General features: G+C 71.1%; 58 protein-coding genes (1 of these 58 cut by a window edge). 21 read left to right on the forward strand and 37 right to left on the reverse strand.

All coding sequences use genetic code 11. The features are described 5' to 3' along the window. On the reverse strand, positions 1-140 hold the 5' end (the start) of the coding sequence (locus JIG36_RS35590) for a hypothetical protein (protein ID WP_203380814.1). Its footprint begins 466 nt before the window's first position; the window shows 140 of its 606 coding nt (coding positions 1-140); the start codon lies at positions 138-140; its stop codon lies beyond the left edge, outside the window. Positions 141-246: 106 nt separating this feature from the next. On the opposite strand from JIG36_RS35590, the gene JIG36_RS35595 reads away from it, so the two are divergent. Continuing rightward, positions 247-912, forward strand: a complete 666-nt coding sequence (locus JIG36_RS35595; RefSeq protein ID WP_203380815.1) for a response regulator transcription factor — start codon at positions 247-249, stop codon at positions 910-912. Further along, the gene (locus tag JIG36_RS35600; protein ID WP_203380816.1) at positions 909-2,264 is read left to right on the forward strand and encodes a sensor histidine kinase; all 1,356 of its coding nucleotides are present in this window, start codon (positions 909-911) and stop codon (positions 2,262-2,264) included. The genes JIG36_RS35595 and JIG36_RS35600 overlap by 4 nt, the downstream gene beginning before the upstream one ends. Here the strand turns inward: JIG36_RS35600 and JIG36_RS35605 are convergent. Next, positions 2,261-3,415 (reverse strand): MFS transporter, encoded by a 1,155-nt coding sequence (locus JIG36_RS35605; RefSeq protein ID WP_203380817.1) that lies wholly within the window; start codon positions 3,413-3,415, stop codon positions 2,261-2,263. The two genes, JIG36_RS35600 and JIG36_RS35605, sit on opposite strands and share 4 nt — an antisense overlap. Before the next feature lie 95 nt (positions 3,416-3,510). Between JIG36_RS35605 and JIG36_RS35610 the strand changes: the two genes are divergently transcribed. Continuing rightward, the gene (locus tag JIG36_RS35610; RefSeq protein WP_203380818.1) at positions 3,511-3,915 is read left to right on the forward strand and encodes a DUF3224 domain-containing protein; all 405 of its coding nucleotides are present in this window, start codon (positions 3,511-3,513) and stop codon (positions 3,913-3,915) included. Between the two features lie 118 nt (positions 3,916-4,033). Here JIG36_RS35610 and JIG36_RS35615 read toward each other — a convergent pair whose 3' ends face one another. Continuing rightward, a complete protein-coding gene (locus JIG36_RS35615) occupies positions 4,034-4,459 on the reverse strand; it encodes a GNAT family N-acetyltransferase (protein ID WP_307873044.1) in 426 nt (141 codons plus the stop codon). Between the two features lie 210 nt (positions 4,460-4,669). Between JIG36_RS35615 and JIG36_RS35620 the strand changes: the two genes are divergently transcribed. Both JIG36_RS35620 and JIG36_RS35625 read left to right on the forward strand, forming a co-directional pair. Then, positions 4,670-5,518, forward strand: a complete 849-nt coding sequence (locus JIG36_RS35620; RefSeq protein ID WP_203380820.1) for a LysR family transcriptional regulator — start codon at positions 4,670-4,672, stop codon at positions 5,516-5,518. 7 nt (positions 5,519-5,525) lie between these two features. Next, a complete protein-coding gene (locus tag JIG36_RS35625) occupies positions 5,526-6,500 on the forward strand; it encodes an AraC family transcriptional regulator (protein WP_203380821.1) in 975 nt (324 codons plus the stop codon). Here the strand turns inward: JIG36_RS35625 and JIG36_RS35630 are convergent. From JIG36_RS35630 to JIG36_RS35645, 4 genes are all read right to left on the reverse strand, one after another. Then, positions 6,469-7,392: an ATP-binding protein gene (locus JIG36_RS35630; RefSeq protein ID WP_203380822.1), complete on the reverse strand. Its 924-nt coding sequence runs from the start codon at positions 7,390-7,392 to the stop codon at positions 6,469-6,471. The genes JIG36_RS35625 and JIG36_RS35630 overlap by 32 nt on opposite strands. Before the next feature lie 56 nt (positions 7,393-7,448). Then, complete coding sequence (locus JIG36_RS35635; RefSeq protein WP_203380823.1) at positions 7,449-8,726, reverse strand: MFS transporter; 1,278 nt, start codon at positions 8,724-8,726, stop codon at positions 7,449-7,451. 122 nt (positions 8,727-8,848) lie between these two features. After that, the gene (locus JIG36_RS35640) at positions 8,849-9,322 is read right to left on the reverse strand and encodes a diguanylate cyclase domain-containing protein (RefSeq protein WP_307873048.1); all 474 of its coding nucleotides are present in this window, start codon (positions 9,320-9,322) and stop codon (positions 8,849-8,851) included. After that, positions 9,292-9,717, reverse strand: coding sequence for a hypothetical protein (locus JIG36_RS35645; RefSeq protein WP_203380825.1), 426 nt, complete (start codon positions 9,715-9,717; stop codon positions 9,292-9,294). The genes JIG36_RS35640 and JIG36_RS35645 overlap by 31 nt, the downstream gene beginning before the upstream one ends. 115 nt (positions 9,718-9,832) lie before the next feature. Between JIG36_RS35645 and JIG36_RS35650 the strand changes: the two genes are divergently transcribed. Then, the gene (locus tag JIG36_RS35650) at positions 9,833-10,435 is read left to right on the forward strand and encodes a class I SAM-dependent DNA methyltransferase (RefSeq protein WP_203380826.1); all 603 of its coding nucleotides are present in this window, start codon (positions 9,833-9,835) and stop codon (positions 10,433-10,435) included. On the opposite strand, the gene JIG36_RS35655 is transcribed toward JIG36_RS35650, so the two are convergent. Together JIG36_RS35655 and JIG36_RS35660 are read right to left on the reverse strand one after the other, a co-directional pair. Next, positions 10,432-12,870 carry an ABC transporter permease gene (locus JIG36_RS35655; protein ID WP_203380827.1) on the reverse strand — a complete coding sequence of 813 codons (2,439 nt, stop codon included), beginning with the start codon at positions 12,868-12,870 and terminating at the stop codon, positions 10,432-10,434. The genes JIG36_RS35650 and JIG36_RS35655 overlap by 4 nt on opposite strands. Before the next feature lie 248 nt (positions 12,871-13,118). Beyond that, the gene (locus tag JIG36_RS35660; protein WP_307873045.1) at positions 13,119-13,649 is read right to left on the reverse strand and encodes a MarR family winged helix-turn-helix transcriptional regulator; all 531 of its coding nucleotides are present in this window, start codon (positions 13,647-13,649) and stop codon (positions 13,119-13,121) included. Positions 13,650-13,713: 64 nt separating this feature from the next. On the opposite strand from JIG36_RS35660, the gene JIG36_RS35665 reads away from it, so the two are divergent. The 3 genes from JIG36_RS35665 to JIG36_RS35675 all read left to right on the forward strand — a co-directional run bounded on the left by JIG36_RS35665 (position 13,714) and on the right by JIG36_RS35675 (position 16,262). After that, the gene (locus JIG36_RS35665; protein WP_203380828.1) at positions 13,714-14,202 is read left to right on the forward strand and encodes a cupin domain-containing protein; all 489 of its coding nucleotides are present in this window, start codon (positions 13,714-13,716) and stop codon (positions 14,200-14,202) included. Then, the gene (locus JIG36_RS35670) at positions 14,199-14,801 is read left to right on the forward strand and encodes an NAD(P)-dependent oxidoreductase (protein WP_203380829.1); all 603 of its coding nucleotides are present in this window, start codon (positions 14,199-14,201) and stop codon (positions 14,799-14,801) included. Before JIG36_RS35665 ends, JIG36_RS35670 begins: the two co-directional genes overlap by 4 nt. A gap of 165 nt (positions 14,802-14,966) precedes the next feature. Further along, positions 14,967-16,262, forward strand: coding sequence for an alpha/beta fold hydrolase (locus JIG36_RS35675; RefSeq protein ID WP_307873046.1), 1,296 nt, complete (start codon positions 14,967-14,969; stop codon positions 16,260-16,262). Here the strand turns inward: JIG36_RS35675 and JIG36_RS35680 are convergent. The 7 genes from JIG36_RS35680 to JIG36_RS35710 all read right to left on the reverse strand — a co-directional run bounded on the left by JIG36_RS35680 (position 16,243) and on the right by JIG36_RS35710 (position 23,068). Continuing rightward, positions 16,243-16,383 carry a hypothetical protein gene (locus JIG36_RS35680; RefSeq protein WP_203380830.1) on the reverse strand — a complete coding sequence of 47 codons (141 nt, stop codon included), beginning with the start codon at positions 16,381-16,383 and terminating at the stop codon, positions 16,243-16,245. The two genes, JIG36_RS35675 and JIG36_RS35680, sit on opposite strands and share 20 nt — an antisense overlap. Positions 16,384-16,710: 327 nt before the next feature. After that, a complete protein-coding gene (locus JIG36_RS35685; protein WP_307873047.1) occupies positions 16,711-18,003 on the reverse strand; it encodes an alpha/beta hydrolase family protein in 1,293 nt (430 codons plus the stop codon). Between the two features lie 207 nt (positions 18,004-18,210). Then, positions 18,211-19,119: a nitroreductase family protein gene (locus tag JIG36_RS35690; protein WP_203380832.1), complete on the reverse strand. Its 909-nt coding sequence runs from the start codon at positions 19,117-19,119 to the stop codon at positions 18,211-18,213. Continuing rightward, a complete protein-coding gene (locus tag JIG36_RS35695; protein ID WP_203380833.1) occupies positions 19,116-20,171 on the reverse strand; it encodes a hypothetical protein in 1,056 nt (351 codons plus the stop codon). Before JIG36_RS35695 ends, JIG36_RS35690 begins: the two co-directional genes overlap by 4 nt. Continuing rightward, the gene (locus JIG36_RS35700) at positions 20,168-20,614 is read right to left on the reverse strand and encodes a DUF4188 domain-containing protein (protein WP_203380834.1); all 447 of its coding nucleotides are present in this window, start codon (positions 20,612-20,614) and stop codon (positions 20,168-20,170) included. Before JIG36_RS35700 ends, JIG36_RS35695 begins: the two co-directional genes overlap by 4 nt. After that, positions 20,611-22,152, reverse strand: a complete 1,542-nt coding sequence (locus JIG36_RS35705) for a phenylacetate--CoA ligase family protein (RefSeq protein ID WP_203380835.1) — start codon at positions 22,150-22,152, stop codon at positions 20,611-20,613. The genes JIG36_RS35700 and JIG36_RS35705 overlap by 4 nt, the downstream gene beginning before the upstream one ends. A 76-nt stretch (positions 22,153-22,228) precedes the next feature. Next, the gene (locus JIG36_RS35710; protein ID WP_203380836.1) at positions 22,229-23,068 is read right to left on the reverse strand and encodes a hypothetical protein; all 840 of its coding nucleotides are present in this window, start codon (positions 23,066-23,068) and stop codon (positions 22,229-22,231) included. A 190-nt stretch (positions 23,069-23,258) separates the two neighbouring features. Here JIG36_RS35710 and JIG36_RS35715 point away from each other — a divergent pair, with 190 nt between their 5' ends. The 4 genes from JIG36_RS35715 to JIG36_RS35730 all read left to right on the forward strand — a co-directional run bounded on the left by JIG36_RS35715 (position 23,259) and on the right by JIG36_RS35730 (position 26,825). Then, positions 23,259-23,666 (forward strand): hypothetical protein, encoded by a 408-nt coding sequence (locus JIG36_RS35715; RefSeq protein ID WP_203380837.1) that lies wholly within the window; start codon positions 23,259-23,261, stop codon positions 23,664-23,666. 191 nt (positions 23,667-23,857) lie between these two features. After that, positions 23,858-24,463 (forward strand): peptidoglycan-binding domain-containing protein, encoded by a 606-nt coding sequence (locus tag JIG36_RS35720; protein WP_203380838.1) that lies wholly within the window; start codon positions 23,858-23,860, stop codon positions 24,461-24,463. Between the two features lie 103 nt (positions 24,464-24,566). After that, positions 24,567-25,148: a dihydrofolate reductase family protein gene (locus tag JIG36_RS35725; protein ID WP_203380839.1), complete on the forward strand. Its 582-nt coding sequence runs from the start codon at positions 24,567-24,569 to the stop codon at positions 25,146-25,148. A 42-nt stretch (positions 25,149-25,190) separates the two neighbouring features. Further along, positions 25,191-26,825: a phospholipase D-like domain-containing protein gene (locus JIG36_RS35730; protein WP_203380840.1), complete on the forward strand. Its 1,635-nt coding sequence runs from the start codon at positions 25,191-25,193 to the stop codon at positions 26,823-26,825. On the opposite strand, the gene JIG36_RS35735 is transcribed toward JIG36_RS35730, so the two are convergent. After that, entirely contained in the window at positions 26,797-27,741 is a 945-nt protein-coding gene (locus JIG36_RS35735; RefSeq protein ID WP_203380841.1) for an AraC family transcriptional regulator, read from the reverse strand. The genes JIG36_RS35730 and JIG36_RS35735 overlap by 29 nt on opposite strands. Positions 27,742-27,907: 166 nt before the next feature. Here JIG36_RS35735 and JIG36_RS35740 point away from each other — a divergent pair, with 166 nt between their 5' ends. Further along, on the forward strand, positions 27,908-28,210 hold the full coding sequence (locus tag JIG36_RS35740) for a hypothetical protein (protein WP_203380842.1): 303 nt from the start codon (positions 27,908-27,910) through the stop codon (positions 28,208-28,210). Positions 28,211-28,216: 6 nt separating this feature from the next. Here the strand turns inward: JIG36_RS35740 and JIG36_RS35745 are convergent, their stop codons facing one another. Continuing rightward, the gene (locus tag JIG36_RS35745; RefSeq protein ID WP_203380843.1) at positions 28,217-28,819 is read right to left on the reverse strand and encodes a TetR/AcrR family transcriptional regulator; all 603 of its coding nucleotides are present in this window, start codon (positions 28,817-28,819) and stop codon (positions 28,217-28,219) included. 80 nt (positions 28,820-28,899) lie between these two features. Between JIG36_RS35745 and JIG36_RS35750 the strand changes: the two genes are divergently transcribed. Then, positions 28,900-29,631 (forward strand): SDR family oxidoreductase, encoded by a 732-nt coding sequence (locus JIG36_RS35750; RefSeq protein ID WP_203380844.1) that lies wholly within the window; start codon positions 28,900-28,902, stop codon positions 29,629-29,631. Then, positions 29,631-30,503 carry an SDR family oxidoreductase gene (locus JIG36_RS35755; RefSeq protein WP_203380845.1) on the forward strand — a complete coding sequence of 291 codons (873 nt, stop codon included), beginning with the start codon at positions 29,631-29,633 and terminating at the stop codon, positions 30,501-30,503. Before JIG36_RS35750 ends, JIG36_RS35755 begins: the two co-directional genes overlap by 1 nt. Positions 30,504-30,604: 101 nt before the next feature. On the opposite strand, the gene JIG36_RS35760 is transcribed toward JIG36_RS35755, so the two are convergent. From JIG36_RS35760 to JIG36_RS35810, 11 genes are all read right to left on the reverse strand, one after another. Beyond that, positions 30,605-30,964, reverse strand: a complete 360-nt coding sequence (locus JIG36_RS35760; protein WP_203380846.1) for a thioredoxin family protein — start codon at positions 30,962-30,964, stop codon at positions 30,605-30,607. Further along, positions 30,961-31,284, reverse strand: coding sequence for a hypothetical protein (locus JIG36_RS35765; protein ID WP_203380847.1), 324 nt, complete (start codon positions 31,282-31,284; stop codon positions 30,961-30,963). The genes JIG36_RS35760 and JIG36_RS35765 overlap by 4 nt, the downstream gene beginning before the upstream one ends. After that, positions 31,274-32,011, reverse strand: a complete 738-nt coding sequence (locus JIG36_RS35770) for a hypothetical protein (RefSeq protein ID WP_203380848.1) — start codon at positions 32,009-32,011, stop codon at positions 31,274-31,276. Before JIG36_RS35770 ends, JIG36_RS35765 begins: the two co-directional genes overlap by 11 nt. 28 nt (positions 32,012-32,039) lie before the next feature. Next, positions 32,040-32,738: a GH-E family nuclease gene (locus tag JIG36_RS35775; protein ID WP_236048845.1), complete on the reverse strand. Its 699-nt coding sequence runs from the start codon at positions 32,736-32,738 to the stop codon at positions 32,040-32,042. Between the two features lie 25 nt (positions 32,739-32,763). After that, positions 32,764-33,468: a WXG100 family type VII secretion target gene (locus tag JIG36_RS35780; RefSeq protein ID WP_203380850.1), complete on the reverse strand. Its 705-nt coding sequence runs from the start codon at positions 33,466-33,468 to the stop codon at positions 32,764-32,766. Between the two features lie 7 nt (positions 33,469-33,475). After that, on the reverse strand, positions 33,476-33,793 hold the full coding sequence (locus tag JIG36_RS35785) for a type VII secretion target (RefSeq protein ID WP_203380851.1): 318 nt from the start codon (positions 33,791-33,793) through the stop codon (positions 33,476-33,478). A gap of 3 nt (positions 33,794-33,796) precedes the next feature. Further along, positions 33,797-34,225: a YbaB/EbfC family nucleoid-associated protein gene (locus tag JIG36_RS35790; protein WP_203380852.1), complete on the reverse strand. Its 429-nt coding sequence runs from the start codon at positions 34,223-34,225 to the stop codon at positions 33,797-33,799. 173 nt (positions 34,226-34,398) lie between these two features. After that, positions 34,399-35,793 carry a S1 family peptidase gene (locus JIG36_RS35795; RefSeq protein ID WP_203380853.1) on the reverse strand — a complete coding sequence of 465 codons (1,395 nt, stop codon included), beginning with the start codon at positions 35,791-35,793 and terminating at the stop codon, positions 34,399-34,401. 70 nt (positions 35,794-35,863) lie between these two features. After that, a complete protein-coding gene (locus JIG36_RS35800; protein WP_203380854.1) occupies positions 35,864-36,187 on the reverse strand; it encodes a plasmid stabilization protein in 324 nt (107 codons plus the stop codon). Between the two features lie 46 nt (positions 36,188-36,233). Further along, complete coding sequence (locus JIG36_RS35805) at positions 36,234-37,031, reverse strand: RNA polymerase sigma factor SigF (protein ID WP_203380855.1); 798 nt, start codon at positions 37,029-37,031, stop codon at positions 36,234-36,236. Positions 37,032-37,326: 295 nt separating this feature from the next. Beyond that, the gene (locus JIG36_RS35810) at positions 37,327-37,857 is read right to left on the reverse strand and encodes an ATP-binding protein (RefSeq protein ID WP_203380856.1); all 531 of its coding nucleotides are present in this window, start codon (positions 37,855-37,857) and stop codon (positions 37,327-37,329) included. A gap of 303 nt (positions 37,858-38,160) precedes the next feature. On the opposite strand from JIG36_RS35810, the gene JIG36_RS35815 reads away from it, so the two are divergent. From JIG36_RS35815 to JIG36_RS54385, 4 genes are all read left to right on the forward strand, one after another. Further along, complete coding sequence (locus JIG36_RS35815) at positions 38,161-38,877, forward strand: lytic polysaccharide monooxygenase (protein ID WP_236048846.1); 717 nt, start codon at positions 38,161-38,163, stop codon at positions 38,875-38,877. Positions 38,878-38,945: 68 nt separating this feature from the next. Next, a complete protein-coding gene (locus tag JIG36_RS35820; RefSeq protein WP_203380858.1) occupies positions 38,946-39,779 on the forward strand; it encodes a molybdate ABC transporter substrate-binding protein in 834 nt (277 codons plus the stop codon). A gap of 94 nt (positions 39,780-39,873) precedes the next feature. Next, complete coding sequence (gene bglS, locus JIG36_RS35825; RefSeq protein WP_203380859.1) at positions 39,874-40,629, forward strand: beta-glucanase; 756 nt, start codon at positions 39,874-39,876, stop codon at positions 40,627-40,629. Between the two features lie 297 nt (positions 40,630-40,926). Next, on the forward strand, positions 40,927-41,721 hold the full coding sequence (locus JIG36_RS54385) for a CAP domain-containing protein (RefSeq protein WP_203380860.1): 795 nt from the start codon (positions 40,927-40,929) through the stop codon (positions 41,719-41,721). Between the two features lie 6 nt (positions 41,722-41,727). Here JIG36_RS54385 and JIG36_RS35835 read toward each other — a convergent pair whose 3' ends face one another. The 8 genes from JIG36_RS35835 to JIG36_RS35870 form a co-directional block, all read right to left on the reverse strand. Further along, positions 41,728-42,684, reverse strand: coding sequence for a hypothetical protein (locus JIG36_RS35835; RefSeq protein WP_203380861.1), 957 nt, complete (start codon positions 42,682-42,684; stop codon positions 41,728-41,730). Positions 42,685-42,768: 84 nt separating this feature from the next. Next, positions 42,769-44,808 (reverse strand): amidohydrolase family protein, encoded by a 2,040-nt coding sequence (locus tag JIG36_RS35840; protein WP_203380862.1) that lies wholly within the window; start codon positions 44,806-44,808, stop codon positions 42,769-42,771. Between the two features lie 318 nt (positions 44,809-45,126). Continuing rightward, complete coding sequence (locus JIG36_RS35845) at positions 45,127-47,193, reverse strand: serine/threonine protein kinase (RefSeq protein ID WP_203380863.1); 2,067 nt, start codon at positions 47,191-47,193, stop codon at positions 45,127-45,129. Positions 47,194-47,345: 152 nt separating this feature from the next. Continuing rightward, on the reverse strand, positions 47,346-48,434 hold the full coding sequence (locus JIG36_RS35850) for a sugar phosphate isomerase/epimerase family protein (protein ID WP_203380864.1): 1,089 nt from the start codon (positions 48,432-48,434) through the stop codon (positions 47,346-47,348). Between the two features lie 147 nt (positions 48,435-48,581). Beyond that, on the reverse strand, positions 48,582-50,573 hold the full coding sequence (locus JIG36_RS35855; protein WP_203380865.1) for a M6 family metalloprotease domain-containing protein: 1,992 nt from the start codon (positions 50,571-50,573) through the stop codon (positions 48,582-48,584). A 48-nt stretch (positions 50,574-50,621) separates the two neighbouring features. Beyond that, on the reverse strand, positions 50,622-51,542 hold the full coding sequence (locus JIG36_RS35860) for a PASTA domain-containing protein (RefSeq protein ID WP_203380866.1): 921 nt from the start codon (positions 51,540-51,542) through the stop codon (positions 50,622-50,624). A 106-nt stretch (positions 51,543-51,648) separates the two neighbouring features. After that, complete coding sequence (locus tag JIG36_RS35865) at positions 51,649-52,800, reverse strand: CU044_5270 family protein (RefSeq protein WP_203380867.1); 1,152 nt, start codon at positions 52,798-52,800, stop codon at positions 51,649-51,651. Further along, positions 52,797-53,390, reverse strand: a complete 594-nt coding sequence (locus tag JIG36_RS35870) for an RNA polymerase sigma factor (RefSeq protein WP_203380868.1) — start codon at positions 53,388-53,390, stop codon at positions 52,797-52,799. Before JIG36_RS35870 ends, JIG36_RS35865 begins: the two co-directional genes overlap by 4 nt. A gap of 318 nt (positions 53,391-53,708) precedes the next feature. On the opposite strand from JIG36_RS35870, the gene JIG36_RS35875 reads away from it, so the two are divergent. Further along, on the forward strand, positions 53,709-55,286 hold the full coding sequence (locus JIG36_RS35875; RefSeq protein ID WP_203380869.1) for a serine/threonine-protein kinase: 1,578 nt from the start codon (positions 53,709-53,711) through the stop codon (positions 55,284-55,286). Positions 55,287-55,294 lie beyond the last annotated feature (8 nt).

The following is a 55,294-nucleotide window of genomic DNA, read 5'->3' on the forward strand; positions in this document are numbered from 1 at the left end:
AGCGCGAGCCCGCCGCCGGCCACCACGGCGATCGCGATCCGGCTCATCCGGCCGGTGGTGGTGGCGGAGTCAGGAAGGGACAGCTTCAACGTCAGCATCTCCTTGATCGGGGGCGCCGCCGCGATGGGGCGCCTGATCACCCACGCTGACCGGCGGTCCTGAAGACGACCTGAAGCGGGCGGCATCTTCAGCCGCTCTTCAGCTTCGTGAGGGCCCGGACATAGGTGCCCGGGCCAGACTGGGCCGATGGTCGCTCGGGTGCTGGTGGTGGAGGACGAGGAGGCGATCCGCGAACCGCTCACGGCGGCGCTGCAGGCCGCCGGTCACGAGGTCCGCGCCTGCGCCGACGGCGTCGGGTTCGAGGAGGTGGTCGACTCGTTCCGGCCCGACCTGGCGCTGCTCGACGTGCACCTGCCGGGCGGCCGGGACGGGTTCGAGCTGGCCCGCGCGCTGGGTGGCCGCAGCGACTGCGCCGTGCTGATGGTGACGGCCCGCGACACCGTCGCCGACCGGCTGACCGGATTCGAGTCGGGGGCCGACGACTACGTGGTCAAGCCGTTCGCCACCGTCGAGGTGCTGGCCCGGGTCGCGGCCATCCTGCGCCGCCTCGGCCGGGTGCCCTCCACGGTGCAGGTCGCCGACCTGATCGTCGACGAGGGGGCCCAGATCGCCACCCGGGCCGGTCAGGCGCTGACCCTGACCGGCACCGAGTTCAAGTTGCTGGCCTATCTGACCGGGCACCGCGGGCGGATCCTGTCCAAGACCCAGCTGCTGACCCAGGTCTGGGGGTACGACGAATATGACCCCAATCTGGTCGAGGTGCACGTCAGCGCCCTGCGCCGCAAGCTCGAACAGCACGGCCCGCGCCTGATCCACACCGCTCGCGGCCTGGGTTACGTGCTGCGGCCATGAGGAGGCCGGCGTCGCTGCGGGGTCGCGTCACCCTCGGCGTGCTGGCCCTGCTGTCGGTGGTGCTGGCCGGGCTGTTCACCGCGGTCGACATCGCGCTGTCGGCCCGGCTGCACGCCGACGCCCGCACCCGGCTGACCGACCGGATGGCCCTGGCCCAGCAGTTGCAGGGCACGCTGAGCATGCAGCGGCTGGCCGACCGGCTGCGCGGTGACGGCGTGGTCGTGCGGCTGTGCACGGCCGACGGCGCGACCTGTGCCACGGCCGCCTCCGACGCTCCTCCCCCGGGTGTGGGCCGCCCGCGCGGTGAACGCCCCCGGGGCCCGGCTCTGACCCGGACGGCCAGCGTGCCGGTGGAGACGGCCGGGAGCGTGATTTTCGTACGGTCGTCGCTGCCCGGTGATCAGATCCTGACGCTGAGCCTGGACACCACCCAGATCACCGAGGCGGTCAACCGGCTGATCGTCTTCGAGGTGGCCGGCGGGGTGCTGGCCCTCCTGCTGGCCGGCCTGGCCGCGTCCCGCATCTCGCGGGCGGCTCTGCGCCCGCTGGAGGACATGACCGTCGTGGCCCGGCAGATCGCGGCCGGCGACCGGGGGCAGCGTCTCGACGTACCCCGGACCGACACGGAGTTAGGCCGTACGGCCGCGGCCTTCGACGCCATGCTCGACGAGCTCGAAGCGGCCGAGATCCGGATGCGCTCGTTCCTCAGCGACGCGTCGCACGAACTGCGCACCCCGCTGGCCGGCATGCAGGCCAACGCCGAACTGCTGCTGCGCGAGAACCCCGACCGCGAGCAGCGGGAACGGATCGCGGTGGCGATGGTGCGCGAGTCGCGCCGGGCCGCCCGCCTGGTGGACGACCTGCTCACCATGGCCCGCGTCGGCCAGGGCGTGCCGCTGGTGGTCGAGCGGGTCGAGCTGCTCGCGCTGGCCGAGGCCGAAGCCGAGCGGGCCCGGTCGTTGTCGCCCGGCCTGGCCTACGAGGTCGCCGGCGAGCCCGGCCTGTTCGTCGACGGTGACCCGGTGCGGCTCGGTCAGATCATCACCAACCTGCTGGACAACGCCCGCTACGCCACCCCGGTGGGCGGCACGGTGACGGTGCGCGTCCACCGCGACGGCGCGCGGGTCCGGCTCGACGTCGGCGACACCGGCCCCGGCGTGTCCCCGGGCGAACGGGACCTCATTTTCGAGCGCTTCGCCCGGGGCGACGCCTCCCGTTCCCGTCACACCGGCGGGGCCGGGCTGGGTCTGCCGATCGCGCGCGGACTGGCCCAGGCCCACGGCGGCGACCTGACCTACGTCGACACCGGCCCGGGCGCGACGTTCCGCCTCGACCTGCCCGCGGCCACTTAAAAGGGGGTTCGGCGGCGTGCGGCGGCCAGCAGGAAGCCGCCGGCCACCATGACGGTGCCGCCGACGGTCAGCGGGGTGGTGGCGGCCGCACCGTCCACGAGCAGGCCGCCCACGATCGCGCCGGCGGCGATCGCGACCTGGAAGGCGACCACGGTGAGACCGCCCACCTGCTCGAGACGGGCCGGGTCGGCCCGGGCGCCCCAGGTCTGCGTCGTCGTCGGGACGCCGCCGAAGCCGAAACCCCACAGCGCGACCGCCGCGAACAGTCCGGCCACCGAGCCGCCGGACAGAACCATGGCGACCATGCCGATCCCGGACACCGCCGGGAAACCCACCGCGGCGACCCGCATCGACCGGTCGACCAGAAAACCGCTCGCGGCCGTGCCGAGCACGTTGGCGACGCCGTAGACGAGCAGCAACGCGGCCAGCCCACCGGCGTCGATGCCGGACACGAATTCCGCGGCGGGCCGGATGTAGGTGAAGCCGGTGAACTGCCCGGCCGCGATCAGCAGGATCGCCGTCAGCCCGAGCAGGAGGAATCCGGAGCGCAGGGCGGAACCGAGCGCGCGGAGCCCGCCCACCGCTTGCGGCGCGACGCCGGGCAGGGTGACCGCCTGCGCGACCAGGGCGAGCACCGCGACTCCCCCACCGAGCAGGAACACCGCCCGCCAGCCCCAGAGCTCGCCCAGCCAGGTGCCGAGCGGCACGGCGGCGATGGTCGCGACCGAGACCCCGGCGTTGATGACGGTCACCGCCCGGCCCAGACGGTCGCCGGGCACGAGCTGCGCCACCATCGCGATCGCCAGCGCCCAGTACCCGCCGAGCGCGACACCCAGGATCAGGCGCGCGGCCAGCATGACCGGCAGGTTGGGGGCCAGGGCCACGAGCACGTTGGACACGATCGCGGCCACCGTGAGGCCGAGTGTGACGTGACGCCGGTCCACGCGCGGAAGCCAGGCCGGCAGCAGCAAACCGGCCAGTCCGGCGCCGACCGCGGTGACGGTGACCGTCTGCCCGGCGGCGCCCGGCGACACACCGAGATCCCCCGCGATGCGCGGGAGCAGGCTGGCCGGCAGGAATTCGGCCATGACGAAGGCGAAGAACCCCAGGCTCAGCGAGACGACTCCCGCCCACGCGGCCCGGCTGCTCACGGCCGGGATCCTTTCAACGCACCTCGGAGTTGATCAAGAGTCGAGGTCGCCTAACCTGACAGTTGGTGTCAGTCATTCGGGCTAGCGTGCGCGGAATGAACGCAATCGGAACCTTCGACGTGGCCGACTTCACTCCCGCCCCCGGGCCCGCGCCGGAGATCAAGACCGGCCTGCCGGTCGGCATCGCCACCATGCGCAAGACCTTCGCCGGCGAGATCAGCGGCCGCTCGGAGACCCTGTTCACCGCCGCGTTCGACCCGGCGACCAACACCGGCACGTACGTGGCGATGGAGTCGTTCGAGGGCACGCTCGGCGGCCGCCCCGGGGCCTTCAACTTCGTGCACTCGGCCACCACGACCGGCCAGGACCGGCAGGCCGAGTTCCTGACGATCGTCCCCGGCAGCGGCACCGGCGACCTGGCCGGGATCCGCGGCACCGGCACCCTGGCCGTCGACGAGGACGGCACCCACCGCATCAGCTTCGACTACACGCTCGGCTGACGCCCGGGGCCGTCCACCTCCCGACCCAGGCCGCCTCCACCGACCGCGTTGTCGTCATGGAGCACGGCGCCATCGTCGAGGACGGCCGTCACGTCGAGCTGGTCGCCGCGGCTGTTCTTCAGTTGAAGGGCGGCCGCGTGTCGATCTCCATCCAGCGTTCGGGGTGTCCGACCGGGGTGAATCCGGCCTTCGCGTAGACCCCGTGCGCGTCGACCGTGGCCAGCACCACCCGCTTGACGCCCTGGCGCTGGGCCCAGTCGACGGCCCAGTTGGCGAGCGTCGTGCCCAGCCCGCGGCCACGGTGGTCGCGGTCGACGTAGACGTCGCAGAGCCAGACGAACGTCGCGCGGTCGGACACGATGCGGGCGACCGCGGCCTGCGTGCCGTCGTGGGCGAACAGGCCGACCGGGAACGAGTTGGCGAACGACCGCTCGATCACCTCGCGGGTGCGTCCCTTGGCCCAGTAGGCGTCGGTGCTGATCCACCGCACGACGCGATCCAGGTCGAGGTCGTCCGGGTCTTCGCTCAATCGATAGTCGCTCACCCGACCACTCTGGCGACGTCGGCGCGAAAGGGAAACGTCCAATCCCCGGCCGGTGGCGGCCGTCATCCGTCCGGGGTCAGCCGAGTCACGGCGGCCTCGGTTGATCAGCGGCTGGGGGCCGCCGAACGATCGGTACGGCCGAGCGGCGCTCAACATTAGGCTGAGATTCCGCATTATCGGGCCCCATCGTTCGCGTCCGGAGAACAATGCATGGAACTGCGCCAGCTCGAACTGTTCGTCGCGGTCGCCGAAGCGGGCGTCTTCGCCCGGGCGGCGGAACGCTGCGACATCGCCCCGTCGGCCCTGTCGGCGACGATCCGCTCCCTGGAGCGCGACCTGGGCGCTCAGCTGTTCGAGCGGACCACCCGCAAGGTCGAACTGACCGAGGCCGGGCGGGCCCTGCTGCCGCAGGCGCGGGAGGTCCTGACCACGGCCCGCGCCGCCCGCGCCACGGTTGACGCGGCCGGCTGCGGCCTCACGGTCGGCGGGATCCCCACCACCGGCCTGCTCGATCAGCCGGCCCTGCTGCAGCGCTTCGTCACCCGGTTCCCCGAGGTCGAGGTCCGCTACCGGCGGGAGACCTCGGACCGGCTGCTCGACGAGCTCCGGCAGCGGCGGCTCGACCTGGCCATCGTCTCGTTGCCGGCCGTGCCACCGGACGACCTCTCGTGGCAGACGCTCGCGGCCGGTCCGCTCCTGCTCGCCTGCCGCGACGACCATCCGCTGGCCGGCCGAAGGGCGGTCACCTGCCGCGACCTGGCCGGGGAACGGTTCGTCGCCGCCCAGCCGGGTTCCCGCGGCCACGACTACCTCCGGCACATCTCGGCCGCCGCGTGCGAGGCCACCACCGTCGCCCATCATGTCCACGACGTGCCCACGATGCTCGACTTCGTCGAGCGCGGCCTCGGCGTGGCGCTCGCCGTCGACGGCATGCTCGGCGACCGGCCCGGCCTGCGCGGCGTGCCGATCGCCGACTCGGCCCTGACCTGGACGCTGGCCGCGGTCACCCCGCCCGTCGCCACACCGGCCGCCCGCCGGCTGCTGGCCATGCTCGGTTAGCGGGGTCATGAGCGCCACCTTCACGTCGGACGACCTCGGCGAGATCATCGACTGGTACGCCGGTGAGGTCGACGTCCACCTGTCGGCCGAGGCGTCGCCGCCCGTCATGCCGCCCGCCCTGCGCCTCGAGAACCACGGGGTGGGACCGGTCCGGATCGCCCGCTCGCACGTCCCGGCCGAGCTGAGCCTGGTGACCGGCCGCAGTGCGGTCTACGCGCTGGCCACCGTGCACGCCGGGGCGCTGCGGGTCACCGAGGCCGCCCGGGAGTGGACGCTGACCCCGTCGGTGGCCGGGCTCTACCGGCCGGCCGACGTGCCCCGCCGCAACCGGGTCGCCGCCCGCACCGACATGACCTACCTGCAGATCCCGACGCGTGACCTCGAACGACATCTGGAGAACCTGATCGGCGAGTACGTCCACGGACCGATCGACTTCACCCCCGAGTTGAGCCTGCGGGGGCGGCCGGCCTGGCTGCGCATGTTCCAGGCGTTCACCGACGCGTTCGACGACCGGCACAGCGTCGTGCACCGCCCGCTGGTCGCCCGGCCACTGTTCGAAGCCCTGATGACGGCGTTGCTCTACACGGCCGACCATCCGTACCGGGAAAGCCTGCTGCGGCCGGAAGCCCCGGCGAAACCCCGCTTCGTCCGCGAGGCCGTGGACGCCATGCGGGCCGAGCCGGAGCATCCGTACACGGTCGCCCTGCTCGCCCGCATCGCCGGCGTCAGCGTGCGGTCGCTGCAGCACGGGTTCCGCGGCCACCTCGGCATGTCACCCCTGGCCTACCTGCGCCGGGTCCGGCTCGACCGGGTCCACGATCAGCTGCGCAGCGGGGACGGCGTGACCGTGGCGGAGGCGGCCCACCGCTGGGGTTTCACCCACCTCGGCCGGTTCGCCCACGAGTACGCCTCCGTCTACGGCGAGACACCGTCCACAACGGCCCGGGACTTCAGGCCGGTACGGGACCCAGCTGATCGGTGACGTCCCCGTACGCGCTGCGGACCCAGTCCTTGCCGGCAACCTTGAGGTGCAGCGCACGCAGAGCGGCCGCACGGCGTTGCGGCGGGACCGGGCGGACCACATCGGCGATACGCCGCAGCGGTGTCACGTCGTCGAGCCTGGGACTGGTCCCCGCCTGCCGGGCCCGGCGCAGCCCCGCCTGTGCGGGCAGCGTCGCCACCGGCTCGGTTCCCAGCTCGCGCCGCAGATAGTCGGCGTCCACCTCGTCGACCACCTTGTTCCCGACCAGGACCAGCAGGTCGGCGGTGCCGGCGGCCTCGGCCAGCTGCCGGTAGCGGCGGGCCACGGTCACCGACTCCGGGGTCGGTTCGACCACGACGACGATCGCGTCGAACTGCGCGTGCAGCGAGTTGGCGAAGGCGTCGGTGCCGGCCACCATGTCGCACACCACCCAGTCGCCGTCGCCGATCGCCAGGTGGGAGAGCAGGTTCTCGAGGACGGCCAGATGCCCGTGGTAGCAGCCGGCCCCGATGCTCTCCGGCTCGTAGGTGCCGACGTGCATGACGTGGGTGCGCTCGTCGAGCGCCACGGCGTGACCGGTCAGCACGGGGTCGGCCGGGTCCAGGGTGACCTCGCGCGAGCCCGGGCCGGGCGGCGTCGTCGCCACGAACCGGTCGGCCCCACCGATGAGGACGTTGGTTCCCAGCAGATGCTTCCGTACGGCCTCGGTCCGCGCCGGATGCGACAACGCGCGCTCGGCATCGGCCGTCACACCCAGCAGCGGAGCGAGATGGACGTTGACGTCGGCGTCGACGGCGAGAACCCGCCGGCCGGACTGCCGCAGATATCCCACGAACAGGGCCGCCAGGGTGCTCTTGCCACTGCCGCCCTTCCCAGTGAAAGCGATTTTCATTGTCGTTAAGTTAGTGAGGACCCGTCACCGGCGCAACGCGACTCGCGGGTGCCGCGTCATCGGCGCAACGCGACGTGCCCATCGGACTCCCGCGGGCGCCGCGTCACCGGCGCAACGCGACGTGCCCCATCGGACTCCCTTGGGTGCCGCGTCGATTGCGCAACGCGACTCGCCCACCAGACGACTACGGGCGCCGCGACGCCGGAAAGTGCGAACAACGCGCCGACTATGTACCAGCCGGGGCGGCCCCACTCGATGCACAGCCAGATCAGCAGTCCGGGCCCGACGGCCTCGGCCAGACCGGCGCCCAGCCCGAAGACGCCCAGGTATTGGCCGGTGGCATGCTCCGGAGCCAGCGCGAACGACACCTCGAACCCGGCGGCGGCGTGCCACAACTCCCCCACCGTGTGGACCACGATCGCGGCCAGGAGCAACATGGAGGCGCCCAGCGGGGACATACCCGCGGTCAGCGGGATCAGCGCGCAGGCGGCCAGAAAGGCGAACCCGGCCCGCCGATACGCGAGGGCGCCGGCCGCCGGGCTGTCGACGCCCCGGCTCGCCCGCACCTGGAAGACCACCACCATGACCGTGCCGGTGAGCATCGTGGCCGAGATGAGCCAGCGCGGCGCCGTCGTGGCACCGACAATCCACAAGGGAACGGCCACGGTGAGCACCTTGAACTGGATCGCCATGACGCCGTCGAGCGCGGTCAGCAGCAGATAGGGGCGGTCCCGCAGCGCGATCCACCGACGGGAACCCGTGGCCGGAGCCGGATCGACCGTGGGCACGAAGGCGAGGAAGGCCGCCGAAGCCAGGGTCAGCAACGCGATCGCCCAAATCATGGTCGAGTAGGCCGATGTGGTGCCGACCTGGACGGCCCATCCCGCACCGAGCGCGCCGAACGAGATCCCGACGTTGGTCACCGCGCGCAGGTAGGCGCGGAACTCCTGCGGGCGCTCCCCGCCGTAGCGCCGGATCAGCGGGCTGCGCGCGGCCACACCGGCCGCCTTGGATCCCGTGGCCAGGCTGACGATCGCTACGAACGGCCAGAAGTCATACGCCAGCAGGAAAGCCGCCGTGGCGACCGCCTGCACGATCAGCGTGACGGTGTAGACCCGGCGCGCGCCGTGCCGGTCGGCCAGATGCCCTACGCCCACGCCCAGGAGCAGGGCGACCAGCCCGGCGATCAGGAGACCCAGCCCGACCTGTCCGTTCGGTAGGTGCGCGGCCTCGGTGAAGTAGAGGACGCCGGCCGTCAGGTACATGCCGCTGCCCACGGTGAAGATCAGGTTGGATGCGGCGAGAGCTTGTTGAGCCTTGGTCAGACGCCTCATGGGTAAGGAACGTAGATCTCCCCACTCATTACGCTCAACCCTTACCGGCAGTGGATGAGGACCGGCTCAATCGCGCGGGTGAGTTGCGCCTCGGCTCGGTCCGAGCGGCAGGCGCCTGATCGTCAATCCTCGACCGCGACTGCCGTCCCGAAGGCGCGCGCTCTGGTCAGGGCGCGCTCAGCTCTCTCGTAGAGCTCGTCGAACCTCAAATCAGACGGCAAAAGGAACGGCCTTCCCCGCGCCAGGCCGCAGCGCGCATCGATCGGCATGACAACGTCCCCGACTCGGATCGTACGCAGCGCGCGAAACAGCTCGTTGGCACGGGCGAGGCCGGAGTCGGACTCCGGCAGGTCGATCAGCAGCACTGCGAACTGGTCACCACCGGCCCGGGCCACGATGTCTCCGAAGCGGGCCTGGTCCTTCAGGCGTCGGGCGCATTCCTCCATCACCCGGTCACCGACACCGGCCGGGAAGAACTCCCGGATCACGTCAAGATTGACCAGGGCGATCAACAGAAGCGCCCGTCGCTCCCATACGGCGGGATCACCAGCCTCGGCGGCCGCTTTCAGAGCGTCGCGATCCGGCAGTACGGACAGCGGAACCGCCTCGGCGTGGCCACCCCGACGTTGGCTGAGGACAACTCGGCGGACTGACCCGCGCGGACCACCCCGTACGCGATCGCCGACACCACCGTCATCACGAGCGCTGTCCACGTCGCCACGCCCTGGGCGATTGTGGCCAGGCCCTGGTTGCGTCGGTCAAAGACCAGTTCGCCCAGTCCACCGGCCACGATGGCCAGGCTTACGAGGAACGGCTCGCCGGTGAAGGTGATGTCCGCTACCGCCGTGGGTGTGCCGCTCAGCCAGTCGACCAGGATCGCCGCTGCCACCGACAGGAAACCGAGGATCAGCGAGAAGAACGCCCACTTCACCAGCTTGCGGCGGATCCGGACCACCCGGGCGTCGCCCCAGTACCCGCGCCAGAAATTCATGCTCTCCATCGTCGGCCCGTCGACGCCCGCGACCAGACGGGCGAGCCCAGCCTGACGGGATGTGTCACAAGTGGTGAGCCCCGTCTGTCCGGCGGGGCGGGTCTAGAGTGGCGCGGTGACTTCGGAGCCCGTACGCGATGCGTATTCGTCCAAGGCCGACCAGTACATCGCCCTGTTCGACGATGACTGGGAAGCCGACGAGAACGAGGCGTCGCTGATCAAGCGCTATCTGGGCGGGCTCGACGGGCCGGTGTTCGACCTTGGTTGCGGGCCCGGTCACTGGACCGGCTATCTGCACTCGCTGGGCGCCGACGTGACCGGGGTCGACATGGTTCCCGAGTTCATCGCGTACGCCCGCGAGCACTTCCCCGGACCCGAGTTCCGGCTCGGGTCGATGACCGAGGTGGACGTTCCCGAGCGCTCGGTCTCCGGCATCCTCTCGTGGTACTCCACCATCCACCTGCCGCCGGCCGAGCTGGACCGGGTGCTGGCCGGGTTCCGCCGCATGCTGGCCCCGGACGGCCGGCTGGTGATCGGCTTCTTCGACAGCGACGACGGGGTGGCCGCGTTCGACCACAAAGTCACCACGGCCTGGCGCTGGCCGGTCGACGAGTTCTCGGCGCGCCTGGCCCAGGCCGGTTTCACCGAGCTCGAGCGCAAGCAGAAGCAGTTCCCCGAGCGCCCCGACCGCATGTACGCGGCCATCGCCGCCGGCTAGTCGGCGGCCAGCGCGGCGACCGGGCTCACCTTGGCGGCGCGGCGGGCCGGGAGCACGCCGGCCAGCGCGGTGAACGCCACCAGCGCCAGGAAGACCGCCGCCAGCTGGCCCGCTGGGAACTCGAGCGGCGCGTTCAGGCCCATTGTGCGGACGGCCAGCCAGGCGTACGGGACGCCGATCGCCAGGCCGAAGCCGGCGCCGATGACGCCGTACAGGCTGGACTCGGCGGTCAGCATCGCGCGCAGGCCGGCCCGGGAGAGGCCCACCGCCCGCAGCAGACCGGACTCGCGGGTGCGCTCGACGACCGACAGGGCCGAGGTGCTGCCCACGCCGACCACGGCCACCAGCACGGTCAACCCGATCAGGGCGACGCCGGCCGCCAGCACCAGGGTGAACGCCTTGTCCAGCTCGTCGCGGCGGTCGGCCAGCACGTCGACGCCGAGACCGGGCTGGGCCGCCAGCACCTCGCGCAGCGCCTTGACCCCGGCCGCGCGGCCCGCCTCTCCCTCGGCGGCCGCGTCGGCGACCATCCGGGTCGGCGTGGCGGGGACGCCGAGCCTGGTCATGTCGGCCGGGTTCATGAGCGCCGACAGACCCATCGGAGCCGACGGCTCGAGCAGCGCGGCGACGGTGACATCGGCGGTGCGGTCCTTCAGCCGTACGGTGATCCGGTCGCCCTCCCGCACCCCCAGATAGCCCGCCGCCCAGCCGGCCACCGCGATCTGCCCGGGACCGACCGGCTTGACGTCGCCCAGCCGGGGCAGGGCCGCCGGATCGATGTCGCTGGCCTCGAAACCGGCCTCCTGGCCGTTCACGGTCAGCTGTGAGCTGGTGCGGAAGAACGCCACGTGCGTCAGTTCGGCGCGTGCGCGGGCCGCGTTGACGACGGCCGCGGGAAGCTTGGCGTCGTCCGCGAGGACCTGGAAATCGGCCGGCGCTTCCAGGGCGACCTGCTGTTCGAGCACCGTACGCAGGGACGCACCGGCGACCAGGGTGCCCCCGATCAGCGAGACGCCCAGCGCCACCACGACCGAGACCGCCGCCGCCCGCCGGGGTGCGCCGCCGACGCCACCGACCGCCAGCCGTCCCAGCGGGCCGAGCCGGCGCAGCGGCCAGCCCACCACGGCCAGGAACGGCCGCACCAGCACCGGACCGAGCGTGGCCAGCGCGAAGAAGGCCAGCGAGGCCGAGCCGACAGTGGCGAACAGCGGCACGAGCGGGTCGTAGTTCTCGGTCTCGGGGGTGGGCAGCAGCGAGAAGACGAGCGCGGCCAGCGCGGCCGAGCCGAGCACGAGCAGGATGCCGAGAACCCACCGCCCGGCCCCGATGTCGCGCCGGGCCCCGGTGGTGCCGGCCGACCGCAGCGCCTCCAACGGTGACACCCGGGCCGCCGAGCGGGCCGGCGAGAGCACGGCCACCAGGGTCAGGAAGACCGCCATCGCGATCACGGCGACGCCCTCGCCGACGGGGAAACCGGGACCGGAGATCTGGACGTCGAAGGCGGCCGCGATCGGTGCTGCCACCTGCCCGAGGACGAGCGCCGCCAGCACGCCCACCCCGCCGGTCACCAGCCCGGTGACCGCGCCCTCGACCGCGAGCGCGCGGGAGATCGAGCGGCGGCCCGCGCCGACCGCCCGCAGCAGCGCCAGCTGACGCATCCGCTGGGCGAAGACGATCCGGAAGGTGCAGATCGCGACCAGGACGGCCGCCACCACCGCGATGAGGACGAAGACGCTGACCACGAGCAGCACGTTCCGCGCGCCGTTGAGCGCACTCTCGACCTCGCGGGCGTGGTATTCGTCGCCGGTCAGGACGGTGGCGTCGCGCCCGGCGATCAGAGCGACCGCCTGCTTGGCGTCCGACTGCGTAGTGCCCGGGTCGAGCCGCAGGTCGGCCCGCCCGAAGGTCTCGGCGCCGAGCAGTCCGGTCACCGTGCGTTCGGTGCTGTAGGCGTTCTGCCCCCAGTCGGCCGGCGCGTCCACCATGCCGACGACGGTGAGGCCCTTGGCTTTGGCGCCGATCGGCAGGCCGAGCCGCTCGGCGGTGCGTGGGGTGACTGCGATCTCGCCGTCGGCCTTCGGGTAACGGCCCTGCGTGACGGTGACGTCGGCCAGCGGGCCGGCGCCGGGATCGGCGGTCACGTCCAGATAGCCGCCGGCGAGCTGCACCGAGCCGCTCATCCGGGCGGCGTGACCGGCGACGCCCGGAACCGCGTCGAGCTTCGGCAGGAGACTCACCGGCAGGTCGCCCTCGACGACCACGCCGGCCGCCGGGGTCTTCACGCCGTCCACGACGGTGTTCCCGGCGATCCGGTAGGCCAGCACCACCGAGTAGACGACGAACGAGGCCACCAGCATGGCCAGGCCGGTCAGCAGCAGGCGGCTGGGGCGGCGGGCCACCCCGGCGAGCTGGGTGCGCAGAACGGCGCGGCTCATCGCCGGCCGCCCGGGTGCGGGGTGGTCGAGGCGTACGGGCTCATGGTGGTCGTCCTCTGCGGAAGGCGGCGGGAGCCAGCAAATCCTGTCGGCCGCCGGTCGCACCGCGCATCGGTCGCTCGTCAGGAAGCCTGGCCGCCGCAGATCCGACTTTCGGCCGAGGAGGCGGCATTCACCTGCGCGCACTCGCCGACGGCCCGGAGGCCGGATTCACCTGCGCGCACTCGCCGGGGGCCCGGAGGCCGGGTTCACCTGCGGCGGCGGGCAGCGGCGAGGGCGTTCTCGTCGATGACCCGGGTGAGCGCGGCGGTCAGGGCCGGCAGGTCGAGCCCGGTCAAATGGTCCATGACGATGCGCCGCACGCTTTCAAGGTGGCTGGGCCACGCCGCCTGGAGCCGGGCCAGCCCGGCGTCGGTGAGCACCGCGCGGCTGCCGCGGCCGTCCCCCTCGATCTTTTCGCGCCGTACGCTGCTGTCGCGTTCCAGCCGTTCGACCAGCCGGGTCAGACCACTGAAGCTGATCAGGACGGAGTCGGCCAGCTCCGACATGCGCAGCGCACGACCGGGAGCCTCGGAGAGCGACATCAGCACGAGGTATTCGTTGAGCGTCAGCTTGGCCCGCTCGAGCAGATCGGCATCCATGATCCGCGGGAGCGCGACGATGACCCGGGTGAGCGCGCGCCAGGCCTCGTCCTCGACCGGCGTGAGCGGCTGAGTGCCGACCGGCGTGACCGGCTGAGGGCCGGACAGCGGCTGAGGGTCTGCCGCGTCCGCCGTCACATGGGGACATTAGCAACGGCACCCACCCTTGCGCAATCTGTTTGTTTGTACAAACATACGGGGCATGACCGTAGCGGACAGCAGTAGCGGAGTGCTCCACGTCCCGCCGGGCGAGGGCCTGGTCAAGTGGATGTCGGGCGACATCCTCACGTTCAAGGCGACCGGGGCCGAGACCGGCGGATCGCTGGCGTTCCTGGAGGTGGTCGTGCCGCCCGGCGGCGGCCCGGTGGCCCACCTCCACCCCCACTCCGACGAGGCGTTCTTTCTGATCGACGGCGCGCTGGAGTTCCTCGACGGCGACCGCACGTTCGTGGCCGAGCCCGGATCGTTCGTCTACGTCCCCCGCAACCACCGGCACCGCTTCAAGAACCTGGAGAAGACCGACGCCCGGATGGTCTTCCTGTTCACCCCGGCCGGCCCCGAAGACCTCTTCCTCGAAGGCGCCGACGACCCGATCCCCGGTCAGCGGCCCGGGAACTGGACGCCCGAACGCTTCGCGCGGCTGGCGCCCATCGTCGAGCGCACCGGCGACATCATGGTGCCCGAGCTATGAGGATCACCCTGTTCGGCGCCGGCTTCGTCGGCGCCGCCCTGGCCGGTGAGTTCGCCGGTCGCGGGCACGAGGTCACCGCGGTCGCCCGCCGTTCCGGCGGCGACGTCCACGACCCGGCCGCCGTCACCGCCGCGGTCCGGGAGGCCGATGTCATCGTGTCGGCGCTGCCGCCGCTCGACGACCAGGGCGGGCTCCCGGCCAGCACGCGGATCCTGATCGACGCCGCCCTGGCCGCCGGCGCCCGGCTCGGTGTCGTGGGCAGCTCCGCGATCCTGCCGGTCTCCACCGGCGGCCCCCGGCACGCCGACACCCCGGACTTCCCGGCGTTCCTGGCCGACCGCGTGGACGCCCACGACCGCACCCTCGCCCGGCTCCGGTCGGCCCCGGCCGGCCTCGACTGGTTCTATCTGGCCGCGGCCGGCGAGTTCGGCCAGTTCGCACCCGGCACCCGAACCGGGCACTACCGCAGCAGCACCACGTCGCAGGTTCAGGACGGGTCAGGCCGTTCCCGCATCGGTGTCGCTGACTACGCCATCGCTTTCGCCGACGAGTTGGAGAAGCCGACCGTCCACCGGGGATGGCTCACGGTCGCCTATTGAGCCGTGCCCGGGACGACGCTGGGCACTGTCAAGGGACGGCTCGGACGGGTACAGTCCTCGGCGGCAGCCACGCTCTGCCCGACTCCGAGTTCGGCTCGACGCCCATGCCGTCACCGCCGCGCGACCGAGGACAAGCCGTCGTTGACGCAGCGTGGGGACCATTTCGTGATCATTTTCGACCGCGCGGTGGCATGGGGTCGTCGCGGGAAGAAGATGAACATGGTCGACAACGACCGCATTTCCAACTCGGCGCGCCGGGCCCGTCAGCGGGCGATCCGGGCCCGGATGGCGGAGACCGGTGAGACGTACGCCGTGGCGGCCCGCCGGCATGACGAGCGCCGCGATCCGCGAACCCGGGAGACCGGGCGGCCTCCGGAGCCGATCGAGTGGCTCGTCCCGGCCCGCGGCGTCACCTACAACGTGATTGCCGGCGGACCGGACGACGGCGTGCCGGTTCTGCTGGTGCACGGCGACGGCTCGTCCGCCGGGTTCTGGCGGCCGCTCATCGACCGCCTCCCCGCCGGCGTCCGGGTTGTCGCCCCGCACCTGCGCGGCTACGGCCGCAGCGAGGCGGCACCGGTGGACGCCACCCGGGGTCTGCGCGACTTCGCCGACGACCTGGCCGAACTGCTCGACGACCGCGATCTGTTCCCCCGGGGCGGCCCGGTGATCGTGGCCGCCCACGCGATGGGTTGCGGCGTGGTCATGCAGATGATCGCCGACCACCCGGGCCGGTTCACGTCGGCTCTGCTGGAATCGCCGCTGAGCCCGTACGGCTTCGGCGGCACCCGCGACCTCGACGGCACCCCGACCGCCGAAGACTTCGCCGGCACCGGGGGCGGCAGCGCCCACCCCGACTTCGTGTCCCGCATCGAGGCCGGCGACCGCAGCTCCGATGCGCGGACCAGCCCCAGGTCCGTGCTGCGCTCCATGTTTGTCGCCGACCCGGCATCGCTCGACGACGACGAGGAGCTCCTCCTCGAGGCGATGCTCGGTATCGCGGTCGGTGCGGGCAACTACCCCGGCGACAGCCGGCCGGCGAACCGCTGGCCGTTCTTCGGTCCCGGTGACGGGGGTGTCCTCAACGCCATGTCGCCGCGGCACTTCAACGTCGCTGACGCCCTGGTCGGTGCCGTGCCGAAGCCCCCGATCGTCTGGGTCCGGGGCGACCGGGACGTGATCGTGTCGGACACGTCGCTGCTCGACCGGGCCTATCTCGGCTCGATCGGCGCCATTGCCGACTGGCCCGGCGCCGACGCGTGCCCGCCGCAGCCCATGGTCGGCCAGACCCGGGCGGTGCTGCAGCGATACGCGGGGAACGGTGGCCGCTACCGGGAGGTCGTCTACGACAACTGCGGCCACTCCCCGCATGTCGAACGTCCGGCCGAGTTCGTCGCCGAGCTCATGAAGCTCGTCAACGACGCGGCCGGCGACGACGGGATCAGACGAAGAAGGCGTTGATCGCGGCCACGACCGCGTCGGCGATGGAGCCGAACAGCCCCCGGCGACGGGTGTGCAGACCGCGGTGACCGCGCATGTCGGCCGGCCGGACGGGACGCTCGAGCTCGATGTCGGAAGTCATGTCCGTCAACCTATGAGCGGACCCTCGGCGGCCGCGTGAGCCGCCGTACTCAATCGCACCTAGGGTCTGCGCCGGAGTGAGGCGAGGTCCAGGTGGGCGCGCCGCGAGCGAAGAAAGCACCGGCGTGCGGCCAGACGGCGGCTCCGCCAGGGCGTACGAGGTTGTTGTGGGCAGGTCGTCGCCGAGGCCTCCGACGGGAAGGGCATGCACCCGATCACGCCGCAGTGAAGCAAGTGCAGGTGGTGGCCGGCGCCGGCCACATGCCGGTGCTGCATGTGGCCGGCTGGCGAAAGAGCTTCCCGCCACCGATGGTGATCGGACGGGGTTCTAGGGGTTCGGGCACGCCGGTGCGACGAAGCCGGCGTGCGTGCCGCGCGTCCAGCGGCACCCGAACGCCGGATCGGCCACCGCGCGGCGGCTCAGGATCGCGTCGCCGGCCGGGCGGCGGCCGGTGCCGATCCAGGTGGTGAGGTCGTCGAAGGCCTGGGTCAGCTCGGGCTGGGTGAAGTCGCAGTGGCCGACGCCCCGGATCGCCCGGGACACGAACAGCTTGGACCGGCCGTGGCGGGCCGCCCGTTCCGCGTACGCCTGTTCCATCGAGAGCGGCACGAACAGGTCGCCGATGTCGTGCAGGGACAGGACCGGCACCGGCGGGCGGCCGTCGACGCGGGGAATGCCGGACAGGCCCGGGTCGGCCGACGCGGTTCGGCGCACCCGCAGCACGTCGCGGTTGAGCCGCCACTCGGCGGTGGTCGGCCACAGCCGGTCGGTGCTGCGATAGATCGTGTGCCGGTTGTCGGCGACGTTGCCGGGTGCGATGCCCGCGGTGCCGCCCTGCAGGCCCGGGTAGAGGCCGAACAGGAACGGCAGGTCGGCCAGCGGCGGCAGCGAGGGGGCCGAGTTCCAGTAGGTGAAGGCGCCGTCGAATCCGGGCCGCTCCCCGCCGGTGCGCCGTTCCACGACCGCGGACCAGGTGCGCCCGGCCGCCGTGGAGCCGGACGGCAGGCCGAGAGCCGGCACGATGCGTCCCACCTGCTCGCGCCACCGTTGCTGGTATCCCGCGTCGGGCCGGAGCGGGAACTCGATGTCCACACCGGTCAGCGCGGCCGCCGTGACGTTCGCGTCGAGGAAGTAGTCGTAGAGGGCCGTGTCGCCGAGCACCCCGCAGTACGGCATCGCCCCGGCGAACGCCCGCGGATGCTCCTCGATCGCGACCGCGGTGACGTGCCCGCCCATCGACGCCCCCGACATGATCACCGAATGGGCCTTGACCCCGGTGACCCGCCGGAAGACGTCGATGAGGGCGACCGAGTCGCGCACCCCCTGACCGACGTCGTAGCCGTTGGTGGCATAGCTGGAGGCCGCCCACGCGTAGCCCCGGGCCACGTAGTGCGCGCGCAGCACCGGATTGTCGACGTAGACGGTCGTGCCGGTGCCGCGGTAGCCGTGGGCGTAGACGACCAGGCGGCCGTTCCAGGCGCCGGGAACCTCGATGCGGTAGGCCGCGCCGCCCACGATCCCGACGTGCACCTGAGCGCCGGGCAACGCGACGAACGGGGTCCCGTCGAGGTTGCACGCGGGATCGGCGACGAGATAGCCGGGCTGCGTCGTGCTGGGCACCGGCGCCACACACGCGGCTGCAGCGGGCAGGGCGGACGCGGCACGCAAAGCGGCAGGCAAAGCAGCAGGTAAGGCGGCCGCCGCAGGCGAAGTGGCCACAAAGGGCACGGCGGAGATCACTACGAGCAGGGATAAAACGACTGCGGCACGACACCGGATCATGACGTCACCTCCCGGTAACAATGAGAGGCCCGGCATCGACCGATGTCAAGGTGCGGGGAGGCGGGCGGATCGGGGCGGCTCCTGTCGCGGGTGACCGACGCGGAAGACGGCCAGGGGTGTCGCGCCGACCCGGGCACTCAGGCGGTCCGCGGTGACGGGGCAGTCGAGGAGCTGGCTGAGCGGGTGGACGGCCAGCCCGAACCGGGCCAGCAGCAGCCAGGTCCGCAGAAGGCGACGCCCCGCCTCCCGCCGATCGTCGAACGAGCCGGTCAGCACGAGCACGCTCCCGTCGTACCGGAGAAGATCGCGCCCACTCGCGGCCAGCAGGGCGGGCACCCCCGGGATCAGCCCGGAGACCCGCAGCGCGCCCGCCAGCACCCGCGCCTCGACGCGGCTCAGGCCGAGCGCGCGGTCGGTCAGCCCGTCGCGGTGGTAGCGCGGGTCGCGCGGGTCGAGCCGCAGCCAGTCGCGCAGCTCGCGGGCCACCGGCGGGGTCCCGAACATCCAGCGGTCGGCCACCTCCAGGTCGCCGGCCAGGTCGCGGCTGCGCACGTGCACGATCCCGGGTTCCAGGGCGGCGAGAATGACCAGATCCAAGAGCCCTTCCTCGTACGGCCCCCGAACGACCCGCCTCGCGTCGACGTCGGCCTGGTGGAAGATCGTCTCGTACGGCCGCTCGGCCGGCACCAGCCGGATCCGCCGCGGATCGCTGAGGTCGCAGCCGACGGCCAGGCCGGCCCCGGCCGCCACGATCAGGCAGGTCTCGGCGAACGCCCCCATGCCGAGCATCAGGTCGCGCCCGGTCGGGTCCGAGTCGGGCAGCGACCGCTGCGGGTCGACCCCGATGACGATCTCGTCGGCCCGGTAGTCGATGGTCCACGGCTGGGTGTTGTGCGCGCTCGGCGCCCGCCGGAACAGCGATTCGTGGTCGCGCAGGACGGAGACCCAGCTCATGCCGTACCTCGCTGATAGAAGGTGTATCCGTGCAAGGGACGACCACCGGCCCGTCGGTAGGAGGCGGCCGAGGCGGCGTTGCCGCGTTCCACGAAGGTGCTGCGCAGCGTCCGGTAGCCGCCCGCCTCGAGGTTCCGGTGCACCTCACGGCTCAGCAGCGTCATGTAGCCCCGGCCCTGCGCCTCGGGCACGACGCCCTTGATGACCAGCACCGCGTCCCGGCGGTAGCGCGACCGGGTGGCGAGCAGACGCAGCTGTTCGACCGGTCCGAGCCGGCCGCCGGTGCGCATCAGGAACTCGGAGATGTCGGGGACGGCGACCACGAACGCCACCGGACGGCCCGCCTTCTCGAGCCACAGCAGCAGCCCCTCGTCGAGCAGGAAGGCCAGGCCGTCGGTCTGCTCGGCGAGCTGGCCGGCCGAGATCTCGGTGTAGTAGCCGAGCTGCGCGAAGCTCGCGTTGAGCATCTCGCGCAGAATCGGCAGCTGGTGACGGAACCCGCGGCGGGAGCCGTGCCGGATCACCAGCTGCTCGGCGGCGATCCGGCGGTCGTCGAACGTGTAGGCGGCGGCCGAGCCCGCCACGTCCACCGCCCAGGTGTCGGCCTCGAACCGGCGGGTGAAGCCGTGCCGCTCGTACATGTCCGGGTAGTACGCCGGGTTCCAGGCCGAGTCGACGAAGCCCCGCGACTCGAAGCCGCTCGTGATGACGCCGCCGGTCTGGTTCGGCAGCAACGCCACCGGCCCGAACAGCTCGCGCCCTTCGGCCTCGCGGGTCACGACATCCAGCAGCGCCTCGAAGACGGCGTCGTCGTCGGTGAACTCGGTGTGCCCGAAAAGCTGGTAGGCGCCGAAGGCGGGATCGCGGTGCGTGCTCGTGCGACCGACCACCCGGCCGCGGCGGTCGCGCACGACATGGAGCGAAGCGGTCCGCGCATGGCGGGCGATGACGGGCGCGGGCAGTGGCACGTAGAGGTCGCGGGGATGCAGCCGCAGCGGCAGCTCGCAGAACTCGCGGAGGTCGGCCCGGGTGCGTACGGGAAAGGTCTTCATCGTCTGTGCACCGGCGGGCCGGCCGACTCGGTGGACAGGGGCGTCCAGGTCGGCATGTGCGACATGCTGCCGTCCTCGGCCCGCCACGTGCCGTTGCTGTAGCCGTGCGGCTGGGCGGTGAACAGCCGGATGAAGCCGGCGGTGGCGTTGGTCGCGCCCTCGTCGGTGAGCCAGCACATCAGGTCGCGGTGGTGGCGGCTGCGGGCGAACTTGAGCATGGCGTCCTGGTCTTCGAAGAACGCGATGGTGCCGATCGTGTACGGGAACTGGTAGTACACGGTGTGCCAGCGGTAGCCGGACATCCGCTTCATCTGGCGCACCATCGGGAACCAGGTGCGGATGGTGTGCCACATGGCGAGCGGCCCGGAATACTTCGTGGCCCCGATGAACATGGCGGTCGCCTGCCCCTGCGGCGGCGCGGCGCTGAAGTCGGTGGTCCTCATGCGGCCTGTCCTTTGATCAGATAGACGTTCTTGAGCTGGGCCGACGAGCCGGCGAACGGGCCCGTGCCGTGGTCGTGGACGGTGACGCGCAGGTCGGCGGCGGACGGGTCCTCGGCGAGGGATTCGGCGAAGTCGCGGCTCGACCGGGTCAGATGGGCCAGCACACCGGCCCGGCAGGCGTCGGCCAGCAGATCCCGTTGCGCGGCCTCCGGGCGTACGGAGGAACGCAGTTGAAGGTGGACGGTGGGACGGCTCTCCAGGTCGGCGCCCTGGACCAGCTCGAGACAGAAACCTTCGAGCATGTGCGCGTACGGGTTCCCGTCGTACAGCCCGTACTCGATGTCCTGGGGGTAGATGTTGGCCCCCATGTACGAGATCGTGCTGTCCTTGCGCCCGAACAGGAACAGCAGCGGCAGGCGCATGCCGTCGGCCCGCATCGCCACCTCGGCCTCGGCCCGGGCCGCCGGATCGGTGATGGCCGCCAGCACCTCGGGCATCGTGGCCAACCGGCCCTCGTCGCCGATGTTGTAGCGCACCTTCGGGTTCACCACCGAGGTCGAGTTGATCGTGCAGAGGATCTCGTGGCCGGCGGTGGTCTCGAGGTAGGTCTCGAGCGGGTTGTACTGGAACACCATCGGCAGCCGTTCCTCACCCGGCCCGAGCAGGCGGGCGCGCAGCTCGGCGTCGGTGCGCAGCCGGCGCCGGACCCAGACGCTGAAGTCGGTCTCGCCGGCCATGCCGATGGTGAGGTCGCTGGCGCCGTAGCCGGAGCGGACCTTGCGGAACCGCTTCTCCAGATAGTCGCGCAGGGCCTCGGTCATGCCCTCGCCGCCGACCAGGCCGGAGATGCGGTATTCGGCCCACGGGAACTGCTCGGCGTCGAGCTCGTCGAGCAGGCGCTTGAGGAACGGCGGGTACGCGGTGACCACGTACTCGAAACCGGGTCCGAAGTGCCGCAGCGTGTCGACGATCTTGCGGATGTCGGGGCCGGTGTTCTTGACCATCGCGATCCGGGACATCGCGATGCCGGTGTTGGTGCCGGTCGCCCACGCCCCCATCGAGTAGGCGTTGATGACGAACCGCCGCTTCGCGGGAAAGATCATGGTGGCGTACGCGGCCAGGTTGCGATGCACCGAGGCCAGCTCGGCCCGGCTGCGGACCCAGTTGAACGGCTGCCCCGACGACCCCGACGACTCGTCGACCACGCTGCCGGCGACCTCGAAGCGGCCGTTGCGGCACCGCTCGTGCTCCGGGTAGCCCCGCACATAGTCGGCTTTGCCGGTGGGTGGGTAGCTCTCCAGGTCGAACCAGCGGAACTCCCAGCCCCGGCGACGCAGGAAATCGCCGTACGCGGGCACGTCGAGCGCCGCGAACTGGCAGGTCATCCAGGCGTTGAGGCGGGCGAATCCGGCCATGCGGGGGTGGTAGTGGCGGGCCATCAAGCGCCACACCGCCGGGTGCAGCCGATAGAGGCCGTAGATGCCGCTGAGCGCGTAGCTGACGAGCCGGAGCGTCCATTGCCGGAAGGTCGAGATCACGGGATAGACGCTATGAACTCCCAGCTCGCGGGTGATCCTGGCGGCTACTCAACCCGTCTGAGTACGCGGCCTCAGCTCAGCTCAGGGCGGCCGCCTGGATGTCGACGTTGCCGCACGTGGGGTGGTGCTGGACGGCGTTGACCCAGGTGACCCGGAGCGTCTCGCCGGCCGGGGCGCGGAACTTCAGGATGAAGACGGCGGTGCCGTTCGTCTGCGGGTTCTCCAGCGTGGCGGTCACGGTCCGCCCGGCCAGGGTGGCCGTCAGCTGACCCTTGGCCGCCCAGACCCCGGCGTAGAGGCGCAAGGTCCGGATCGCCGGGGCCGCCGACACCGAGACGGCGAAGCTGCCGCCCGGCTGGCAGACGTAGAGCCCGGTCGGGGACGGCCCGGTCGCGGCCGTCGGGGCGCCACCGGTCCAGGTGAAGCTCTGCGGGTTGTTGTCGTACCGGTTGTGGCCGCCGGTGATGTCCAGGTCCTTGATCTCGCCGGTGCCGCCGCTGCGCCGGTTGACCGAGCCGGGGTCGGCCAGTCCCCAGTGCACCCAGTCGCGGGCGCCCTGGGCGGCCAGATCGACGACGGCTGGGACGTCCTGCTGGGTGACGGTCAGGGCCGGCGTGACCGCGGGCTTCCGCGTGGCGGGCGGCGTTGTCCGCTTGCGGGCCGGCGTGGTGGCGGCGGGGGTGGGCGTCGGATCTTCGGAAGGCGGTTCGGACGCATCGGGTACCGACAGCGGCGGCGGGTTCCACACCCCGGGCAGCGCGGCCGGTGACGGTTTCTCGCCGGGCTCACGGGTGAGGACCACGAACAGCGCGGTCGCCCCGATCAGCACGACGCTGACAGCCACGGCGATCCTCAGGGTCATGCGGGCCCGGCGGGTGCCGGCGCTCGGCTCGTCGTCGTCGCGGTGTGATGCCACGGAGTACCTCAGTCATGTCGCCCGGCGTTCCGGCGAGTCAGCGTACAGACACCGTCAGTCAGTCGATAGACCCATGTGAACGTTCCCGCGATTGTCCGGCGTTGTTTGTCTGATCACCGCGCCAAGGGCCGGACAATCCCCCGGCCGCTAGACAGAGATCCGTCCAAGGCTCATCGAGAAGGGACCGACCATGAGACGGATCGTCATGGTGTTCATCGCCTGCCTGAGCGTGCTGGGGGTGGCCCTGTCCGCGGCCCCGGCCGGGGCCGCCGGCAAGAACGAACTGGAAATCAGCAGGCTGGCCGTGGCCGACTGGGACTGCACGGCCGGCTACTCCTGCTACTACGACTCCGTCGGCGGCCGCGACAAGCTGTTCCGCGCCGAACGCTGCGGCCAGCACGACCTCCGGGGCGGCCCCTACCAGAACCGCATCAACTCGATCGCCAACTACGGCGCCAAGATCGTCTATGTGTACGCCTACGACGTCGAAGCACGCACCTGGCACCGCAAGGGCTGGGTCCAACCGGGCCAGCGCGGCAACCTGCCCGACATGCCGGGCGACCCGATCTCGATCGACATGATCAACATCATTTGCTGACGTCAGGCCGCCCGGCCCAGCCGGGCGGCTCCACCTTTCCGCTCATCCGATCGGTCAGCTTTCCCCGCCGAACGTAGGTCCGCCCACCGAAAGGAAATACGCCGGACAACGCGCATTTAACATCGGATCCGCCGTGCCGGATTTCCGGTTTCCGGCGTTTCCGCAAATGCATTCCTATTCGGAGATTCTTCATGTTCAAACCCGCGCTGCGCCTGCTGATCGGTGCCGCTGTCCTGGTTGCCGGAGTCGCTGTTCCCGCCGGAGCCTCCTGGGCGAATCCGGGAATTCGTTATATCGGTCCGTCGTCGCACTACGCCAATCCGCCGGACGGTGTCCGCTGTGTTCAGGAGGTCGTCGGCCTGGCCCAGGACGGGCAGTTCGGAGACCAGACCTATGCCGCCGTCCGCAACTGGCAGGCCGCGAAAACCATGATGGCGGACGGCATTGTCGGGCCCGACACCGGCGACCAGATGATCATGGCGTTGCCGGAGAGCCGCCGCTTCTTCTGCGCCCGGTTCATGCCGACGACCTTCTTCCTGATGGACGACTCCGGCAACACGCCGGAGGGTGGTGTCGTGACCAGCTCGACCCGCCCGGACGACGCGGGCGAAGCGGTGGAGCTGGGGCAACCGGTCGGCAAGTGCCTGATCAAGAACCTGGTCAGCCAGTTCGGCGGGGCCGGACGCGTGTTCAAGGTGGTCTGGAAGCGACGCCTTCCGTCGCGGGAGGAGTGGCTGGCAGCACCCAACCCAGTCGTCCTCGGGGGCAAAGTTCTCTGGTGCTCGCTGATGGGCTGAGGCCGGCATCCGGTGGCGGTTCCCGGTGACGCCCTGGGCGGCTGGCCGCTGCCGCGCGCTCACCACACGCTAGTTTGGGGCACCCGAAACAGAGGAGAGCGCCGTGGGCAAGGTGGTCATGTACAGCTCGGTCTCGGTGGACGGCTTCATCGCCGACGACCACGACCAGCCGGGACCGCTGTTCGACTGGTTGACCAGCGGTGACGTGCCGTTGGACGAGAGCGGCGTGCTGAAGGTGTCGCAGACCTCCTACGACCACACCCGGGCCTACTGGGACCAGATCGGGGTGACCGTCGCCGGTCGCCACGTCTTCGACATGACCGACGGCTGGGACGGCAAGCCTCCGGGCGGGATCGACCACGTGGTCGTCGTGACGCACCGGCCGGCGCCCGAGGGCTGGGACCCCGGGGCGCCGTTCCACTTCGTCGACGGCGTCGAGGCGGCCGTGGCCAAGGCGCAGGAGCTGGCCGGTGACCGCCTGGTCGAGGTCGCGGCGGGTGACGTCGGGGGCCAGGCGCTGGCCGCGGGCCTGGTCGACGAGGTGCGCATGGACGTCGTGCCGGTCGTGTTCGGCTCGGGCAAGCGCTTCTTCGGCTCGGTCGACGCGCAGCACCTGCTGGAAGACCCCGACGTGGTGATCCAGGGCAACCGGGTGCTCCACGTGCGATATCGGGTGCGCCGCTGACGGGTCTGGCCCCGGGCCGGGGACATCCGGTGTAATCACCGCATGCCGCACGCGTCATTGAGTGATCTGATCGGCCGCTATCTGCCGCCGGCCACCGAGGCGTGCCCGACGTTCACCGAGAACTCGCTGTTCGAGCCGATCGTCGACGGCGTCACCTACTTCACCGAACTGGCCGCGCACATGGAGGCCCTCGGGCCCGGTGACGCCGTCTACATCGCCGGCTACCAGGCCGACCCGCAGCTCGACCTCACCGGTCGGGTGGCCGGCGAGACCGGGTTCCGGCCCTTCACCGACGTGCTGGCCGAGAAGGCCGCGGGCGGCACCGACGTACGGATCGTGCTCAGCGCGGCCGAGTTCTCCGGTGGAGTGCCGTGGCTGCCGGTCGGGCCGTTCCGGGCCAACACCCTGGCCGCGCGGGTGATCCGGGCGTGGAAGCCCTCGACCCGCGACGTGGCGACGCCGCCGCTGGAGGACCGGGTGCTGCTCGACTGGTCGGGACCGGTGCTCGGCTCCAACCACCAGAAGCTGGTGGTGTTCAGCCACGGCGGCGTTCTCACCGCGTACGTGGGCGGGCTTGATCTCTCCCCCACCCGCTTCGACCACTCACCCCACCATCGGCTCAAGCTCGGCGAGCACCGGTGGGGATGGCACGACGCGGCGGCGCGGCTGCACGGCCCGGCCGCCGTACGCGTAAGGGAGACGTTCCAGTTCCGGTGGCAGAACACGGCCGCCCTGCCGCCCCGGCAGATCGCCAAGAATCTGCCGCCGGAGTATTTCCACCTGCCCAGCGGCGGGTTCACCTGGCTCAACCCGGTCGATCCGCCGCGCGATCTGCCGCCGGTGACCGCGCAGCCCGAGCACCCGGCCGAGGGAACCGCGGTGCAGGTGGTGCGCTCCTACCGGCCGTGGTCGCTCTATCGGCATCGCGCGTGGCACCGGATGCGGCGGGCCAACGTGGTGCGGGCCGGCATCCAGGAGATCTACCACGCGATGACCACCGCCATCGGGGCCGCCGAGCGCTACATCTACCTCGAGGATCAGTATTTCCACGAGTCCCCCGGCGGCGACCCGAGGTTCCAGCTCTACGGCCAGCTGCGGTCGGCCGCCCGGCGCGGCGTCAAGATAATCCTGATCGGGTCCGGCCGGCGTGACCCGGCCGACGGCGGCGACAGCACGGTCCACCCGGTGATCACCCACGACCTGCGGTGGCGGGTGCTGGCCCGGCTGCCGGTGGCCGCGCGCCGCAACGTGGTCATGTACCGCGTCGACAACCTGACCGTGCACACCAAGCTGATGCTGGTCGACGACGTGTTCGCCAGCATCGGCTCGGCCAACTTCTTCAGCCGCTCGATGGTGGGCACCGACAGCGAGATCACCTCGACGTTCGTCACCACCGGTTCCCTCGTACGGGATCTGCGCGTCAAGCTGTGGGCCGAGCACCTGCGCACGCCGCTGGACGAGCGGCTCGCGCCCGCCATGGCCGACCTGGACACCGCCCTGGGCATCTGGCGCCGCGAGTGGTTGCCCGACGGCCACCCGCCCGAGACGTGGCGCCGGCCCGGGCTGCCGGCGGGTTTCGCTCCGTCCGAGTGGGCGCTGACGCCGGCCCGCTACTCCCCCGCCGTCTGGCACCGCGAGCGCAAGACCGCTAGGTGGGGGCGCCCTGGCTCGGGGTGACGGTTTCGCGGGGCTGGGCGCCGGGGGCGTCCCGGCTCGGGGTGACGGTTTCGCGAGGCTGGGCTCCGGGGGCGTCCTGGCTCGGGGTGACCCCGAACAGTCGCCGGTATTCGCGGCTGAACTGCGACGAGCTCTCGTAACCGACCGAGTGCCCGACCCCCGCGATGTCGCCGGGTGCGGCGGTGATTCGGATCCGGGCCTGCTGCAGCCGAACCTGCTTCTGATACTGCAGCGGGCTCATCGTGGTGACCTCGCGGAAGCGCCGGTTCAGGGTGGGCACGCTGACCCGCACGTGCCGGGCCAGATCGTCGACGCGGATGGCCTGGTCGAAGCGGTCCTCGATGTAGCGGGTGGCCCGCCGGACCACGGTGAAACGGTCATCGGCCCGGCCGACCTGCCGCACCAGATCGCCCTGCGGTCCGGTCAGGAGCCGCCAGTGGATCTCCCGCTCGACACCGGGCGCCAGGACGGCGAAGTCGCGCGGCCGTTCCACCAGCCTCAGCAGCCGCAGCACCGCCTCCAGCAGCTCCTCGTCGGCGGCGGCAACACCCAGGCCGACGTACGGTTCGTCACGCGCGGCGATCTCCGGCGTCTCCAGCAGCAGCTCGGCGATGAGCTCGGGCCGCAACCGCACGCCGACGGCCAGGAACGGATCGGCGCGGGTGATCCGGGCCGTCACGGTCAGCTCGACCGAATAGATCAGGTAGTCGCCGGGCCCGCACGTGAACTCGCGCCCCGGCAGCATGGTGCGTTTCTCGCCGGCGACGACCAGGGCGACCATCGGTTCGAGCTTCGAGCAGTAGGGCGGGACCTCGGCCGTGAGCGCCACCAGATGCGCGCCGGGAAGCCAGCTGCCCCGCGGGGCGGCCGCCTCCAGGCGGGGTATCAGGCCGCTCAGCCGGGCCAGGGTGTCCACCGGTTGATCATCGCACCTGGTAGCTGTTCCGCCGGCTGACCGGGCTGCGGCGTGACCCGGAGTGATCGGATCGGGCGCGGCCGTGATCGGAATAATCTAGGGAACATCCGCAGGTCAGACCCAGGATGGAGGCATCACCGACGAACCTCCCCGGAAGGAACTGATCATGAACGAGGCAACCCTGCGGCCGTACGTGGAAGCCCATGTCGACGCCCTCAAGAGCAACGACGTGGCCGCGCTGACCGAGGACTTCGCGGCCGACCTGCGGCCGCAGCTGCCGGCGGTCATCGCGAGCCTGCCGACGCCGCTGCCCCTGACCGACGCCGAGATCCTGAGCATCGAGGCCGGCGACGAGGTGAGCGTCGTGCACAACCGTCTCGTGGGTGGCGACGGCAACGCGTTCACGATGCGCTCCGAGTGGCGGCTGCTCGACGGCCGCCCCCGGATCACGGCCGGCGCGCCGGCCTGAGGCCGGCTACCGAGGGGCGGCGCCGTCGAGAACGTTGGCCACCAGGGCGACGGCGTACTCCTCGGTGAGCGGCGCGTCGGGGACGAGCAGGCGGTTGTAGCAGGCTCCCCAGAGCTGGTCGACCAGGATGCCGAGGTCGATGTCGTCGCGCAGCTGGCCGCGGTCGCGGGCCTTCTCGAAGGCGGCCACGGCCAGCGCGCGACGGGGTGCCGAGTAGTGGCGGGAGAAGGCCGCGGACAACTCCGGGTCGGTCTGGGCGTTCCCGATCAGCCCGGCGATGACCGTTCCCGTCCCGTCGTGCGTGAGAAGCCGTACGAAGGCTCTCAACTGGGTGGTGATGTCGGCCCGGATGTCACCGGTGTCCGGGAATTCGAGCTGTTGCTCGCTGTGCGCGAAGAAGGCCTCGGCCGCCAACGCGCCGGCCGACGGCCACCACTTGTACAGGGTCATCTTGCTGGAACCGGCCGCGGTGGCGACCCGGTCGAAGGTGACGGCCTTGATCCCCTCGCCGAGCAGCAGGTCGGCGGCGGCCCGCAGCACGGAGGCCCGCACCTCGGCGGCGGGCCGGCGGCCGCGGCCCCGGCGTGGTGTCGCTGCTTCGCTCTGCATGCCTCCGAGATTAGTGGACAACGTGTCTTTATGGCGCTACCTTCATATGGACAGCTCGTCCATATCAATGAGGGGTTCCCATGACTGACACACGCGTCGCGATCGTCACCGGCGGGTCGGGCGGCATCGGCCGGGCCGTCGCCGAGCGGCTCGCCCAGCAGGGTGTCGCGGTGGTCGTGCACTACAGCGGCAACGAGGCCAAGGCGCAGGACACGGTGAAGTCGATCGTCGCGGCGGGCGGACAGGCCACCGCGTCCGGCGGCGACGTGGCCGACCCGGAGGCCATGACGGCGCTGTTCCGGCACGCCACCGACACGTTCGGCGGCATCGACGTCCTCGCGCACACGGCCGGCATCATGCCGCTGGCGCCGATCGCCGAGATGGACCTGGACACGTTCGACCTGATCCAGCGCACCAACGTCCGGGGCACGTTCGTCCTCAACCAGCTCGCCGCCCGGCGGCTGCGGGCGGGCGGAGCGATCATCAACTTCTCGTCGTCGCTGACCCGGTTGCAGATGCCGACCTACGGCCCGTACGCGGCGTCGAAGGGCGCGGTCGAGGCGATGACGCTGATCCTCGCCCGGGAGCTGCGCGGCCGCGACATCACCGTCAACGCGGTCGCGCCCGGGCCGACCGCCACCCCTCTGTTCTTCGAGGGCAAGAGCGAGCAGGTCATCAACCACATCGCGAGCCTCAACCCGATGGAACGCCTCGGCACCCCCGAGGACATCGCCGAGGTGACCGCCTTCCTGGCCGGCCCCGGTCGCTGGATCAACGGCCAGGTTCTGTACGCGAACGGCGGTGCCGCCTGATGCCGGTCGTCCTCATCACCGGCTCCAGCACCGGCATCGGGCGCCTGACCGCCCTGACCCTGGCCGCTCAGGGTCACCAGGTCTACGCCAGCATGCGCTCCACCACGAGCACGGACGGGGCGGCGACCGTGGCCGAGTTCGCCGCCGTCGAGAACCTGCACGTGGTGGAGCTCGACGTCACCTCGCAGGCATCGGCCGACGCCGCCGTGCGCTCGGTGGTCGAGCAGGCAGGCCGCCTCGACGTCGTCGTCAACAATGCCGGGCACTTGTACGTCGGCTACGTCGAGGCGTTCACCGACGACGACCTGACGCACCTGATCGACGTCAACGCGGTCGGCGCCCACCGGGTCAACCGGGCGGCCCTGCCCTACCTGCGCGAGCAGCGGTCGGGCACGCTGCTCTACGTCGGCAGCACCATCATCGTGACGACCCCGCCGTTCCTCGGCCCGTACGTCGCCTCGAAGGCCGCCTTCGACGCCCTGGCCGTGGTCACCTCCTACGAGGCGTCCCAGTTCGGCATCGAGACCAGCATCGTCATGCCGGGCGCCATCACCCGGGGCACCTCGCACTTCCCGAACGCGAGCCGGGCCTCCGACACCGCGGTGACGGCCGCCTACGCCGCGCTCGACCCGCTGGTCGCGCGCAACGAGGAGGCGACCGCGGCCCTGGTCCGTCCCGGTGTCGACGCCGACCCGCAGGGCGTCGCCGACGAGATCGCCCGCGTGCTCGCCCTGCCCCGCGGGCATAAGCCGTTCCGGACCGTCGTCGACTTCACCGAGGCCGGCGTCGAGCACGTCATGGCGTTCTCCGACCTCACCCGCGAAACGTTCGTCCACCGTCTCGGCTTCGGTCAGACCCTCCAGTTGCGATGACAGCACCGGACAGCGCCGGGCCCGCGTTGACCCGGATGCCGCGGCCTCACCGTCGACTGCGTTGCGCGGTCAACTCTGGCGGTGCGGGGGCGGGAGGTCTTTCACTCCGGCGCACGGGCCTTTCGCGGCGGTGCCGGGTCGAGGGCCTCGGCTATTTCATCGAGGAGCCGGGCCGCCGGGCGGACGCCGAGCAGCACCCGCTGGACGGAGCCGAGGTGCAGCAGCACCGAGGTCGGCGTCTGCGTGACGCCCCACCGCTGGGTGGTGACCGGGTTGGCGGCCACGTCGACGCCGGCCACCGTGACGCTGTCGCTCAGCTGCTGGGCGACCTCGGCCAGCACCGGCAGGAACGCCCGCCGCACCTCGTCGTCGGTGGGCAGGAACACCAGCAGCACAGGGTCGAGGCTGTCGACGACCCGCGCGCGATAGGTGGTGTCGGTGACCGGGACGACGTAGCTCATGGGCCCTCTTCCGGCTGCCGTTTCCATTCGAAGGCGGTCCGCCAGCGGTTGTCGTCGGACAGGTAGCTCAGAAACGCGTCGGTGACGGCCTCTTTGGTCTGCGGGAAAGGCGAGACGTACGCCCGGTCGGGGCCGCCCTCGCGATAGTCGACGTCGAGCCGGCCGTCGTCGAGGGCGTACGTCTGAATGAAATAGTGCGGCCGGATCCGCAGGACCGCGAAACGCGGGTAGCGGCTGTTCAGACGGGCCAGGCCGGCGCGGATGTCGGCCTCGGTCACGTCGTCGATCGGCTGTTCCAGGTCTTCGATATCAAGATTCATCGTCGACACCGTCGTAAAGGAACTTGTGCGTGTCCGCGACCAGGTCGTTGAGCTCGATGGCCTGACCGTCCAGGCGCAGGCCGTCTTCCCAGGAGGCGCGGCGCAGGATGTTCTGGAAGTTCTGGAAGTCGATCCAGGCGCCCTCGGCCCCGTCGAGTTTGCGCAGCTCGCTGAAGAGCAGATCGGGCGTGGCCAGACCGAGTTCGTCGCCGATGCTGCCACCGCCGGTCCTCGGGTTGTCGAAACGCATTTTGAGAAACGGCCGGGGCAGGCGCTTGATGTCGGCCGACTCGAGGAATTTGGTGAACCGGTCGGACGCCTCGATCTGAGTCTCCCGGCCGGAGAATTCGCACCGCCAGGCCGGGAACACCTGATAGGTGACTTCGGCCAGATCGGGAATCTTCTTGTGCAGCCGGTAAACGGCGGGCATCACCGCGCCGACGGTGTCGAACTGGTAGTCGGCGGGGGGCTTGTAACCGTCGAGAACGGCGAACGGCACCGCGGCCAGCACCTCGGAGCTGCGCTCCCGGGCGTACGACAGGACACTCGCCATCAGCTCCAGGTCGGCCTCACCCCGGACGTTCATCTGCACCGCGTGCCCGCCGTCGGGGGTCAGGGCCAGCCCGTACGCGAACCGGACGCCCATCGTCCAGGTCCACGCGTCGGTGAGGCCCGGCAGGGGCTGGACGCCGTTGAAGCCCTGAACGACGCCGGCTATGTCGACCACAAACACTCCCTCATTTCGGCGGGAATCCTCAGGGGCTGTATCCCGGGCCCGTATCCTGTTCATATCTGACGCCCAGTTGCGCGCCGGCACTGGAATTCTCCGAACGCAACTGCGGACGCAAATTATCGACGTTATTGTACCAGTCTATTCGGTATTGCCGATCATTGTTGCGGCCGTTCTCATTCCAGTCCACAACGGTCGGTGTGCGGTGATCGTAGGTGATGTCGTCGCCCGGTGGGACATCGATCTCCTCACCGTTCTCGTCGAACCATGTCATGTCCTCGCGCGGCATACGCCGGCCGTCCGGCATGCGCGGCCACTCCCCGGCCAGGGCACCCTCGTGGGTGTACCGGCGCGCCATCTCGTCGTGGGTGGACTCGCGGTAGCCGCCGGGATACTCGGTGTCGCGGTTGTGGGCTCCGGGCGGCGCCGAGGGGTCACGGGCGTAACCGCCGTCGGGACCGTGCAGACGGCCGTTGGCGTCGTAGCTGTACCCGGCCGGAAGCTGCTCGCCGGTCACCGTGCTGGTCACCGGCGAGCGGGTCGAGGCGGCCGGCGACGGGCTGCTGCCGCTGTTCACCCGGCCGGCCGTGAACGCCGCCTGCACCGATTCGTGACCGCCGTCGACGCTGCTGGCGTTTCCACCTCCCGGCCGGCGCCGCCGCGGCGACGGGGCCGGGGTGTCGACGTCGGGGCTCGATCCCGATCCCCCGCGACCTCTGGCCATGCCTCTTCCCCCGTGTCAGCCTTTGTCAGCCCGCGAGCAGCGTCTTCAAGTTGGTCAGGCTGGTGACCAGGGCCGTCGTGTAGCCGAGGATGCGGCCCGCCCACTTCAGCACGGCCGAGACGATCTGCGCCGCGACCACCGGAATGGTGACCACGAAGATGGCCTCGGCCGCCCACACGATCACCCGCGCCACCAGGTCGGCGATCAGGTCGCGGACGATGTCACGGGTGAACTGCACCAGGTTGCCGGCCGCCTGCGTGGCCGCCGACATGGTCGACGCCAGCACGCTCAGCCCGCCCAGACCGTCCACGTTGTTGGCCATCAGCGCCTGGTAGCCCTCGGCCGCCGCCCCCGACCAGTCGGGCAGGTCGGCGGCCAGACCCGAGTAGAGGTCTTCGGCCATGGTGGCCAGCGCGCCGGCCATGTTGTTCCAGGTCTCGGCGTGCGCGACGACCATGTCGGGGATGCCGGCCAGCTTGTCGAGCGCCTCGCGCAACGGTTCGAAATGCTCCATCGCCCAGCCGAGCCCGTTGGCCAGCAGCGCACTGAACGGGTCGATCACGGTGGCCGCCGCGTCGAGGGCGAACGCCCCGCCGGCGAGCATGCCGTCGACCCAGTTGCCACTCGCCACGGCCTGCTGGAGACCCTGAAAGCCTTCTCCGAGCGAAGACCCCGTATACGCCGTACGGGTGGTGGTGGTCTGCGCGATCAGGGTGTTGCTGGACACCACGGCGCGTTCACCCGGCCCTTCCGCCGGCTTGACGGATCCGGTCGGATGCCGCCGTGTCGGTCGCCTCGTAGTCCTTCGCCGTGGCGGTCAACGCCTCCGCCGCCAGCGACAGGTTCTCTTCCACGTACGTGTAGAGCGCGTCCTGCCGCACGTGCCGCGCCTCGAGGATCGCCGCGATCCACCCGCACAACAGCCCGTACGCCTGGTCGTTCTGGGTGATCGCCCGGCTCGCCGACTTGATCGCCACCAGCTGGTCGCGCACCGCCAGCACGTTCGACGCGTGGCGGTGCAGCTGAGCCGCGTCGACGTTGAACCCTTCCGCCATGGTCTACTCCCCGCGCCTCAGCACACCGTCGCCGGCCGCATCCAGTTGATCGACCAGCTGCTGGGCCCGCGCACCGATCGTGCGGGCGGTCAGCGAGCCGGGCCCCATCTCCTCGATCGCGATCTGTTTGGACCGCTCCGCGACCTGCACCCGGGCCTTGCGCAGCGCTTCCATCACCGCGCGGGCCACGACGTCGGGCTCGACCCGGTGGATCCGGTCGGTCAGTTTCAGGTCGACCAGCACCCCGGTCGACTCGACCGTGACCTCGGCCAGCCCGTTGCCGTCCTTGGCGCCGGCCCGCAGGTTCGCGATCCGCTCACTGGTCGCCTGAGCCCGAGCCGCCTGCGTCTCGACGCGCTGATGCCAGCCGCGCAGATATTCCCGCGAGGCGTCCGGATCGAGGAACGCCTCGGCGTCCGGAAAGCCCGTCATCGCCTTCACCCCCGCCTCAACACCAACCAGCCCGGGAGTCTAACAACGACATGCACGAATCAATCCGGACTTAAAGATCATTTGACCTCGGGACCGGGCCGGCGGGGGCGGGCCACCGGGGGCGGGCCAGCGGGGCGGGCCAGCGGGGGCAAGCCCGGCCCCGTCGGCCTACGTCACAGCCAGGGGCCGCTTCGGCAGCTTGCCCACGTCTGGGTGGTGCTTGCGTACGCGTTACGCGCCGTCACCGAGATCCGGGTGCTTGTGGTGCACGAGCCGGTGACCGAGCGCCGGCCGTTCCAGTCGGCTCGGACGACGTTGTTGACCTTCCACTGGAGGGTGACCGGGGCGTCGCCGGCGGGTGTGGCTGTGCAGAGGTACTGGTTGAGGCCGGACTCGCAGTTCAGGTGCACTGTGGCCGGGTTCGCGGTGAGCAGGGTCAAGTTGTACTTGTCGAGGATCTCCTGGAGCGGCTGGAACGCGGTCTCGCCGCCCGAGCTGCAGTTGCCGCTGGCGGCCACGGCCACACCCTGGGCCTGCCAGCCCGAGAGGAACGGACCGCCGGAGTCGCCCGGCTCGGCGCACGCGTTGGTCAGGGTCAGGCCGCTGACGTTGACGTTGTCCGTCTGGTAGTGGATGGTCACGTTCTTGTCGGTGATCTTGCCGCAGCGCCAGCCGGAGGCCATGCCGGAACGGCACACCGAGGAGTTGATGGACGAGACCCGGGCGCCGCCGACGACCGTACGGCTGGGGTAGCGGTTGACCCACACGGACGGCTGCCAGTTGGCGTTGAGCTCCACCCAGGCGTAGTCGTTGCCGGGGTACGACGAGCCGCGGAACGTGCCCTGGGCCGAACCGTCGGCGGCCCGGGCGGCCTGACCGGCCTTGCCGCAGTGGCCGGCCGTCACGTAGCCGCCGACCACGCCGAAACCGACCGAGCAGTCCCCGCCGCGCGGGGTGATGTAGGCGTCACCGCCGTCGACGGCGGCCACCGCGTTCATCTGCCCGGCCCGCTTCTCGACGGTCACCGCCGCCGCGGGCAGACCGGCTGCCGCGGCGTACGCGGCCGCCGCCTTCTCGGCCCCGGGCTCGGCGACGATCACCACGGTGTTGGTCTGCGGGTCGGCGTGCCAGCGGGTGACCCCGGCCGGGGCGGACGCGCGGTCGAGGCGGGCCCGCGCGGCCTCGAGGGCGGCCAGGCTGCGTCCGACCACCTGGGGGCGGGCGCCGGCGGCTTCGATGGCCGCCCGCTCGGACGGATCGGTGGTGGCGACCACCAGCTCGTTGCCCGCTTCGGAGAACCAGGCGCCGCCGAACGACGAGCCGAGCTTCGCGGCCAGATCCGATTCGGCTTTCGCGGCCACGGTTTCGGCCTCGAGCCGTACGGAAGCCGCCTCTGGGGTCAGCCCGAGGTCACGATGGAGAGCGGTGGCCATGTCCGGCGCGGGGCTGACGGTCGGAGCGGTCTCGGTGCCGGCCCAGGCGGTGGTGAGAGCGCCGGCCGGCACGACGACCGCGGCGGCGGTCACGACGGACAGCACGGCCCGCCGGCGGGAAAGGGTGATTTTCACGGGCGCCAGCGTGGCAGCGGCGGCGCCCGGCCCACATCCGTACGGGCACGTACTTCCCGGCACGTACGGATCAGCGTGCGAGCGCCTTCTCCAGCTCGGCCTTGCTCATCGACGAACGGCCCTGGATGTTGCGCTGCTTGGCCTCGTTGTAGAGCTGTTCCTTCGTACGGCCCTGGGCGCCGGTGTGGGAACGCTTGCCGCCCCGATGCCCGGAGGAGACGTCCTTGATCGAGGACCGGCTCGCGGTCTTCGACTCGCCGGCGCGGGCCCGCTCCTTGTTGACGGTGCGCGCCGCGATCTCGGTCGCCCGCTTCTTGGGCACGCCCCGCTTCTCGGCGCTCTCCTTGATGTGTTCGTACTGACGCTCACGTTTCGGGCTGGATCCTGCCGGCATGGCTACCTCCTCGATCTCACCGGTCGAATACCCACCCGGTGGGCTTTCACTCCAGCTGCTTGCGGAGCTTGGCCAGGGCCTTGGTCAGCAGGCGCGACACATGCATCTGGGAGATCCCGACGCGTTCGGCGATCTCCGACTGCGTCAGGTTGCCGTAGAACCGCAGGCTGATGATCTTCTGCTCGCGCTCGTCCAGCCGGGCGAGGGCCGGGCCGAGAGCGACGCGCAGCTCGGCGAGTTCGAACTCGGCGTCGACCCCGCCGAGGGTGTCGCCCAGGGTGAGGCTGCCTTCGCCGCTCGCCGGTGTGGAGAGGCTGGTCGAGTTGTAGGCGCGGGCGCCTTCGAGGCCTTCGAGGACGTCTTCCTCGGTGATGTTCAGGTGCTCCGCGATGTCCGCGACCGTGGGCGCCCGGCCCAGCGTGTGGGTCAGGGAGTTGTTGGCTGCGGTGATGGCGAGCCGGAGTTCCTGCAGGCGGCGGGGAACCCGGATGGACCAGGTGCGGTCGCGGAAGTGCCGCTTGAGCTCCCCCACGATGGTCGGGATGGCGAAGCCCGCGAACTCGATGCCGCGCTCGGCGTCGAAACGGTCGACGGCCTTGATCAGACCCATGGTGGCGACCTGGAAGAGGTCGTCCACGGGTTCGCCCCGGCCGGCGTAGCGGTTCGCGAGGTGGCGCGCCATCGGCAGCCAGGCCTCGATGGTCCGCTCCCGCAGGCGCGGCCGCGACGGGTGCCCCTCGGGCAGGGCAGCCAGCGCGTTGATCAGTTCACCGGCGCGGTCGGTGCTGTTCGACGCGTCCGGCGCGACCTCGGCGCGATCCGGATCTACGGCAACGTCGATCATGGAACTCCCTGCTTTCACGACGGCGGAACGGGCAGCCCCTAATCCCGCATTCCCGGTCCGCTCAAACTCCCCCGATCGGGTTGAACAGTTCTGCCACCGTGGGTCTCGCGGTAGAGACGTCTTGTGAGCTCACGTCACCCGGATCACCGCCGTGCGCCCTTCCTGGGTGCCCTCGCCGACTACCGCCGGCAGGAGCGCTACGGTTTCACGCCGCCCGGCCACCGGCAGGGACGCGGCGCCGAACCGCGGGCCCGTGACATCCTCGGCGCCGACACGCGCCGCCGCCGGAATGGTCCTACCCGACCCGGCCGACCCGGCACTCGACACCATCCGCGTCGTCGATCTCTGACCGGTCGCGGACGCCGGGCGGGTCGGGGGTGACCGTCAGCCGGGCCCAGACGCTCTTGCCGCCAGGGCAGCTGCGGACTCCCCAGTGATGGGAGATCGCGTCGATCAGCAGAAGGCCGCGGCCGCCGGCCTGGGAGAGGTGGGGTCGCCGTGCCCGGGGGACGGTGCTGTCGGCGTCCCCGACCTCGATCGTGATCATGCCGGATGCGACGGAGACGACGAGCTCGCCCGGGCTGCGGGTGTGCTGGGTGACGTTCTGGACCAGCTCGCTGATCACGACCAGCACGTCGTCCACCCACTCCGGCTCCGGGCCGGCCGCGGTGGAGTCGACAAGGACGGCGCGGGCCGCGTGTCGCAGCGTCTGGGCAGGCTCACCGTTGCGGAACCGCCGCCGCAGTACCTCCACCGAACCGCCGTCCTCCCCCATGACCATCTGGTTGCCCGCCATCATGCCCGGTAAACGACGACCCGTGGTCATGGGGTGTCTCTGCGTCCTCGGACGGCCGCCGAGACGCTCGTCGCCGAAGCTCGGAGCATGGAGCCGCCGGAGTATCAGGCTGGCCGTGGCCACACCACGACGAACGCCGGATGCGGCCTGTGGCCATGACCGGTCGAGAAAAGTGCGCCGACGGGCCGGGCGCATCCACCCGGCCCCGGATCCGGCCGTCGGCCTGTCCACGATTCGACATGGCACAACAATGTGAAGTAACTGTTGACAAACTTAACTGTATTGACGTTCGCTGATGGGACGATGCTCCGCGTATCCCCCGAAGGGAGCGACATGAGCCTGAAGAGAAGACTGGCCGCGCTTGCGGCCGCCGTTCTCATTGCTCCGCTTGTCGCCGTCATTGCCCCCGCGAGCCCAGCCAGCGCCCATGGCTGGATCACCAGTCCCCCGAGCCGTCAGGACCAGTGCGCCACCGGCGCCGTGTCCAACTGCGGTTCCATCCAGTACGAACCCCAGAGCGTGGAAGCGCCCAAGGGGTCGATGAGCTGCAGTGGCGGCAGCTCGTTCACGGTCCTGAACGACGACAACAAGGGCTGGCGGGTCACCTCGATCGGCAGCTCGACGGCGTTCACCTGGCGCAACACGGCCATGCACCGTACGCAGAACTGGCAGTACTACGTGGACGGCCGGTTGCACCAGACGTTCACCAACGGCAACGCCCAGCCGCCGCAGGTTCTCAGCCACCAGCTGACCGGGCTGCCGGGCGGGCGGCACAAGATCCTGGCCGTCTGGAACATCCTGGACACGGGCATGGCCTTCTACTCCTGCGTCGACGTCAACGTCAGCGGGGGCGGCACCACCCCGCCGACCACGCCGCCGACCAACCCGCCCACCAGTTGCGGGGCGGCCTGGAGCGCGTCGGCCGTCTACACCGGCGGCATGAACGTCTCGCACAAGGGACGGGCCTACACCGCGCGCTGGTGGACCCAGGGCGAGGAGCCCGGCACCACCGGTGAGTGGGGCGCCTGGCAGGACAAGGGCACCTGCTGATCCGTACGTCCGTTGCCGTCCGGCCCGGTTCGCCCCGGGCCGGACGGTTCCCAGCCGAGCGGAGCCCGATGACACCTCGCCGCCTCACCCTCGCCGCCGTCGCCGTCGCGCTCGGCCTGTCGGCGTGTTCCGGCCCGGCCACCCCCTCGGCCTCCGCCCCGATATCGGCGCCGCCCGCCCCCGAGGTCCCCGCCCACCACCATGAGCACAGCGCCGGCCCCGCACCCTCGGGCGCACCCGGCGGCACCATCGTCGTGCACGCCGCCGACCCGCTGCGCGACACGCTGACCAAACTCGTCCCCAGGTTCGAAGAGGCGTTCCCCGGGGCGCAGGTCGCGGTCGAGTACGGCGCCGGCCTCGAACACGCGCAGCACATCCTGCACGGCATGCCGGTCGACGTGTTCCTGTCGGCCGACGAGGCCGCCACCACGATGGTCACCGCCGCGCACGACCGCGGCACGCCGGCCGTCGTGGCCCGCAACCCGATCGTCATCGCGCTGCCCCCGGCCGGTGACCGGATCGCCGCGATCGGCGACCTGCGCGACGCGAAGGTGGCCCTCTGCGCCGACACCACCCCGTGCGGGCGCGGCAGTCGCGCCGCGCTCGAGGCGGCCGCGGTCGACGTACGGCAGCCGAGGGTCGAACCCGACGCGGCCACCGCGCTGGCCCAGGTCCGTACGGGCGCGGCCGACGCCGCCCTGACCTACCGCACCGATGTCGTGGCGGCGGGCGGTGACCTGCGGGCCGTCGACTTCGACCAGGCCACCCGCCTGGCCGACCAGTACATCGCGATCCGCCCCAGCACGGGCGTCAACCAGGTGGGGGCGGACGCCTTCGTGGCGTTCCTGAGCTCGGCCCTGGCCAAGCACATTTTCGCCGACGCCGGCCTGTCCCCCGCCTGAAGCGCGGCCCTGACCCGGCGCCGGCCCGTCCCCCCGCCCGACGCTGCCCGTTGATACATTGACTGAGGTCGATGCAATCCGACATCGTTACGTCATGTTCAAGGTTCGATCACGCATCGCCGCGGCAGCGGCCCTCCTCCTGACGGCCGTGCTGACGCCGGCCCCCGCTCAGGCCGCGACCCGCGGTTTCGTCGACCACCTGGGCTCGGAGGACACCGGCCGCTGGCACCGGGCCGACGGGTGGAGCAACGGCAGCGTCTTCGACGTCGGGTGGCGCGCCGACCACGTCGGCTTCCGGCGGGGCGACCTGACCCTCACCCTCGACGACGTGCCCTGCCCGGCCGGCTGCTCCGACAAGCCGTACGCCTCGGGCGAGTACCGCACGAACGACCTCTACTCGTCCGGGAAATTCGAGACGCGGATGAAGGCGGTCAAGCGCTCGGGCACCACAACCACGTTCTTCACCTACACCGGCCCCAGCGACAACCAGCCCTGGGACGAGATCGACATCGAGATCCTCGGCAGGAACACGCGCCTGATGCAGACCAACTACTTCACCGACGGCGTGGGTGGCCACGAGACCGTCATCGACCTCGGCTTCGACGCCGCGGCGGGCTATCACACGTACGGCTTCGAGTGGAGCCCGAGGGCGATCAAGTGGTATGTCGACGGGCGGCTCGTGCACCGCGAGGACGGCTCGCGCGGCCCGCTGCCGTCGCACCCGCAGCGCATCATGATGAACCTGTGGCCCGGCATCGGCGTCGACGACTGGCTCGGCCCGTTCACCTACCCCGGCCGCCCGCTGACCGCGCACTACGACTGGGTCCGCTTCACCCCCGGGCGAGGGTGACCCCCACCGCTGATTCTCAGGACCCGGGCCTCCCGGCCGATGAGGGCGCCCATGCGGGAGACGCCGTGGGACAGCCGAGCCCGGGCTGATCGCCCCCCTGGGCCGCTGGGTGCTGCGCGAGGCGCAGGGCTACCACTTCGGCCGCCCGGTGCCGGCCGACCGGCTCGGCGGCGTGCGGGAGCCGGTGAGCGTTAAGGTCCGCTGAGCGGATCTTTAAGGGTTCCTTTGGAAAGAGCCGGGGCCGGTGTGGATACCGATACTTGATCAGCCCACCCCCATGCCCCGAGGAGATTCACCGTGCCCGCCCACGCCGCCCGCCGTGCCCGCCCCCTCCTGATCGCCGCCGTCGCGGTCGGGGTGATCGGTGTCAGCTACGCCGGCATCGCCGTGGCGAAGTCCTCCTCCGACAACGGGGAAGCCCGCCTGACCGCGGCCGCACCCCAGGACCCGGCGCCCACCGACGCCTCGACCTTCAGCGCGGAGGACCTGGCCGCGCCGGTGCCGCCGTCCTCCGGGACGCCGAGCCCGTCCGCCACCGGGACCGCCACGCCCACGCCGACGGTGAAGCCCAGCACGACGACCCGGCCGACGACCACCGCCACCAAGCGCCCGACCAAGGCGCCGACGAAGACGACGTCGCCGACGAAGACCAAGGCCCCCAAGCCGACCAGGACGACCCAGCCGCCGACCTCGGGTGGTGGCAGCTCGGACACCGTCACCGAGGTGATCCGGCTGGTCAACGTGGAGCGCAAGGCGGCCGGCTGCGGCTCCCTGACCGGCGAGACCCGCCTGCACCGGGCGGCCCAGAAGCACTCCGACCGGCAGGCGGACCAGGACACCATGTCGCACCAGCTGCCGGGTGAGGCCTCGATGGGTGACCGGGTCACGGCCGAGGGCTACCGGTGGGGCGGCGTCGCCGAGAACGTCGCGGCCGGTTACCGCACCCCGGCCGACGTCATGGACGGCTGGATGAACAGCCCCGGCCACAAGGCCAACATCCTGAACTGCGGCTACAAGAACATCGGCGTCGGCGTGGCGAAGTCCTCCGGCGGCACCCTCTACTGGACGCAGAACTTCGCCTCGCCGCTCTGACCCTGCTTACGGCACCGATGCGGCCACGAACTCCTGATAGGCGGCGACGCCGTCCGGGTCGAGGTAGCTGCCGGTCGGCCCGGCCGTGGCGCCCAGATACCAGTTGTCCATCTGCCAGTAGTTGACGATCCGGAAGTTGCGGGCGGTCAGCCAGGTGCGGGACGCCCGGATCGCCGGCCCCCGTGACGCCCGCACGCCCTGGTCGTCGTCGATGCCCCACTCGGCCAGCGCGAGCGGCCGGCCCTGGCCGCTGACAGCGTTGTACCACCGCGTCATCCGGGGGTCGCTGCCCACGCTGACCGGGTTGTCGGGTTCGCTGCCGCGGGTGCTGGCCTGCCAGTAGAGGTCGAAGCCGTACGCGTCGGCGTACTGCGGCGGGACGATCCAGTCCTGGATCTCGCGGTCGCCGCCGGTGCCGTTGTTGGTGACGCCGGGCGAGCCGGGCCGCCACTGATAGGACATGTGGACCGGCACCACGTCGATCGCGGCGTTCACCGCCTTGGCCACCTGGTAGGCGCGGATGAAGGCCGCGACGAACTGGGTGCCCGTCATGTCGTCCTCGGGCTCGTGGAAATAGGTGAGCAGGCTGCCGGCGGGCATGGCGGCCGCGATGTTCTGGATCTCGGTGTCGCAGCCCCCGGCGGCCACGACCGTCGGCGCGCACGACGTCTTGAAGGAGTACCAGAGCTTTGCCCCGTACGTCGTATGACAGGCGATCGCGTCGGCGGACGGAACCTGGCCGGCCGAGGCGAACACCCGCCGTACGCCGAGGTTGCCGAGGTGGGTCCGCTCGTCGAGGAAGCCGGCGCACGTGTTGCCGCTGCCGACGGTGTCGTTCACTGAAGTGGTGGCGCCGACGCCCAGGGTGGGCAGAGCCGCCTGTGCCGCCGGGACGGGCCCGGCGGCACAGGTGAGGATGACGATCAGCCCCGCGGCGCAAAATCGGTACAGGACTCGTAACATGCCGTCACGGTAGGCGTGGACATCGATTGACCTGAATTAATGAGTTCGTGAGGCCGCGGGCTCACGCGCAATCGGGCATCGCTCTCAAGCCCGGGCCTTCTCCCACATCACGGTGTACGCTTCGGCGCCGCTGAGCAGGTCGCGGCGCAGGGCGGCGGCGTCGGGGCCGGCCTGGTTGATCAGGTCGACGATCCAGTCGGCGTAGAGCCCGTACTGGGCGACGCCGTCGGTGTTGAGGTCGAAGGTGCGCGAGCCGTGGACCTGTTTGGCGACCGTCGTGCCGTTGGTCGCGGTGAACGGGTAGGTCAGCGGGCGCGACGCGGCGTCCTGGCGCGGGGCGGGCTGGGTGCCCAGGCCGTTCACGTCGGTGCCGACCCCGTACCCGGTGATCTTCGAGCCGTTGGCCAGGCCCTTGTTGGTGCGGTACTGCTCGAGGAAGGTCGGCGTGTCCTGGCCGTCGGGCGTGGCCGAGAACGCGTAGCCGGCCACAAAACCGCCGACGCCGAGCATCCGGTTGACCATGGACGGGTCGGACCAGCTGTGCACCGAGGCGACGCCCGGGTAGGAGGCCTGCCGGGCCATGTCGAGCACGGCCGAGGCGGCCTTCACGCTCATGTGGTCGATGTGGATGATCATGCCGCGGTCCATCATCTTCTGGACGAGGTAGCGGCCGAGGTCGGTCAGACCGCGTACGTTGCAGATCTTGCCGCTCGGGTAGACCGGCAGGATCGTGCCCGCGGGCAGGCCCACACCGAGCTGCAGCAGCCGGGCGATGTCGTCGCTGACCAGGGGCTGCTCGTTGTCGGAGGGCCCGGTGCACGAGGTCGCCTGCCACCAGTGGCCGGTCGAGATCAGGTTGCCGACGTTGACCGCGGCGCCGGTGACGCCCTCGTCGAAGCGGGTGCCGCCGAACGCGTTGTCGAACTTGTGAACGGGGTAGAGGCCGCTGACGCCCATGCTCACCAGCTCGTCGAGGCCGGCGTCGATCTGCGCCTTGGTGCACTGCGGCACGTCGTTGACCTCGCGGCAGCCGAAGATCTCGGAGTTCTCGACGCCGATGGTGACGGCCAGCTTGCCCTGGGCGGCGATCTGCCGAACCTGGGCCGGGGTGGTGGCGAGCCGGAACCAGCCCTGGCCGGGCCCGCCGCTGCGGGCGTCCACATAGTCCTGCATCTTGCGCAGATATTGCGCCTGGGCCCGGATCTGGTCCATCTCGTCGCACGAGGTGTGTTCGAGGGTCAGCCCGCAGATCACCCGGTTCGCGACCAGCAGCACGTTGAGCACCCGCTGCCCCGACTTCCAGGCCCGCTCCAGGCTGCGGAAGTAGGAGGCCTCGTGCAGCATCGTGTCGTACTGCGGCCAGTCACCGAAGGTGGGCCAGCCGTCCTCGGCCGAGTTGATCGGGTCGGTGCCGGCGATGATGGCCTCGAGCAGTGCGCCCCAGCCGAGCGTCGCGTGCGAGGGGCAACCCTTCAGTGCGACCGGGGCGCCTCCCGATGCGTACGCGTCCCCGCAGTGCAGTGATCCCCCGAACGCCTCGCCGGCGGTGATGTGCGCGTGGGCGTCGATCCAGCCGACCAGTTTGCCGTTGGCGTCGACACCCGGGGCCGGTGTGCCGCTGACACCGGTGGCAATGTCCGGGATCGCCGCGCAGCCGGTGGCCGGCGACAGGGCGACGGTCGAGTTGGCGTTGCCCGCGCCGAGCCCGCCGAGGTAGACGCCCATCTGCTGACCGGTCGCGGTGGAGACGAAGCGGTACTTGCCGTCGGCGGCGCTGACCGTCCAATCAGCCCGATCCCCGTACGCATCCCCGGCCCACACCCAGCCGAGCACGCTCTGATAGGGCGGTTTGCCGGTGGAGTCCCGCAGCAGGTAACGGCCGAGCTGGGTGGCCTCGAAGCGGAACGGCTCGGCACCCGACGCGGTGGTGGTGAAGCCGTAGCCGACCGAGTCACGCCGTACGAAGCCCTTGGACGTCGTCCCGTCGAACACCTGGATCGTCGCGCACAGGCCTTCCAGATCCTGCGCGGGACTCCAGGCCGGTGCGGCCGAGGCGGGCGCGGGCGCCGCTCCGACAAGCCCCGCGACCAGCACGGTCGCGGCCAGTTTGCGCCATCTCGCCACCGGGAAACCCCCTCCGATTGATCACCGTCGGGCGAGTGTAAGAAACGTCACAGCGCGTTCATAGATGTAAATGTGAAATTTTCTCTCAGATGCATTCTCGCCCGTAGCGGTGGCGAAACAATCAATCGTCATGGATGGTTCCGGGCCCCGCCCAGGCACGCCGTCAGGCGGGATCAGGGTGAGCCGGCCGCGGACACCGCCGCCCACGACGACCACCCGTCAGGCGGTGCGGGCGATTCGAGGAAGGCCTGGTGGCGCGTGGGATGGAGTGGGAGGCCTTACCGCAGCCCCGCCGCAGCTGCGGAACAGGCGCCGGCGCTAAGGCGCGACGGCGATCGTCTGGAAGGCGGACCAGCCGCCCTCTTTGAGCAGCGAGCCGGTCTCGCTGCGCAGGGCGGTGTGGGCACCCTTGATCTCGAACAGACCCGAGTCGCCGGCCGGGGTCAGCTTCCAGGCCTGGGTGGCCTCCCCCGCGCGGCAGGGCTCCATCCGCAACACGGTCTCGCGCACGTCGGTCAGGCAGGCCGGGGCTCCGGCCGCGGGCACCTTGGGCGTGGCCACGATCTGGACCTGGTTCTGGTTGGCCTCGGAGCGCTTGCGGACCTGGGCCGGCTTGATCGTCATCCGGGTCGACTCGGTGACGCCGGTGCCGGTGAGGTCGACCGATCCGTCCGGGTGCGAGCGCAGGTGGTAGTCGCCGCCCGAGTCGCCGGTCAGGGTGATGACGACCGGCTTGCCGAGGTCGATCGCGTAGTTCTTCAGCATGGACACGTCGGCGTCGACGAGCTTCGGGCCGCTGGTCGACGAGGCCGGCGGCTTGGTCACGGCGGCCGGTTCGGGCGAGCCGGGCGCCGAGGTGGCGGCCGCCGCCGGGGGCTCCCCGCGGTCGACGAACGTGTATTTGTCGGCGTACCGGGCCTCGCCGACCTCGTCGACGTCCGAGCGCTTGGCCTCGGCGTCCCACAGCAGGAACCCGTACGCGTTGCCGATGGTGTAGGCGGGCCGCCCGTCGGCATCCCGGCCCGCCTCGCCCAGGGAGAACAGCGTGGCCTTGGTCGGCGTGCAGGCGGTGGCGACCAGCGGAGCGGTGCCCGGCTCCTCGGGGTCGATCTTGACGCCGAGGCAGATCGGCGCGGAGGCGTACCCCTCGTTGGTCAGCGACTGGATCATGTAGTCGACGCCGACCGGCTTCAGCACGAACTGGGACCGCGAGCCGGTGCCGTCGGAGAGGTCGAGCTCGGCGTTGCCGTCCTCCAGCATGAAGAACCGGCGGGAATCGCCGAGCTGCAGGGAGAAGCGGCGGTCACCGGCGAGGATCGCGGTGAGCGGGTCGACCGGGGCCTGAGCCGACGGCGGTGGCGTGGCCGTCGCGCCGGTCGTCCGGTTCGCGTTGAGCATGTGCCCGCCGACCAGACCGGCGACCGCCAGCACGACCAGGGCCGCACCGGCCACCGCCCATCGGCGCACCAGGTGACCGGGCCGGCGGTGCGGAGCCGGAACCGAAGTCGGAGCGTCGACGACCACGTCGTCCGGCGGTGCCGGCACGGCCACCGGGCGCACCGCCCCGGACTGGGTCGCGAGCAACAGGTCGAGCAGTTCGCGGGCGCTGGGCCGCTGCTCCGGATACTTCACCAGCGTGCGCTCGACCACGCTCCGCAGCGGCTCCGGCACGCCCGAGGTGTCCGGCGGCTGGGTCAGGATGCGCATCGCCGTCACGGTCGGGGATTCGCCGGTGAACGGGGTGTGACCGGTCGCGGCGTAGGTGACCACCGCTCCCCACGCGAAGACGTCGACGGCGGTGGTCACCTCGGCGCCGAAGGCGGGGTCGAGCCGCTCCGGCGCCATGTAGGCGACCGTGCCGACCATCTGATCGGTGCTGGTGTGCCGGCTGGTGGCCTCGAAGGCCCGGGCGATCCCGAAGTCGATCACCTTGATGCCGCCCAGGGCGAACAGCACGTTGCCGGGCTTGAGGTCGCGGTGGATGACACCGGCGCCGTGGATCGCGGTCAGTGCGGTGGCCACGCCGACGGCTACCGACTGCAGCGCGGCCCCGGTGAGCGGGCCCTGCTCGCGCACCAGCGCGGTCAGCGACGGGCCGTCGACATACTCGACCACCAGATAGGGCGGGTCATGGTCGGGGGCGGCGTCGAGCACCGCGGCGGTCGAGAACGGCGGCACCTGCCGGGCCCGGCTGACCTCGCTGCGGAAGCGGCCGCGGAACTCGGGGTCGTCGGCGAACTCGGGGCGGACCACCTTGACCGCGACCAGGCGGTCATCGGGCGCGCGACCCAGGAAGACGCTGCCCATGCCGCCCTGACCGAGCCGGGCGATCAGCCCGTACGGCCCGAGCCGGGTGGGGTCGCCGGGACGCAGCGGCATGCTCATGATGTGGTCAGAGCCCGTTCTGTCAGCGGTCGCGGCGAAGATTACCGACGTGCCGCCGCCAGGGTCAAACCGGACACGGTCGCAAACGGGCTCTGACCTGGCCGAATCCCGGGATGATGGGATCGGCGACACACCTCAACGTACGTAGCGGCTCACCGCCGGTAGATGGTCAGGTCGGCCATGTTGCGGTAGCTGATGTCCGCGAAGTCGATCGACTGCCCCGGGTTGGCGGTGCCACCGGGCGCGGAGTCCTGCTCCCAGTTGGCGTGGTGGTAGTCCTGCCGCCCGATCACCTCGAAGAACTGCTGGAAGTTGATGTCGCCCTCCCCCAGCGGCACCATCGTGTAGCCGTTGGCCTGAGTAGGCGCCTTGTCGCCGTCCTTGGCATGGAACAGCGGGAACCGCTCGGTGCGCGGCGCGACGGTGAGGATCGGGTCGAACAGGTCCTCGCGGGCGTTGCCCCGGGAGTCGACATAGGTGTGGTGCTTGAACCGGGCCACGTACGCCCAGTAGATGTCCATCTCGAAGAACACGTACCGCTCGTCGGTCCTGGTGAAGAAGTATTCGAGCTTGCGCTGCCCGGTGGAACGGGTCGGTTTGCCGTTCGCGTCGAGCGGCCCGACGTCGAGCAGGAAGCCGTACGCGGAATCGTGGTTGTGGGTGTAGAGCTTGATCCCCCGCTTGCGGGCCGTACGACCGAGGTCGTTCCAGAGATCGGCGGCCGCATCCCAGTCACTCTTGTAGGCGCTGCCGGTCGGGTCGCTGCCGGTGCCGATGTGCTTCATGCCGAGCGTCTCGGCGATGTCCAGCTGCTGCTCGAAGGTGTCCGCGTTGATCGAGGTGTGGGTGCCGTTGGCCACCAGGCCGTTGTCGTCGAGGATCTTGCGGATCTCGGCCGGGGTGATCTGCCGGCCCAGGATCGAGGTGTTCTGGGTGTAGCCGGCGAACTCGATCTCCTTGTAACCGATCTCGGCCAGCCGGGCCAGGACCCGCTCGAACCCGTACGGCACGCCGGAGTCGTCGGGCGCGGCCGAGATCCGGTCGCGGACGCTGTAGAGGATGATGCCGCGGTTGCGGGCCGGGATCAGCGGCTCGACGCGCAACTTCCCGTTGCCCTGCTTGTCGCCGGCGAGGGACGGGGTTCCGGTGGCGAGGACGGGGATGCCGGCGGCACCGATGGCGGCGGCCGCACCGGCCGAGGCGGTGAGGATCTGACGGCGGGAGACGGGCTTTTTGAACATGCGAACTCCACGGAGGACGTCGTCGGAGAACCCTTTGTGTCACGCATATTTCAGACTTGAAACGACGCTAGCGCTCGCGGGAGTCAAAAGATAGGTCGTTATGGATCTAACTTTTGCCTTGTTCGACAAAAGTGCACCAGCGTCCTCTCAGCCGCGCACCGAGCACGTTGCCGTGGCGCCGGCGGCCGGGCTGCTCTCGGAGGTGAAGGTCACCTGGGCGCGGCGGCTGTCCTTCAGCCACACCTCGACCGTGGACGTCCGGCCGGCGGGGAGGGCCACCACCGTACGGGGAAGGGTTGCGCCTGGGGCCTGGACGCGGAAGACGTCGGTGGCCTTTCCGGTGTTGCGCACGGGGATCAGGCAGCGGGCCCATCCGGAGTGGTCCCGGCGGGCCGTGGCCGGGGCAGCCCGGACGCCGCGGACGGCCGGGCCGGCGCCGTCGAGGGAGCGGACGGCCACCTCGTACGAGAGAACGCCCCGGCGGTCCCGTGCGCGGTCGAGAACGTAGAAGTGCAGGCGGTTGGCCGTGTCGACGTATTCGAAGCGGCTGCCGGAACCCGTACCGGCGTGGAAGAGAGCGTCGGAGAGCTGGCGGTAGTCGCCGATCGTCATCTTCTGCGGCGTGCCGTCGGGGAGAACGAAGTCGACCTTGTCGATGTCCTGCGGGTTGGCGTCGATCGTCCAGATGAACGGGGCGGCGTCGGCGTTCTTGGTCTTGGCCAGCAGCACGCCGGAGTCGGGCGTGAACGAGTCGAAGCCCATCCGGTCGACCACTTCGAGCGTGTAGTTGTCGTAGCCGCCGCCGTCACAGAACGGGTCGGTCGCCGTGTTGCAGGCCGCGCTCCGGTCGCCGCCCTCCAGGGTCACGTTGATGCCGGCCGACCCGGTCGCGCGGGCCTTCACCCGGGCCACCACGACGCCCGAGCCGGCCAGCCCGTCGCGCGACAGGCGGAGCACGTCGTCGCCCGCGATGCCGAGCTTCATCTTGTTGCGCAGCATGTGCTGGGCGCCCATCGACGAGCCGGCCGTGCCCGGGACCAGCCAGCGGCTGTGCGGCCCGCCGGGGCCGTTGAAGGTGCCGCGGCTGAGCATCTCCCACGGCCCGCTGTAGTCGCGGCGGGCCGGGATCCCGTACGGATTGTTGTAGTTGTCGCCGACGCCGAGGATGTGGCTGAACTCGTGCGCGTAGGTGGACATGCCGGAGCTCTCGGCCTGCAGCGAGCTGCCCTGGGTGGCGTTGGGCCAGATGGTGGCCGAGGCCTGCCACGACGTCCATTCGACATAGCGGGTGGCGTTCCAGTTGGGCAGCGCGGTGTCCGGCGGCCCCCACTCGTCGGTCACGTCCTCCTTGGTCGTGAACTTCATCGGCCCGAACTCCTGCCACGTGGCCGACTCGTCCTGGCCGGCCGAGAGGAAGAAGACGAAGTCGTACTTGGCCGCCTCGGTCTCGCCGACCGCGGCGATCCAGGCGGCGCGAGCGTCCGTACGAAGGTTGCGGTTGCAGGTGTCACCGGCCGGGCAGCCCTGGCCCCGCTGCATCTGCGCCTCGATGCCGTACTCGTGGCTCTTGGCGGGCATCTGATAGACCCCGTACGCGCTCAGCTCGATGCCGAACCGCCCGTCCGAGTCCTCCATCCAGTACTCGTGGATGGTGTGGCCGCGGTTGAGCTCGCCGGGCTGGTTGAGGAAGTCACGGTAGAACCGCGGCACGTCGGCCCGGTCCAGATTCTGTACGCCGGACGGGTTGCCGAAGATGGTGGAGTTCGCGGGTTGCGTCACGACGAACGGCTGGTTCGGGTAGTCGACGAGCACGAGGGCGCCGTTGAAGGTGCGTTCCGACCCTCGTACGGCCGGGTTGGCCCAGTCCGTGCCCGGCACCGGCTTGTAGTCGTCCCACGTCATCGTGTCGGGCAGCTCGTAGCGCTGCGGGTCGATCGGCTGCGGCCCGGTCTTGCCCGCGAGCGCGGCGGCCTGGTCGACCTGCCAGGGCTGGGTCTGCGGCCAGTGCCGCATGCGCCAGGGCGTGTCGGGGTCGGCACCGCCGGGCGGCGCCGCCACCGCCGGCGAGGCGATGAGGGCGCCGGCCACGGCCAGCACCACAACGGACGTTGCCGAGACCAGACGTCGCGCGCTCGTCATGCAGTCATCCTGACAAGCCCATAGATGTTAATCAATGCCTGGTCGGAGTCACGCTTTCTGTTCGTCGCCTTTGTCCTCGGTCGGATCGGTTACCACAGCGTCATTCACGGACCCGCCCTCGACCTTCGGCTCCGCTGTTCCTTTGGCGGCCGCCTGGTCAACCTCGCCCCTCGGCTCGTCGGCGGCGTTCGGAGGCGCAGCACCTCCTTCCGTAACGGTGCCCACCTTGCTGCCCTCATCCGCCGGCTGGACCACAGCAGCCGGAGCCACGACACCGGCACCCGCCTCTTCAACCCCGTCCGCCGGCTTGTTCGCAGGCTTATCTGCGGGCTTGTCCGCGGGCTTGGGTGGGGGTTTCGGTGCCACGGTGTCGTCGGCATTTGCCGGGGTGCGCGGGGCCGCCACTGCCGTCACCTTCTCGCCCTGCTTCACCGACGTGCCGGCCGTCGGCCGAGTTTCCGTGACCAGGTCGTCGTCGGCCGCTGTGGTGGGATCGGGTTCGAGCATCAGGCCGAGCGCCTGCGCGACCTGGCGTGAGTTGCCGATCGAGATGCCGACCAGGTTCGGCATGCGCATTGTCGGCGTTCCGAAAGCGGCGTTGAGCAAGTTCCGCTGGGTGTTCTCGGATTCCTTGGACGCGAAATAGAACGCCGTCGCCGTCCCGGCCGAAGCGATGATGCCGCCCATCAACAGGTTTCTCAGCTCGCCCGCGTCGAGGGTGAACGAGAGAACCCCGAAGACGAGCAGGCCCGACACCAGGGCGATGGCGAGCCAGCTGCGGATGAGCGTCGTGTCGGGCGAGGCATCGGATTGATTCTGCTGTCGCCGCGTGGGGGTCCCCTCGAGGACCACCCGGAAGATCAGGACCAGGACTCCCGACCCGAGAATCACGGCGACCATCCAAGCCAGGACCGTGGCTACCTGGTCGTCGCCCAACGTGACGGCGGTTTGCGCGGAGGTCAGTTCCATCACGACTCCTGACTGCTGGGCGCCGCACCCGGCGAGGCCTTGCGGCCAGTGTCGGGGCAGCGCCCAGAGAGTCAACGGTGCGATCACATATCCGACGGTGCAAGGCCTAGCGGGGCAGGCGGTTGGGGCCGCAGTCCGCGGTCTGTGCGTTCGGGCCGGGGGCCGGCGCCGCGTCGACGACCTCGACGCTCAGCACCGCGCGGGCGTCGACGGTCACGTTCGTCGCGGTTGTCACCTGGCGCTCGCCCAGGTAGCGGAAGGTGTCGGCGGCGAAGATCAGTTGGGCCCGGATTCCCTTGCCGGTGAGGGTCTTGCTGACCGCGATGCCGGGGCGGCCGGCGGCGTCGGTTGCCTCGGTGACCAGGTCCACGCCAGGCTGGTCGGCCATCAGGCGATAGATGGCCGCGCGCAGCTTCGGCGGGACGACGGCGGCGCGAGCGAGGCCGGACAACGTGTCCCAGGAGTCTTCCGGGTCGTCCGCCGTCACGCGTTTGGCCAATTCTTGCGGGTCGGTCGGCAGGGTGCTGAGGAACGCGTACGTCGGTGCGGTGAGGCTTCCGGTGCAGGCCGCGACCTGCCACTCGGCGTCGGCCGGCTGTCGCGTCTCCGTGGGGAGCGCTTGGCCGGGCAGCGGCTGCGGGGATCCGTACGCGATGCGGATGAGGCCGGGACGTTTGCTCGCCGCCGATTCCCAGCCCTGCCAGCGCGAAGGCTGCAGCCACGTCACGGCCGGCTTGGCCGAGGCGGGATTCTTCCCGACCGGAGTGGAGGCGGGGCCTCCGCCTACGGCCGCGACCTCGGTCATCGTGACGTGGACCAGCTGGTCGGGGCGTGGCGCCAGCTCCTCCTCGGCGGCCACCAGCGACGCCCGGCGTAGGAGGTCGGCCGCGCTCGCTGGTCGCGTTTCGCCGGGCGGGGTTCCGGGGGTTCCGGTCAGCGCGCCCGACGCTGCGGCCACGGCGACTCCGACGGCTGCGGCTGCGGTGGCCAGGCCGGCGCCCCAGGCGATCTGCCACCTACGGCGGGGCCGCCGGCCCTCCCGACGGGCGCGGATCGGCGGGCCTTCCTGCCGGGCGGGCGTCTGTGGGCTTTTCTGTCGGGCGGGCGTCGGCGCGCTTTCCTGTCGGGCGGGCGTCGGCGCGCTTTCCTGTCGGGCGAGCAGGAGAAGGCGGGCGCGGGCGTCGGCCACGACGGCCGCGCCCGGTGCCTCGGTGGGGCGGGCCTCCGACAGCAGGGAAAGTTCGTCCATCATGGTCATGGCCTCTCGTCCGTTTCCTGGTAGGGGTTCAGCGCATCCCGCAGCCGGCGTCGTGCGCGGTGTATGCGGGAGCCGATCGTGCCGACGGGCACCTGCAGCGCGGCGGCCGCCTCCTCGTGGGACATCTCGCCCCACACCACCAGCAGCAGGGCGTCGCGGTCACCGGTGGACAGGCCGGCCAGCGCGGCGAGGATGCGGTTGCGGGCGACGTCGGCCGCGGCGCGGGCCGTCGCGCTGTCCTCGTGACCGGGCTCGGCCGGATCGGTGGCCGCTCGCGCGTACGCCCGGTAACCGCGGATCTCGTCACGCTGCTGCCCGCGGATCAGGTTGGTGGCAATGCCGAACAGCCACGCCCGTACGGTCCCCTTGTCCGGGTCGAACGACGCGCGGCGGGTGAACGCTACGAGCATCGTCTCGGCCGCGACATCGTCGCCGCCCGCACGCCCCAGCCGGCGTGCGGCGTAACGGTGCAGCTGGGCGAAGTACCGGTCGAACAGCTCCGCGAAGCACTCCGGCTCGGTGCGGGACCGCCGCAGCAGGTCGCCGTCGCTGGTACTGCTCCCGCTCAACTCGTCAATGGCCGCATCCATCCGGGTCCCTTCGTCGAACTCCGCTGACATCGATGATTGGCCGCAACCCAAGTTGATCTTCACGGGCGGGCCCACGACCCGCGCGACGCACGGCTACGGCGGCGCCCCGGCCGCGGCTTTCCAGCGGCGCCTCGAACGCGGCTTCCCGGCAGCGCCCCGAACGCGGCTTCCCGGCAGCGCCCCGAACGCGGCTTCCCGGCAGCGCCCCGAACGCGGCTTCCCGGCAGCGCCCCGAACGCGGCTTCCCGGCAGCGCCCCGAACGCGGCTTCCCGGCGGCGCTGAACGGGCCTGACCAGGTACGGCCTAAGCTCTGCGACATGCTGCGGATCGGGTATCGGCTCGGCGACCGTTACCGGCTGGCGGACCGGATCGGCGCCGGTGGCATGGGTGAGGTGTGGCGGGGCGTCGACGAGGTGCTCGGGCGTACGGTCGCGGTGAAGGCGATGCTGCCCGCGGTGGCCGACGACCCCGACTTCGCGCGGCGGTTCCTGGCCGAGGCGACCGCGATGGCCCGGGTCAACCATCCGGCGGTGGCGTCGATCCACGACTACGGCCGCAGCCACGACATCACCTATCTGGTGATGGAGTTCGTCGAGGGCGAGTCGCTGGCCCAGACGCTGGCCCGGTCGGGGCGGATGACGCCCGAGGAGACCATGCGGGTGATCGCGCAGGCCGCGGACGGTCTGCAGGCCATCCACGACCAGGGCATCGTGCACCGCGACATCAAACCGGCCAACCTGCTGATCCGCCGCGACGGGGCGGTCCTGATCACCGACTTCGGCATCGCCCGCCACGACGACGCGAGCCGGCTGACCGCCTCCGGCGCGATCCTGGGTACGCCCAGTTACCTCTCGCCCGAACAGGTGCTGGGTCAACCGGCCACGGCTCGCAGCGACGTCTACTCGCTCGGGCTGACCGCGTACGAATGTCTGGCCGGGCAGAAGCCGTTCGAGGGCGACAACCCGTACGCGGTGGCCCTGCAACGCCTCCAGGCGGCGCCACGCACCATCGGCGTGCATCTGCCGGCCCCGATCCTCGGTGTGGTCGAGCGGGCCCTGGCCACCGATCCGGCACACCGCTGGCCGACGGCAGCCGCCCTGGCCGAGGCCGCCCGCACCGCCACCGACCCGCGCAACCCATGGCCGGGCCGGGCCGCCCACCCCGGCATCCACCAGCCGGGCGGGGCCGCACACGCCACCAACGACCCCCACAACCGCCAGCCGGGCCAGGCCGCACACGCCACCAACGACCCCCACAACCGCCAGCCGGGCGACGCCGCCTACGCCGCTTTCGATCCGGGCAACCGACCGCCGGGCGTGGCCACCGACCCCTCCGCCGTGCCCCGCTCCCGGCCGCCCGCCCGGGCGCGGAAACGAACCATGCTCGCCGCCTTGGCCGCCCTACTGGTGATCGGCGGCGTGGCCGGCTGGGGTATCAGCAGAATCGGCGGCGACTCCAACGCGGCCACGCCGGGAGTGACCACCACAACCACCACTGCGACGGCCGCCGGTGGGGTGCTCCGCGAGTGCGGAACCGGGTTCTGCCCGCTCGAACCGCTCTGCTGGGGCGGCTTGACGGCGATCAGCGGCAAGGCCCATCCCCCGTCCCGCATCGACTGCACCCAGGAACACGCCTGGGAGACCTTCGTGGCCTTGGCGATCCCGGACGGCGCCGCCGACGTACGCCAGGACTCCCTGATGGGCCGCGAGGAGATCGCCAACGCCTGCTCGGCGGCCGTCATGGCCTCGCGCAGCAAGGATCCCGACGCCACCCGCTCGTGGAGGCGGGACGCCTGGCCGATCACCCTGCCCGGAGGCGGCACACCCCTGCTGCACTGCCTCGCCACCCCGGCCGAGGGCGGCGACACCAGCGGCGGCGCTTTCCTGGTGGGCTAGGAGATCCC

The organism is Paractinoplanes ovalisporus (assembly GCF_016834655.1).
Taxonomy (GTDB): domain Bacteria; phylum Actinomycetota; class Actinomycetes; order Mycobacteriales; family Micromonosporaceae; genus Actinoplanes; species Actinoplanes ovalisporus.

Bases quoted from the DNA above. Each gene is read 5' to 3' on its own strand.
- JIG36_RS35600 (WP_203380816.1), top strand. From the start codon at position 909: ATGAGGAGGCCGGCGTCGCTGCGGGGTCGCGTCACCCTCGGCGTGCTG.
- JIG36_RS35700 (WP_203380834.1), bottom strand. From the start codon at position 20,614: ATGAGGACCACCGACTTCAGCGCCGCGCCGCCGCAGGGGCAGGCGACC.
- JIG36_RS35800 (WP_203380854.1), bottom strand. From the start codon at position 36,187: ATGCCGGCAGGATCCAGCCCGAAACGTGAGCGTCAGTACGAACACATC.
- JIG36_RS35835 (WP_203380861.1), bottom strand. From the start codon at position 42,684: ATGTTACGAGTCCTGTACCGATTTTGCGCCGCGGGGCTGATCGTCATC.
- JIG36_RS35805 (WP_203380855.1), bottom strand. From the start codon at position 37,031: ATGATCGACGTTGCCGTAGATCCGGATCGCGCCGAGGTCGCGCCGGAC.
- JIG36_RS35665 (WP_203380828.1), top strand. From the start codon at position 13,714: ATGACCGTAGCGGACAGCAGTAGCGGAGTGCTCCACGTCCCGCCGGGC.
- JIG36_RS35790 (WP_203380852.1), bottom strand. From the start codon at position 34,225: ATGACGGGCTTTCCGGACGCCGAGGCGTTCCTCGATCCGGACGCCTCG.
- JIG36_RS35815 (WP_236048846.1), top strand. From the start codon at position 38,161: ATGAGCCTGAAGAGAAGACTGGCCGCGCTTGCGGCCGCCGTTCTCATT.
- JIG36_RS35645 (WP_203380825.1), bottom strand. From the start codon at position 9,717: ATGAATTTCTGGCGCGGGTACTGGGGCGACGCCCGGGTGGTCCGGATC.
- JIG36_RS35655 (WP_203380827.1), bottom strand. From the start codon at position 12,870: ATGAGCCGCGCCGTTCTGCGCACCCAGCTCGCCGGGGTGGCCCGCCGC.
- JIG36_RS35630 (WP_203380822.1), bottom strand. From the start codon at position 7,392: ATGAAAATCGCTTTCACTGGGAAGGGCGGCAGTGGCAAGAGCACCCTG.
- JIG36_RS35755 (WP_203380845.1), top strand. From the start codon at position 29,631: ATGCCGGTCGTCCTCATCACCGGCTCCAGCACCGGCATCGGGCGCCTG.
- JIG36_RS35730 (WP_203380840.1), top strand. From the start codon at position 25,191: ATGCCGCACGCGTCATTGAGTGATCTGATCGGCCGCTATCTGCCGCCG.
- JIG36_RS35745 (WP_203380843.1), bottom strand. From the start codon at position 28,819: ATGCAGAGCGAAGCAGCGACACCACGCCGGGGCCGCGGCCGCCGGCCC.
- JIG36_RS35740 (WP_203380842.1), top strand. From the start codon at position 27,908: ATGAACGAGGCAACCCTGCGGCCGTACGTGGAAGCCCATGTCGACGCC.
- JIG36_RS35670 (WP_203380829.1), top strand. From the start codon at position 14,199: ATGAGGATCACCCTGTTCGGCGCCGGCTTCGTCGGCGCCGCCCTGGCC.
- JIG36_RS35865 (WP_203380867.1), bottom strand. From the start codon at position 52,800: ATGACCATGATGGACGAACTTTCCCTGCTGTCGGAGGCCCGCCCCACC.
- JIG36_RS35595 (WP_203380815.1), top strand. From the start codon at position 247: ATGGTCGCTCGGGTGCTGGTGGTGGAGGACGAGGAGGCGATCCGCGAA.
- JIG36_RS35785 (WP_203380851.1), bottom strand. From the start codon at position 33,793: ATGGCGGAAGGGTTCAACGTCGACGCGGCTCAGCTGCACCGCCACGCG.
- JIG36_RS35760 (WP_203380846.1), bottom strand. From the start codon at position 30,964: ATGAGCTACGTCGTCCCGGTCACCGACACCACCTATCGCGCGCGGGTC.
- JIG36_RS35750 (WP_203380844.1), top strand. From the start codon at position 28,900: ATGACTGACACACGCGTCGCGATCGTCACCGGCGGGTCGGGCGGCATC.
- JIG36_RS35765 (WP_203380847.1), bottom strand. From the start codon at position 31,284: ATGAATCTTGATATCGAAGACCTGGAACAGCCGATCGACGACGTGACC.
- JIG36_RS35625 (WP_203380821.1), top strand. From the start codon at position 5,526: ATGAGCGCCACCTTCACGTCGGACGACCTCGGCGAGATCATCGACTGG.
- JIG36_RS35635 (WP_203380823.1), bottom strand. From the start codon at position 8,726: ATGAGGCGTCTGACCAAGGCTCAACAAGCTCTCGCCGCATCCAACCTG.
- JIG36_RS35855 (WP_203380865.1), bottom strand. From the start codon at position 50,573: ATGACGAGCGCGCGACGTCTGGTCTCGGCAACGTCCGTTGTGGTGCTG.
- JIG36_RS35695 (WP_203380833.1), bottom strand. From the start codon at position 20,171: ATGAAGACCTTTCCCGTACGCACCCGGGCCGACCTCCGCGAGTTCTGC.
- JIG36_RS35715 (WP_203380837.1), top strand. From the start codon at position 23,259: ATGAGACGGATCGTCATGGTGTTCATCGCCTGCCTGAGCGTGCTGGGG.
- JIG36_RS35610 (WP_203380818.1), top strand. From the start codon at position 3,511: ATGAACGCAATCGGAACCTTCGACGTGGCCGACTTCACTCCCGCCCCC.
- bglS (WP_203380859.1), top strand. From the start codon at position 39,874: ATGTTCAAGGTTCGATCACGCATCGCCGCGGCAGCGGCCCTCCTCCTG.
- JIG36_RS35860 (WP_203380866.1), bottom strand. From the start codon at position 51,542: ATGGAACTGACCTCCGCGCAAACCGCCGTCACGTTGGGCGACGACCAG.
- JIG36_RS35690 (WP_203380832.1), bottom strand. From the start codon at position 19,119: ATGAGCTGGGTCTCCGTCCTGCGCGACCACGAATCGCTGTTCCGGCGG.
- JIG36_RS35680 (WP_203380830.1), bottom strand. From the start codon at position 16,383: ATGACTTCCGACATCGAGCTCGAGCGTCCCGTCCGGCCGGCCGACATG.
- JIG36_RS35810 (WP_203380856.1), bottom strand. From the start codon at position 37,857: ATGACCACGGGTCGTCGTTTACCGGGCATGATGGCGGGCAACCAGATG.
- JIG36_RS35845 (WP_203380863.1), bottom strand. From the start codon at position 47,193: ATGAGCATGCCGCTGCGTCCCGGCGACCCCACCCGGCTCGGGCCGTAC.
- JIG36_RS35850 (WP_203380864.1), bottom strand. From the start codon at position 48,434: ATGTTCAAAAAGCCCGTCTCCCGCCGTCAGATCCTCACCGCCTCGGCC.
- JIG36_RS35870 (WP_203380868.1), bottom strand. From the start codon at position 53,390: ATGGATGCGGCCATTGACGAGTTGAGCGGGAGCAGTACCAGCGACGGC.
- JIG36_RS35620 (WP_203380820.1), top strand. From the start codon at position 4,670: ATGGAACTGCGCCAGCTCGAACTGTTCGTCGCGGTCGCCGAAGCGGGC.
- JIG36_RS35875 (WP_203380869.1), top strand. From the start codon at position 53,709: ATGCTGCGGATCGGGTATCGGCTCGGCGACCGTTACCGGCTGGCGGAC.
- JIG36_RS35820 (WP_203380858.1), top strand. From the start codon at position 38,946: ATGACACCTCGCCGCCTCACCCTCGCCGCCGTCGCCGTCGCGCTCGGC.
- JIG36_RS35720 (WP_203380838.1), top strand. From the start codon at position 23,858: ATGTTCAAACCCGCGCTGCGCCTGCTGATCGGTGCCGCTGTCCTGGTT.
- JIG36_RS35775 (WP_236048845.1), bottom strand. From the start codon at position 32,738: ATGGCCAGAGGTCGCGGGGGATCGGGATCGAGCCCCGACGTCGACACC.